The organism is Mycobacterium sp. E136 (assembly GCF_001666865.1).
In the GTDB taxonomy this organism is placed as follows: domain Bacteria; phylum Actinomycetota; class Actinomycetes; order Mycobacteriales; family Mycobacteriaceae; genus Mycobacterium.
On record NZ_LZJE01000246.1, the window covers coordinates 1 to 40,570 of the forward strand.

Below are 40,570 nucleotides of genomic sequence, written 5' to 3' on the forward strand. Positions count from 1 at the left end.
TCGTAGTCGGCGGCGCGGCAGCCCGCGGCCCGCGTCGGCCGCAGCGTGACGGCGTTGAGCCCGGCGGGCGGGTGTGCCGTTCGATCCGAACTACCGGACCAAACGCGACACCGTCGAGAACGTGAACCGCGATGCCCTGTCGGTGCTGGGGCCTGCCGCCGCCTTTGCCGTCGCCGGCTACGCGCAGTCGGTCGACGGCGTCAACGGGGTTCCGCCTCCGGATCAGCGGAAGCGGAGCGCACGCTAGCCTGCCGAAACCCCAACAGCCGCATGCCGTGATACACCGCCAGCGCGGTGATGGAACCCAGCGCGATTCCGGTGAACGTCAAATCGCCTGCATTCCACGTGAAGTCGGCGATGCCGATGATCAGCGGAATCGCCGCGGTCATCTGGTTGATCGGCTTGGCGAAGTCGACCCGGTTGGTCAACCAGATCCGGACACCGAGCACACCGACCAACCCGTAGAGCACGACGGTCGCGCCGCCGAGCACACCGGCCGGAATGGCCGAGATCGCCGCGCCGACCTTCGGGCACAGCGAGAGCAGAATCGCCACCGTGCCCGCAACCCAGTACGCCGCAGTCGAATACACCCGCGTCGCCGCCATCACGCCGATGTTCTCCGCGTAGGTGGTCGTCGCCGAACCCCCGCCGAAACCGGCCAGCGTCGTGGCCACACCGTCGGCGGCCAGCGCCCGGCCCATCACGGGGTCGACGTCAGCGTCGGTCATCTGACCGACCGATTTCACGTGGCCGATGTTCTCGGCGACCAGCGCGATCACCGCGGGCAGAAACATTGGCAGCACCGCGAGGGTGAACGTCGGGGTCTGGAACTCCGGCAGCCCCAGCCACGGGGCGGCGGCGATCGCGGCGGTGTCGATCTCACCGAGCGCGAGCGCGAGAAGGTATCCGACGAGAACGGCCGCGAAGATGGCCAACCGGCCGATGATGCCGCGGAAGAAAGCCAGGGTCGCGACCAGCAGCACCAGCGTGACGAGACCGACCAGCGGACCCTGCTCGAAGTTGGCCTTGGCCGACGGCGCGAGGTTGAAACCGATGAGCGCGACGATCGCCCCGGTCACCACCGGGGGAAGGGTCACGTCGAGCCAGTGCGTACCGACCAGGTGAACGAGCCCGCCGATCGCGATCAGCGCGAGGCCCACCGCCACGAGACCGCCGAGGGCGCTTCCCGTTCCGTGTGAAGCCACCGCCGCGGTGACCGGCGCGATGACCGAGAAGCTCGACCCCAGGTAGCTCGGCAGCCGATTGCCCGTGATGAGCAGGAACAGCACCGTTCCGACACCGGAGAACAACAGCGTCGTCGCGGGCGGGAAGCCGGTGAGCACGGGGACCAGGAAGGTCGCGCCGAACATGGCCACCACGTGCTGGGCGCCGAGCCCGATCGTTCGGCCCCAGCCGAGGCGTTCGTCGGGGGCGACGACGAAGTCGTCACCGGAATCTGCCTCGACGTGCTTCCAGGTCAGCTCGATCACGGTCTAAGACGGTAAGCCAGCGCGCCCACGAGCACCACGCAAGCGCCGGCCAGCACCGACGGGACGGGCAGCAGCAACGCCAGCAGCAGGCAACCGGCCAGCCCCACCGTCGGGACCGCTCGGCGACCCAGAGTCCAAGCCGAAGCGTTGGCGATCGCGTAGTAGACGAGCACCGTGAACGAGGAGAATCCGATCGCATTGCGCACGTCGACGGTCGCGGCCAGTACGGCGACGAGCACGCCGACGACGACCTCGGCGCGGTGCGGGCTACCGAAGCGCGGGTGCACACGGGCCAGGGCGTGCGGCAGACGACGATCGCGCGCCATGGCCAGCGTCGTGCGGGACACCCCGAGGATGAGCGCCAGCAGCGAGCCGAGCGCCGCCACCGCGGCACCGACCCGCACGAGAGGCTCCAGGCCCCCGAACCCGGCCGCGCGCACTGCGTCGGCCAGCGGCGCGGTGGCCGACGCCGTTGCCGCACTTCCCAATTCGGATAGGACAGCGACGGCGACCAGTGCGTATACCGCGAGCGTGATGGCCAGCGCCAACGGGATCGCGCGGGGGATGGTGCGGGCCGGATCGCGGACCTCCTCGCCCAGCGTCGCTATCCGCGCATAACCGGCGAACGCGAAGAACAGCAACCCGGCGGCCTGCAGCACGCCGCCGACGGAGGCGTCGGTGCCGATCGACAACCGGCCGGCGTCGACGTCCCCGAAACCCAGGATCGTCACCACCACAGTGCCCAGCACCGCCAGCACCAGTCCCACGATGACCCGGGTCAGAAGCGCCGACTTGCGGATCCCCGCGTAGTTCACTGCCGTCAGTGCGACGACCGTCCCGACCGCAATCCCCCGGGCGGCATGCGGCCAGACGTAGTAGCCGACGGTGAGGGCCATCGCCGCGCAGGACGCGGTCTTGCCGACGATGAAGCTCCACCCCGCGGTGTAACCCCAGAACTCGCCGAGCCGTTCACGTCCGTAGACGTAGGTGCCGCCCGACTGCGGGTACCGCGCGGCGAGCCGGGCGGATGAGGTCGCGTTGCAGTACGCCACGACGGCGGCGACCGCCAGACCGATCAGCAGCCCCGATCCCGCGGCCGCCGCGGCGGGCCCCAGGGCGACGAAGATGCCCGCACCGATCATCGAACCCAGTCCGATGACCACGGCGTCGAAGGTGCCGAGTCGCCGAGGCAGCGCTGGGCCCGCCGGCGTGCTCACGCCGGAATGCTAGATCAGGCGTTGTCGTGGTGCGCCTGCAACGACTGGCGCGCCGACGTCGTCGCCGACGCGACGAGGGCCAGCAGCAGCGCGGCCCCGCCAGCCAGGGCCAGGGGGATGGTCCACAACCGTCGCGTCAGCAGCGCCGTCTCGCATTGGTCGACGTAGTCGCCGCCGCCGGTGGCCGCGGCCGCTTGCGTCAGGTCGGACAGATACCCCGTCCCACACTTGATCTGGAATCCATATTGGTCGTAGCTGTCCAAAAACACCGGGAAGTTCAATGCCAGCAGGGCGCCGGCCAGCACGATGGCGGCGATGATGCCGGTCCAGGCAAGGCGGTGGTGGTGGTCGGACAATGTGTTCCCCCGTTCATGTCATGCAGACATCGGCGAACAGCAGCACGGGCCAGGAAACGATCGCCCCCAGGTACGAGACGACCAGGTCGGCGCCGTTCATCTGCCGCAGGTGGTCGGTGTGGGTGGTCGACCAGAACACGCCGACCAGCAGGTACGGCGTGCCGAGGACGAGGGCCACCGTGATCAACTCGCCGATGGTGACCTGAAAGCCCAATAGCTTGCGGAGCGCGCCGAACATCCCATTATGTTAATCGTCATTCTGCGTAGTCTGGCAAGTTCGCGCCGACGTCGACCGGTGAACTCGACCGGTGTGGGAGCACTCGGTCCGATATCGTGTCTGCCATGTCGCGCACTCGGCCGGCGAGCGGTGACGCGGTCCGGCGCCGGCCGAAGGACCGCAAGGCCCAGATCGCCCGGGCATCGGCCGAGGCATTCAGCACGCTGGGGTTCTACGGCGTCAGCATGGAATCGATCGCCTCGCGGGTCGGGATTTCGGCGGCCGCGCTGTACCGGCACTACGCCAGCAAGTACGACCTGTTCCGCGACGCTGTGCTGAACCTGGGCCAGCAGTTGGTGGACGCCACCGCCTTCGCCGACGACGCCGACCTCGACGACCCGCAGGTGCAACTGCGGCGGCTTGCCGACGCGCTCGTCGAGACGGCACTGGCGAACCGGGAGTCGGGTGGCCTGTACCGCTGGGAGGGCCGCTATCTGCGCGGCGACGATCAAGCATCGTTGATCGCGCAGATGCGCACCGTCAACCACCGCATCCAGCGTCCGATCCGCGCCATGCGCCCGGGCCTGACCTCGCGGCAGGGGTGGATGCTGTCCATCGCGGTGCTGTCGGTCGTCGGCAGCATCGTCGACCATCGGGCCAAGCTGCCCGCCGCCCAGGTGCGGTCGCTGATCTCCGATCTCGCGGTCTCCCTGACGGCCACGGAGCTGCCGGAGGGTGACGACGTCGCCGACGAGCCGGTCGCGCCGGTGTCCACCGGTGTCGAGCCATCGAAGTATGAAGCGCTACTCAACGAGTCGATGCGCCTGTTCAACAGCAGGGGGTACCGCGACACGGGCATGGAGGACATCGCCGCGGCCGTCGGCATGCCCGCGTCGGGGATCTACCGCTACTTCGCCGGCAAGAGCGACATCCTCGCCGCGGCCTTCCGCAGGGCGGCGGACCGGCTCTCCGAGGAGCTCACGGCGATCACCGGTGCGATCGCAGACCCCGAGGACGCGCTCGGCACCGTCATCGACGCCTACGTGGCCAGGTCGTTCGCGCAGCCAGAGTTGGAGTACGTCTACTACACCGAGCGGCTCAACATGTCGCCCACCGATCAGAAGATCCTGCGAAACATGCAGCGCGCCAACGTCGAATCGTGGGTCGAGTTGGTGGTCGCCGTGCGGCCGGAGTGGACGCCGGGGCAGGCCCGGTTCGCCGTCCATGCGGCCATGTCGCTGGTGATCGACCTGGGCCGGCTGATGCGGTACACCAACTCGCCGCAGAACCGTGCGGTGTTGCAGCGGCTGCTCGATATGACGCTGCTGGGGCGCTACCGGTTGCGCGCTACGTTGCCCGCCAAGTAGGCGAGGTAGCCGACGGTCCCGAGCAGCGCCAGCTTACGGGTCTTGCGCGCGGCCAAGCCGAGGCCGATCGCGGTCTCGATACCGCCGTTGACGTAGATGAACTGGCGCGTGTTGTGCGGGAACGCCTGCACCGTCATCGATTCGAACAGTTCCGGCTTGACGAAATGCGACAACCCGACGCCGGCGAGGCCCAGACCTGCCAGCGTGGCGACGCGCGAACCGCTGCCCGACTCTTCAGATGACACTGATGTTCCTTTCTGATCACGCAATTCGGTAGTCGCTCAATGGGTACTGCGAGGCTTCCTTGATCGCGTTGCGCGTGGACATCGGGCGCAGCAGGGTTGCCTCGCCACTCGGGTTGAAATAGTACGACCGCGATGTGGCGCAGTTGCCGACGGCGAACACCGAATCGCCGATCAGTTCGGTCATCCGGTCCAGGTAGCGGGCGTTGGCTTCCTCGGTGATTTCGAACGTCGTTGCGCCTCGGCGCTTCAGCTCACCGAACAGTCGATCCATGTGGCGCATCTGGTATTCCATCGTGTTGAAGAAGTTCAACCCAAGGAACGCGTAGGGGCTGGCCAGGCTCAGGTAGTTCGGGAAGTGTGGCACGGTGATGCCCTGATATGCCTGGAAACGGGTCTCGCGCCACCACTTTCCGAGGTTGCGGCCGTCCCGGCCGATGATCTCGATCGCCGGGAAGTTCGCTTCCCAGAGGTCGAAGCCGGTCGCGAGCACCAGGGTGTCGATCTGGGTCTTGGTGCCGTCGTTGTTGACGATCCCGTCGGGCTCGACCCGTGCGATACCCGAACTCTGCAGGTGCACATGGGGTTTGGTGAAGACGCGGTAGTAGCTGTTGGAGAAGGTGGGTCGCTTGCAGCCGAAGTCGTAGTCGGGTGTGAGCTGTTCGCGGAGCTTGGGATCGCGAATTGAGAAGAACCGGTGCATCTTCGCCAGATCGGACGCGCCGATGTTGAGCCGGCGGAACAGGGTCTTGCTGTGGTGCAGGCCCACGTAGATGAAGAATTCGTAGAGCGCATCGGTGATGGTGCGGATGGCTCGCTGCGTCACCGGGAAACGCGCGAACAGTCGTTTGGTGCGCGCGGAGAACTTGAAGTCCAGCTTCGGCACCACCCAGATCGGCGTGCGCTGATACACGGTCAGGTCGGCGGCGGTCTTCGCCAGTTCAGGGATCAACTGCACCGCGGTGGCTCCGGTGCCGATGATCGCGACGCGTTGGCCGCGTGGATCGTAGGCGTCGTCCCAGTCGGTGGTGTGGATGATCTTGCCGGCGAAGCTCGTGATGCCCGGAATGTCGGGCATGTGCGGTTGGGACAGGAAACCGGTCGCGGTGATCAGGTATCGGGTGCTCAGCGTGGCACCGTCGGCCAGGGTGACCCGCCAGACGTCGGCCTCCTCGTCCCAGCGGGCGCTCTCCACCGACGTGTTGAACCGGATGTGCCTGCGCACGTCGTACTTGTCGGCGACGTCGCTGGCGTACTGCTTGATCTCGGTGCCCGTGGAGAACAGCCGCGACCAGTTCGGGTTCGGCTCGAAGAAGTAGGAGTAGGTGGTGGTGGGGACGTCGACGGCCAGGCCGGGGTAGTGGTTGACGTGCCAGGTTCCGCCGAGGTCGTCCTCGCGGTCGAGGATGACGAAGTTCTCGTAACCCATCCGTTTGAGCTGGATGGCCGCGCCGATCCCCCCGAAACCCGCACCCACGATGAGGGCGTCGAACTGCTCCGAAGTCATGTCGAAACGGTACCTCAGGCAGCGGATACGGCCCGTCGGCGTGCCGAAGCGACCTCAGCCCTTGATCGTTCCGGATCGCGGCGGGTCGAGGGTCGCGATGCAGGTCACGGCGCGGTCGCCCTGCTCCCACGTCTCGGCAGTGGGATAGAGCACATACAGCTGTACGGACGTGTCCGTCATCGCGTCCGGCGAGTAGGCGGCCAGTTCGGGGCTGCATTTCTCGGCGTAGGCGTCGATCGCCGCTTGGCCGGGGAAGTCGCCGTCGGGCATCTGGAGCACCGCGAAGACCTCGCCGGCGTGGGCCTGATCACATCCGACCGTCTTCACGGTCAGCACCCGGGTGTTCGACGGGATCTCGGCCAGGCAGTCGCCCTCCTTCACGTCGGTCGCGGTCACGGTCCCGTTGCCGACAAGGAAGTAGATCAGCAGCCCGACGACCAGCGCGACCACCCACAGCGCCGACAGCACCAGGCCCGCGATCGCCATGCCGCGACCGCCCTGGCCCGCCCTGGCCTTCCTCAGGCCCACGACGCCGCAGACGACGCTGATCAGTACGCCACCGAGCAGACCGAAGATCAGCGAGATGACGGCCCACCAATTCGGGGACCCCTGTTGGGGCGGCGCGTAATAGGACGGCTGCTGCGAGTACGGAGGCGGCGGCGGTGGCGGGTAACCCGCCGGGGGCGGCGGTGGCGGCGGATACGCGGACGCGGGCGGCGCGTACGGATCGGGCGGTTGGCCCCCGTAAGGCGGCGGTCCGTACGGCGGGGGAGGGCCCGGCGGCGTGGTCACGCGAGCAACCGTAACGCGGCGATCGCCATCTAGCTGCGGATCGATCCCCAGCGCTCGTTCTTGGCCATCGCGACGCAGACCACCGAGCGCGACCCTTCCGACCAGGCCTGCGCGCTCGGGACGCCGAGTGCGAGCCGAAAGGTGGGGCCCTCGGGGATGTTCGGCGCGTAGTCGAACAGCTTTCCGCTGCACTGGTCGCCGAGCCGCCTCAGCGCGTCCTCGCCGGGATACTCGCGGGTGTCGGGTGCGCGCACGATCGCGAAGACTTCCCCGTAATGCGGCCCGTCGCACGTCACCCGTTTGACTTCGTGCGGCAGGACATCGTTTTCGGACGTCCGCACACAGTCACCGAGGGCCAAGAGGTCGGCCCGCACCGGAGTCGTCAGCCGGGGCGCGACGATGTAGAACCAGCCGATCGTCGCGAGCGCGACGACGCCGACAACGACGACCGCGACGATCACCCAGTGGCTAGGACGCACCCAGTAACCGTAATGCCGCATTGACCGCCAGCGCGGGCACATCGAGCGACTTGGAGCCCAGATCGTGCCGGGCACCGGTGATCTCGACGACCTCGCTGCGCGCGCCGATCAGCGCTGCCGCGGGCCGCAATTCGTCGATCGAGCCGAACGGGTCGGCGGTGCCGTGGGTGAACACCGTCGGTACCGCGATGCGCGGAAGATGTTCGGTGCGGGCACGTTCGGGCTTACCGGGCGGGTGCAGCGGATAGGAGAACAGCGTCAGCACGGCGATGTCCGCGGCCCCGTCCGCGACCGCCATCGAGGTCATCCGGCCACCGTAGGAGTGCCCGCCCGCGATGACCGGACCGTCGACGAGGGTGCGGGCCAGTTCGACGGCCTCGACCACTCCGGCCTGATCGGTTTTGGCGGATCCGGACGGCGGACCCTTGGGGCGGCGGCGCCGGTACGGCAGGTTGTAGCGCACCGCGAGCCAACCACGCGCCGCCCACTCGTCGCACAGCCTGATGAGCAGCGGTGCCTGGTTGCTTCCACCTGCGCCGTGGGTGAGCACGACGGCACCGGCGGGGTCACCCACGGGCTCGTGTGCGAAACCCGCGATGGCCTCTAGGTTCACTCGGCCAACCTGAACAACGCCGATACCGGGCCGTGCCCGTGTCCCAACGGATAAGCGGCGCGCAGACATTCGGTCACCCAGCGTTTGCCGAACGCGACGGCCTCGGGTACGGAGTAGCCGTGCGCCAGTGCGCTGGCGATCGCCGCGGCGAGCGTGTCCCCGGCGCCGTGGTCGTGTCCGGTGTCGATGCGCGTGGCGTCGAACTCGTGGAACTCGGTGCCGTCGAACAACAGATCGGGGCTCTGTGCCGAGGCGCGCAGGTGCCCGCCTTTGACCAGCGCCCACTGCGGTCCGAGGGCGTGCAGCGCGCGGGCGGCCTCCCGTTGTGTCGCGTCGTCGACGACCTCTATATCGACGAGCAGGCGCACCTCGTCGAGGTTCGGCGTGACCAGGGTGGCCAACGGGAACAGTTGTGTCCGTAGCGAATCCAGCGCACTGGGATGCAGAAGGGGATCGCCGTGCATGGAGGCGCACACCGGGTCGAGGACCAACGGCACCGAACCCGCCAGGCCGTGCGCTCGCCAGGCGTCGGCGACGGTGGCGATGATGTCGGACGACGCAAGCATTCCCGTCTTGGCCGCCTGGACACCGATGTCGGAAGCCACCGCTTCGATCTGCCCGGCGATGACGTCGAGCGGGATCTCGTGAAAACCCTTGACGCCGAGCGAGTTCTGAATAGTGACAGCGGTGACGGCGACCAGGCTGTGCACTCCGAGCAGCGCGAACGTGCGCATGTCGGCCTGGATGCCGGCACCTCCGCCGGAGTCGGACCCGGCGATGGTCAGCACCCGCACCGGTGTGACGCCCGGCTCGGGCAACGGCAGATAGCTCATGCCAGCGGTAGGTATACGCGATTGCCGTGTTCGGCGAATTCGCGTGACTTCTCGTCCATTCCCATCTGCATGGCGGCTTCGATCGCCTCCTCGCTGTCCAGGCCGTGCGCGGCGGCGTAGTCGCGAACGTCCTGGGTGATCCGCATGGAACAGAACTTGGGCCCGCACATCGAGCAGAAGTGCGCGGTCTTCGCCGGTTCGGCGGGCAGCGTCTCGTCGTGGTACTCGCGCGCGGTGTCGGGATCGAGCGACAACGCGAACTGGTCCTTCCAGCGGAACTCGAAGCGCGCGCGGGACAACGCGTCGTCGCGCTCCTGGGCGTGCGGGTGGCCCTTCGCGAGATCCGCGGCGTGCGCGGCGATCTTGTAGGCGATGACCCCGTCCTTGACGTCCTTGCGGTCGGGCAGGCCCAGGTGTTCCTTCGGCGTGACGTAGCACAGCATCGCGGTGCCCGCCTGGGCGATGATCGCCGCGCCGATGGCGCTTGTGATGTGGTCGTAGGCGGGGGCGATGTCGGTCGCCAACGGGCCCAGGGTGTAGAACGGCGCCTCCTCGCACCACTCCTCCTCGAGCCGCACGTTCTCCACGATCTTGTGCATCGGCACATGGCCGGGACCTTCGATCATCACCTGCACGCCATGCGATTTCGCGATCTTGGTGAGCTCGCCGAGGGTGCGCAGCTCGGCGAACTGAGCCGCGTCGTTGGCGTCGGCGATCGAGCCGGGCCGCAGCCCGTCACCGAGTGAGAACGTCACGTCGTAGCGCTGCAGGATCTCGCACAGTTCGTCGAAGTGGGTGTAGAGGAACGATTCGGTGTGGTGCGCCAGGCACCAGGCGGCCATGATGGAACCACCGCGGCTGACGATGCCGGTGACGCGCTTGGCCGTGAGCGGGACGTAGCGCAGCAGCACACCCGCGTGCACGGTCATGTAGTCCACGCCCTGCTCGCACTGTTCGATCACGGTGTCGCGGTACAACTCCCACGTGAGCGCGGCGGGATCACCGTTGACCTTCTCCAGCGCCTGGTAGATCGGCACGGTGCCCACGGGCACCGGGGAGTTGCGCAGGATCCACTCGCGCGTGGTGTGGATGTCGCGGCCGGTGGACAGGTCCATGATCGTGTCGGCGCCCCACCGGGTGGCCCACACCATCTTCTCGACCTCTTCGGCGATCGAACTGGTCACTGCCGAATTGCCGATGTTGGCATTGACTTTCACCGCGAAGGCCTTGCCGATGATCATCGGCTCGGTCTCGGGGTGGTTGTGATTGGCGGGTATGACGGCCCGGCCCGCGGCGACCTCGTCGCGGACCAACTCGGCGGGGACGCCTTCGCGGGCCGCGATGAAGGCCATCTCGGCGGTGATCTCGCCGGCGCGGGCCCGCTGCAGCTGGGTGCCGCGGTCGCGCACGACGCCGGGCCGGGCCGGCAGGCCCGCCTGCAGATCGAGGTCCGCCGTCGGGTCGGTGTACGGACCGGAGGTGTCGTACAGGTCGAGGTGTTCGCCGTTGGACAGGTGCACCCGGCGGAACGGCACCTTCGCGCCGGAGACCCCGTCGAGTTCGCGGTAAATCTTCGTGCTGCCCTCGATGGGGCCGGTGGTCACGGTGACAGAACCATTCGCGACGTGCGTCATTTGATCAATCTCCCTACGCCGGCATTACCCGGTCAGGTTCGTACGGTCGACGGGCCCACCCGTCCTCTCAGCGCGCTGGTGTGCGCTCCCGTGTGCGGACGCCTGCCACGCTAGCGCAGCCGCGTCGTCGAAGGGAGTACGAAACTGCGCGGATTTGTGGGGGAGTAATTTGTATAGCTAATATATGTGTTTTCCGCCGTGGCGGCGCCCATCGACCCTGGAGCGAAGTAGACAGCGACAACGATGACCCCTGAGACCACCAAGCCTGCGATGGCGCCCGACGCCGAGGCGGCGCTCACCGAAACGACGCGTCGTCGGATGCTGATGGATCACGATCACCCGCGATACAAGTGGATCGCCTTGTCCAACACGACGCTGGGCATGCTGCTCGCCGCGATCAACGCCTCGATCGTGCTGATCTCGCTGCCGGCGATCTTCCGCGGCATCGGCTTGAACCCGCTGGCGCCTGCCAATGTCGGCTACCTGCTGTGGATGCTGATGGGGTACCTCGTCGTCACCGCAGTGCTGGTGGTGTTCTTCGGACGCCTCGGCGACGTCTTCGGCAGGGTCCGGATCTACAACCTCGGCTTCGCCGTCTTCACCGTCGCGGCGATCGCGTTGTCCTTCGACCCGTTCCAACTCGGTGCCGGGGCGATGTGGCTGATCGCCTGGCGTGTGGTCCAGGGTGTGGGCGGTGCGATGCTGATGGCGTCGTCGGGCGCCATCCTCACCGATGCGTTCCCCGCCAACCAACGGGGCATGGCGCTGGGGGTGAACATGACGGCCGCGGTGGCCGGATCGTTCCTCGGCTTGCTGATCGGCGGAGTGCTCGCCGAGATCCATTGGCAGGCGATCTTCTGGGTCGGCGTGCCCATCGGGCTGCTCGGCACCGTGTGGAGTTACCGGTCGCTGCGCGAACTCGGTGTGCGGACGCCGGGGCGGCTCGACTGGGCCGGCACCCTGACGTTCGGCATCGGCCTGACCGCGCTGCTGGTCGGCATCACCTACGGCATTCAGCCCTACGGCAATTCGTCGACGGGTTGGACGAATCCGTGGGTGCTCGGATCGATCATCGGCGGGTTCGCGCTGCTGGTCGCGTTCTGCCTCATCGAACTGCGGGTGCCGCAGCCGATGGTCAACATCCGGCTGTTTCGATCCACCTCGTTCGGGATGGGCAATCTCGCCGGACTGATGTCGTCGGTCGGCCGCGGCGGCCTGCAGTTCATGTTGATCATCTGGTTGCAGGGCATCTGGCTTCCGTTGCACGGCTACGACTTCGAATCGACGCCGCTGTGGGCGGGCATCTATCTTCTGCCCGCGACGTTCGGCTTCCTGATCGCGGCGCCACTCGCCGGCTCGCTTGCCGATCGATTCGGCGCCCGGTGGTTCACCGTCGGCGGAATGCTGCTGATGGCCGTGTGTTTCGTTGCCCTGGTGATGATCCCGGTGAATTTCGACTACTGGGTTTTCGCTGTCCTGGTGTTCTTCAACGGCTTGGGCGGCGGCATCTTCACCGCCCCGAACACCGCGGCGATCATGTCGAGCGTGCCCGCCGCCGAACGCGGCGCCGCGTCGGGCGTGCGGTCGACGTTCTTCAACGCCGGCTCGGCGCTGTCGATCGGCATCTTCTTCTCGCTGATGATCGTCGGCCTGGCCAACACGCTGCCCGAGGCGCTCAATGCGGGCCTGCAGGAGCAGGGCGTCTCCGCACCTGTGGCGCACGACGTGGCCAACCTGCCTCCGGTCGGCAGCCTGTTCGCGGCCTTCCTCGGCTACAACCCGATGGCCGAACTCCTCGAGCCCTACCACACCCTTCAGCAGCCCGGTGTGGATGCCGAAACCCTGACGGGCCAGACGTTCTTCCCGCACCTGATCACCGGACCGTTCCACAGCGGGCTGGTCGTGGTGTTCGTCGCGGCGGCGGTGATGATGCTCATCGGCGCGGTGGCGTCGATCTTCAACCCCGGGAACTACGGCGATCAATCGAACGAGGACGCCGCCTCGGGTCAGGCCAGTTCGATCAAGACCGGGGCGTGATCGCTCGGCGCCCCGACGCGGTCCTTGCCGCTCTTGCGTTCGTCGCGGACGATCTCGGCGTGGGTGACGCGCTCGGCGAGTGCGGGTGAGCCGAGTATGAAATCGATGCGCATACCGCGGTTCTTCGGGAACCGCAGCTGCGTGTAGTCCCAGTACGTGAAGACCGCCGGTCCAGGGGTGAACGGCCGAACCACATCCGCGAAGCCCGTTTCTACCACCGCGTTGAAGCCAGCGCGCTCGGGTTCGGTGACGTGGGTGCTGTTGCGGTAGAACTCCACACTCCACACGTCATCGTCGGTGGGCGCGATGTTCCAGTCGCCAACCAGCGCGATCTGGGCCGCCGGATCGTCGGACAACCACTTCTGTGCCGTATCGCGGAGCGCGTCAAGCCATTCCAGCTTGTATTCGTAATGCGGCGAGCCGACGAATCGGCCGTTCGGCACGTAGAGGCTCCACACCCGAACGCCGTTGCACGTGGCGCCGATAGCCCGGGCCTCCGCGGCCGCCTCCACCTCGGGTTTGTCGCTCCAGCTGGGTTGGTCGTCGAACCCGACCTGCACGTCGTCGATGCCGACGCGGGACGCGATCGCCACGCCGTTCCACTGGTTGAACCCGCAGTGGGTGACCTCGTAGCCGGCCGCGAGGAACGGCATGACCGGGAACTGCTCGTCGTTGCACTTGGTCTCCTGCATCGCCAGCACGTCGACATCGGCGCGCCCGAGCCAGTCGGTGACCCGCTCGACGCGGGCCCGAATCGAGTTGACGTTCCAGGTGGCGATCCGCATGGCCTACAGGCTACGAGCGTCGACATAGCGGCTGCGGTGCTGCGTGGTGAAACCCATCGACCGGTAGAGGCCGAGGGCCACCGCGTTGTCGACGAGCACCTGTACGTAGCCGCGGGTGGCTCCGCGTTCGGCGCCCCAGTGCAGGAGCGTCGCGCACAGGGCACGCGCCAGTCCCTGGCCGCGGGACTGTTCGTCGACGCGCACCGCCGACAACCCGACCCAACGCCGGCCGTCCGGCGCCGTCGTCACTGCGGCCCTGCCCACCGCCGCGCCGGGAATCGACGCGAACGCGACCTCGCCGTCGACGACGGCGGTCAGGACCTCGACCGGCACGTCGCGTCGATACAGGCCCAACCACTGCGCGTCGGGGGTCGGGATGAGGCGCACCCGCTCGTCGAGCACTGTATGAGGCAAATCGCTTGTCATGACCTCGGTTTCGAGGTGGGGCCGAACCGGAGCCGCGCCGAACAGTCGATCGGGCACCGAAAGCCAAGGCGTCAGCCCCCGTTCGCCGTACCAGTCGACGATCGCCGCCATGGCCGTCGCGTCGGCGTCGAAGCCAAGGGGCACAGCGGAGTTGGCGCGGTGAGTATGACCGTCGGCGGCGCGTAACAACCAGCCGTCGAGCCACTTCTGTTCGACCCCGGGCCACGCCATGGCCGCCGCGTGTTCGGTGTTGCGGATGTCGGCGGTGCGCACCGGCGCAGCAGTGAGCGTCTTGACGGCCACGACGTCGTCAACCGCGACCTGCACCACGGTGCCCGTCTTCGTCCGGATGCCAAGTGTCGCACCGACATCGACGACGTGTCCGATCACGTCGGTCAGCGGCGGTGACGAACCGGCCGGCCGCCGGTAACGCACCATCACCCGCGTTCCGACCGCGGGCAGCCCGGCCACGGTCAGTGACCGAACGGATCGGGATCCTTACCGGGCATCCACGACAACCCCGGCACACCCCAGCCGTGCGATTTCACCGCGCGCTTGGCGCTGCGCGCATGCCTGCCGACCAAGCGGTCCAGATAGAGGAAGCCGTCGAGGTGGCCGGTCTCATGCTGCAGCATCCGGGCGAACAGGTCGGTGCCCTCGAGGGTGATCGGATTGCCTTCGGCGTCCAGACCCGTCACCCGAGCCCAGTCGGCCCGCCCCGTCGGAAAAGACTCCCCGGGCACCGACAGGCAACCCTCGTCGTCATCGTCCGGATCCGGCATGGTCTCGGGAACCTCGGAGGTTTCGAGCACCGGGTTGACGACCACGCCGCGGCGGCGGGTCAGACGACCGCGCACCTCGGCGCAGTCGTAGACGAACACCCGCTTGGACACCCCGATTTGATTCGCGGCCAAGCCAACCCCGTTCGCCGCGTCCATAGTGTCGAACAGGTCGGCGATCAAATCCGCGAGATCGGGGGGCAGTGAACCGTCCTCTCCGACCGGCACCGGCTCGGTGGCCGTGTGCAGGACGGGATCTCCTACGATGCGGATCGGAACGACTGCCATGCGCAAAATCTTAGGTCGGCAATGCTTGCTGGCCGACTCGCGGGCATGTCGAAGCGCTCATCGGCCCATCACGTGGTTGAATGAGCGCCGAACCACAGCGATGTCATTCAAGTTGTCGGAAGGGTCCAAGAGCCAGATGGACGGCGCGATCGCGCGGACTGAACAATCCGGAGACAACTCTGAACTCTCCGACGGGCTGACCCGGCGCGAGCACGACATTCTCGCGTTCGAGCGGCAGTGGTGGAAGTACGCCGGCTCCAAGGAAGACGCCATCAAAGAGTTGTTCTCCATGTCGGCCACCCGCTACTACCAGGTCCTCAATGCGCTCGTGGACCGGCCGGAGGCGCTCGCCGCCGATCCGATGCTGGTCAAACGGCTGCGGCGACTGCGGGCCAGCAGGCAGAAGGCGCGGGCGGCACGTCGCCTCGGCTTCGACGTCACCTGAGTTACCCGGGCCGCGTGGCCCGCTCGATAAGGTGGGCGCAATGAACCAGCGAGATTCGTCGGGGCTGCCGCTGCGCGCCATGGTGATGGTGTTGCTCTTCCTCGGCGTCGTGTTCCTGTTGGTCGCGTTCCAGGCGATGGGTGGCGACAGCGACGACGACGACGCGCCACCGCTGGCCACGACGGCCACGACCACCACGCCGACCACCTCGGCCAGGCCCAAACCCGCCGAGGCCGAGGTTCGGGTGTTCAACATCTCCACGGTGCAGGGCGCGGCGGAGGGCACCGCCGGACGGCTGCGCGAGGCCGGCTGGAACGTCACCGAGACCGGCAACCTCGAACTGCCGGAGGTCACGGCCACCACCGTGTACTTCAGCGACGCGCCCGGCGAGCAGAAGGCCGCAGAAGAGGTGGGGCGTCTACTCGAGGCGCCCGTCGAACCGCGGTTGCCCGCACTCGCCGAACAACCGCCGGGCGTCATCGTGGTGGTCACCGGTTAGGCTCTTGCACATGTTCAAGACCGTCGCCGCCGCTGCCTTGTTCGCAATTCCCGCTTTGGCCTTGAGCGCCTGCTCGTCACCGGAGGAGCCCAGCAACGTTCAGGGCACCCCGCCGCCCGTGTGGACGGGGTCGCCGCCTCCGTCGGCTCCGCCGGGTGAGGGCGGCGGCGGCCATGGTGGCGGACAGGGCCAGGGTCAGAATCAAGGCCAGGGCGAGGGTCAGGGGTCCGGTGAGACCCTCAGCGCCGAACTGAAACTGGCCGACGGTACTCCGGTGGCCAAGGCCGACATCCAGTTCAGCGGCGGCTACGCGACGATCACCGTCGAGACCACGGCATCGGGCAAGCTGACTCCCGGCTTCCACGGCATGCACATCCATCAGGTCGGCAAGTGTGAGGCCAACTCGGTCGCGCCGACCGGCGGTGCGCCGGGGAACTTCAACTCCGCGGGTGGGCACTTCCAGGTGCCCGGCCACAGCGGCCACCCGGCCAGCGGCGACCTGTCGTCGCTCCAGGTCCGCGAGGACGGTTCGGCGAAGGTGGTGACGACCACCGACGCGTTCACCGCCGAGGAGCTGACCTCGGGCGCGGGAACCGCGATCATCATCCACGAGAAGGCGGACAACTTCGCCAACATCCCGCCGGAGCGCTACCAGCAGGTCAACGGTGACCCGCCGCCGGATGCGACCACTCTGGCGACCGGTGACGCCGGATCGCGGGTGGCATGCGGTGTTATCCGTACCGGCTAACAGCCACATCGACTTCGTCGGCTCGCCGCGACCCACGGTCGGGGTCGAGTGGGAGTTCGCTCTTGTCGACGCGACGACGCGGGATCTGAGCAACGAGGCCACCGCGGTCATCGAGGAGCTCGGCGAGAACAACCCTCGCGTGCACAAAGAGCTGCTGCGCAACACCGTCGAGATCGTCACGGGCATCTGTGATTCGGTGCCCGAGGCCATGGAGGACCTGCGCTCGACGCTCGGGGCGGCGCGCGAGATCGTCCGGTCCCGCGGCATGGAGCTTTTCTGCGCGGGCACCCACCCGTTCGCGAAGTGGTCGCCGGGCAGCCTGACCGACGCCCCGCGCTACGCGGAGCTGATCAAGCGCACCCAGTGGTGGGGCAGGCAGATGCTGATCTGGGGCGTGCACGTCCATGTCGGAGTCCGGTCCGCGCACAAGGTGATGGCGATCAACACCTCGCTGCTCAACCACTATCCGCATCTGCTGGCCCTGTCGGCGTCCTCCCCCTTCTGGGATGGTCAGGACACCGGCTACGCGTCCAACCGGGCAATGATGTTCCAGCAGTTGCCGACGGCGGGCTTGCCGTTCCACTTCCAGACGTGGGCGCAGTGGGAACGATTCGTGTACGACCAGAAGAAGACCGGCATCATCGACCACATGAACGAGATCCGTTGGGATATCCGGCCTTCGCCGCATATCGGCACCGTGGAGGTACGGGTCTTCGACGGGGTGTCCAATCTGCGCGAGCTGAGTGCGTTGGTGGCGTTGACGCACTGCCTAGTCGTCGACCTCGACAGGCGGCTCGACGCGGGTGAGTCGTTGCCGACCATGCCGCCGTGGCACGTGCAGGAGAACAAGTGGCGCGCAGCGCGTTACGGCCTGGACGCGATCATCATCCAGGACGCCGACAGCAACGAGCGCCTGGTGACCGAGGATCTCGACGAGCTGCTCAACCGGCTCGAACCGGTGGCCGCGTCGCTGCACTGCGCCGACGAACTCCGCAGGGTCGAGAAGATCTACAGATCCGGCGCGTCGTATCAGCGACAGCGCCGCGTCGCCGAGGAGCACGACGGTGACCTGCGCTCCGTCGTCGACGCGCTGGTCGCCGAACTGGATCTGTAGGCGATGGCGGCGATCCCGATGTTCCCGCTGCAGGTGGCGATGCTGCCGGGCGAGGACCTGCCGCTGCGCATCTTCGAACCGCGTTACAGCGCACTGGTTTCGGACTGTCTGGCCACCGAGGATCCGGCGTTCGGCGTTGTGCTGATCACCGCGGGCCGTGAGGTGGGCGGCGGGGATGTCCGCAGCGATGTGGGCGCTCTGGCCCACATCGTCGAGGTCGCAGATTTCGGCGATGGCCGTTACCGCCTCAAATGCACGATGGGCGAACGCATCCGGGTCATCGAATGGCAGCCCGACGACCCGTATCCGCGCGCCGCGGTCGAACCGTGGCCTGACGAGCCGGGTGATCCCGTCGACGTGGACGCGATCCGCGATGTCGAGGATCGCATGGTCGCGTTGTTCGAGCGGATCGCAGCGGCGCGCGGCGGCGAGGTCAACGGCCGCGAATTCATCGCCGGTGCCGATGCCTGCGGCGACGCCGGTAAGTGGTTGTACGCGTTGACCTCCCGACTGCCGATGGGCCAGGCCGACCGTTACGCCGTGCTAGCCGCGCCGACGGCGGCAGCGCGGCTGGCCGCGCTCAGCGACGCGGTCGAGACGGTCACGGCGATGGTCGAGTTCCAGTTGTCCTCGGGGGACTAGTCACTCGGCGAGCCGATCAGCAGGTCCGCTTTCCTTCGACGAACACCGTGCGCGGCGTGGTGTCGTCGGCTTCGTCCACGGCGCACCGGCCGTAGCGGTCCATCAGATCCGCCGCAGTGACGGCGTTGACATCCCAACCGTGGTCGGCGAGCCATTCGCTCACCTCGCTACGTTCCTCCACGTACCACAGGTTCTGGACGTCGTAGGCGTTCTCGTCGCCTTCCTCACCGGCCTGCTGCCGATACTCGCGTAGCTTCTCTTGGCGACTCGCCAGATACTCGGGATCGAAGAACCCCGCGCCGAACGCCTCGACGGCTATGCGGCTGCCTCGCGCGCTGAGTTCTGTGATCCGTTCGAACAACAGGTCCTGCCCGCTCGCCGGCAGATACGGCAGCAACCCCTCGGCCGCCCACGCGGTCGGCTCGCTCGGGTCGAACCCGGCATCGCGCAGCGCCCGTGGCCAATCGTCGCGAAGGTCGATCGGCACGGGAACGTATCGGGCAGTCGGCTCGACTTCGTTCTTGCTCAGGGTGTCGACCTTGAACGCCAGCACCTTGGGCTGGTCGATCTCGTAGACGACGGTGCCGTCGATCCAGGGCAACCGCCATGCCCGCGCATCGAGGCCGGCCGCGAGGATCACCGCCTGGTCGATGCCGTTGGCGCCGGCGGCGATGAAGAACTCATCGAACCATTTGGTGCGCGACGCGGCGTAACCGCCGATCGCTCGGATTCGCTCGACCATGTGGTTCGGAGGTTGTCGCCAACCACGCTCGACAGCGGCGTCGATGAACATCTGGGCGTACGGGTCGGTGAAGAGCGGGCAGCCAGTGTTCTGCTCCTGCGCACGAGACCAGGCCACCCCGAGCGCGGTCGCGCCGACGCTTTCGGTGATGTCCCAGCTGTCGTCGTCAGTCCTGGCCATTGGCACCGCTTCCCGGGTGGTCGGCGAACTCATCAATCTCGTCCGCGGTCAACAGATCGTCTCGGACGTTCTGTTCCCGGTACGCGAGCTGACCAACCCGGTTCGCCACGACGGGAGCGGTGATGATGGTGAACAAGCCCGTGAGCACGAGCATGCCGACATCGGTGTTGCCCCGCAGTCGGATCGCGGCGCCCGCGATCACCAGCAGGAGCCCGAGCACCTGCGGTTTGGACGCCGCGTGCATCCGCGTCAGCGTGTCGGGGAAACGGACGATGCCGATCGCCGCGGTCAGCGCCAGCGTCGAGCCGCCCAGCACGAGCACGGCCGTGATGATGTCCAGCATCGTCATCGCCGCCCCCGGATCGTCCGCGGCTTGTCCACGTCGGGAACGCGGAACCGCGCCACGCTCACCGTCCCGACGAAGCTGATCAAAGCCAGCGCGGCCATCCCGTAGGTGACGGTGCTGTCCAAGCTGTAGGCGCCCCAGATGCCGATCCCGCACATGGCCACCGCGATCAGCGTGTCGACGGCGACCAGCCGGTCCAAGGTGCTCGGGCCGGCCAGGAGCCGGAACATCGTGATCGCCGAGGCGGCGGTGATCATCACCGCGGCGATGACCCACACGGTATTCATGCTTCGTTCTCCTCGTGCGCCGGACGCCAATCCTCGGGACGTTCGAACGTTCGGACCAGCAGTCGTTCGATCACGGCCACCTGGTGGTAGAACGCGCTCAGCGCGCGGTCTGACCCGACGTCGATGACATGCATGTAGAGCAGGCGGCGGGTCTGGTCGATCTCGAGCACGATCGATCCCGGAATCAGGTTGAAGATGATGACCGCCAGCGACAGCACGAGATCCGACTTCACCGAAAGCTGCGCGCGCAGCACGGCCGACAGTGGTGGGCGGGGTTTCAACGACAGCCACGCGACCTGCACGGACGACAGCACCAGCCGGTAGGCGACGGTGAGGATGAGCCGGATCAGCGACAGCACGTGCACCTTGCCCTCGACCGGCACGGCAGGCAGCGGCAGCAGCCAGGTGATCAGCGTCGCGACGGCCAAGCCCGAAAGCACATTGGCCGCAGAGAACGTGCCCCACAACAAGATCCAGACCAGCACCAGCCAGCACAGGACCCAGATGCGCAACGCGACGCTTCTCATCGGTGCGGTTCTCGACGCCCTCATCGCTGCCTTCTGCTCTTCGCGCGAGCGCTCATCGCTGCCTTCTGCTCTTCGCGCAAGCGCTCATCGCTGCCCCACCACGGCAGTTATGTACTCAACCCTGTCGAGCACCTCCTGCGACGCCCTCTCGCTGTATCCGAAGATCGGTCCGGCGAGCACCGTCAGCGCCAGCCCCGCCGCGATCAGCGCGCCCGTCGGCCCGACCATTCCCGCCGGCATGCGGCCGACGTGGTCGCGGTCGACGAACTGAATGTCCTCTGGTTCGTCGAGCAATGCCGACGGCACCGCCGCGGACAGATGCCCTTCCGGCGCGTCTTCACGCGATCGCCAGAACGCCTTCGTCCACACCCGGACAACGACATACAGCGTCAGCAAGCTGGTCACCACGCCCCCGCCGACCAGCGTCCAGGCCAGCACCGAACCGTCCTCCGCACCCGCCTCGAGCAGCGCGACCTTGCCGATGAAACCGGAGAACGGCGGTATACCACCGAGATTGAGCGCGGGCACGACGAACACGAACGCCAGCAACGGGCTGGCGGCCGCCAGCCCACCGAGGCGGTCCAACGTCGACGCGCCCGCCTGGCGTTCGATCAACCCGACGACCAGGAACAGCGCCGTCTGCACGAGAATGTGGTGCGCCACATAGTAAATCGCTCCCGACATGCCGAGCTGGCTGGACAGCGCGATGCCGAACACCATGTATCCGATGTGGCTCACCAGCGTGAACGACAGCAGTCGTTTGATGTCGCTCTGCGCGATCGCGCCGAAGATGCCGATCAACATCGTCAGCAGCGCCGCCACCAACAGAATCGGGTCCAGACCACCGCTGGGGAACAGCAGCGAGTGCGCCCGGATGATCGAGTACACGCCGACCTTGGTCAGCAGGCCTGCGAACACGGCGGTGACCGGCGCGGGTGCGGTCGGGTAGGAGTCGGGCAGCCAGGCCGAGAGCGGGAAGACCGCGGCCTTGATGCCGAACGCCACCAGCAGCACGGCGAACATCGCGGAACGGACGCCTCCCGACACGTCGTCCAGACGCACGGCGACCTCGGCCAGATTCAGTGTCCCGGTGGCGCCGTACACCAGGGCGATGCCGAACAGGAATATGAGCGACCCGACCATCGACACCATCACGTAGGAGATGCCAGCGCGCACACGGTCTTTGCTCGCTCCGATGGTCAGCAGCACGAAGCTCGCGGCCAGCAGCACCTCGAAGCCGACGAACAGGTTGAACAGGTCGCCCGCGAGGAACGCCATGCACACGCCGGCCGACAGCACCAGATAGGTGGGCATGAAGATCGACACCGGTTGGCGTTCGTCACCGTCGCGGACACCCTGTCCGATGGCGTAGAACACCACCGCCACCAACACGACCGACGAGACGACGAGCATCAGCGCCGACAAGCGGTCCACCACCAGCGTGATGCCCAGCGGCCCCATCCCCGGAACCGACTGTCCCCAGCCGCCGACGTTGAGCACGAGCGTGCCGTCCCTGTCGGCGAGGTAGAGCAGCGCGCCGCACACCGCGACCACGACACACAACACGACGAGCGTCACGAGCCGCTGCAGTCGCGGCCGCCGGCCGGCGATCAACGTCGTCGCCGCGCCCAGCGTGGGCAGCAGCACGGGCAGGGGAATCAAGGTGGCGGCCAACGTCATGCGCGGCCTGCCTTCGCTCGTTGTATCCGGATCACTTCGACCCCTCGTATCCGGGCAACGCGTCCAGCTCGTCGGGTGCGTCGGTGTCGCGCGCGGCTTCGGGTTGAGGGCGGTCCTCCTCGACGGCGGCGGTGTCCTTGGCGGCCAGCTCGGAGACCTTCGCGTCCTCCGGGTCGTCGCCCACTTCCTCTTCGGTGGTCAATCGGTAGGTCCGGTAGGCCATCGCCAGCACGAACGCCGCGATGCCCATCGTGATGACGATCGCGGTCAGGATCATGCCCTGCGCCAACGGATCTGCGGTGGTTGTCCGGCCGTCGCTGTTGCGCCCCCGGATCGGTGGGTCACCGGACGGGCCGCCGGCGATGAGGATGAGCAAGTTGATCGCGTTGCCGATCAACAACAGCCCTAGCAGCATTCGCGTCAGGTTGCGTTCGAGCAGTAGGTACACCCCGGCACTGGTGAGACCGCCGAGCAGGACGAGGGGCACGAGCGAGGTCGTCACCGCGAGCTCACCTCCGTTCCCTGTTCCTGGCCGAGTTCGACGTCGATGCGGGCGCCGAGGCTGCGCAACACGTCGAGCACCAGCCCCACGACGATGAGGTACACGCCGAGGTCGAAGAACAAGGCGGTAACGAACTTGACGGTGCCCAACACCGGCACGTCGACCTCTATCAGCGCCGACGAGAGTGCGGGCGCGCCCACCAGAAGCGACGCGACCGCGGTGCCCGCGGCCAGCGTCAGCCCCGCGCCGAGGATCTTGCCCGCGTCCAGTGGCAGCGTTTCGCCGAGTTCGTAACGCCCACCGGCGAGGTATCGCAGCACCAGCGCCAGCCCGGCCGTCAATCCGCCGGCGAACCCGCCACCCGGGGTGTTGTGTCCCGCGAAGAAGAAGTACGCCGAGAGCACCATGATCAGCGGGAAGATGACGCGCGTCGCGACCTCCAGGATCAGCGACCGGTGCCGCGGGTCGCGCAACTCGCTGCCTCGCAGCCAGGTGATCTCACCGGCCGCCGGGCTGGTGTTCACGATCGCGGGCAGCCGTCCGATGTCGGGCTGACCGGCGTCGGCCACCCGCGGTGGCGCCCCGAACCGCCTGTGCCGGAACACCATTGATGCGACGCCCGTCGCCGCCACCAGCAGCACCATGACCTCGCCCATGGTGTCCCAGGCGCGGATGTCGACCAGCAGGACGTTGACGGCGTTGGCGCCGTGGCCGCGGTAGTAGGCCGCGTCGGGGATCAGCGCGGCGATCGGAACCCCGGTGCGTGCGGCCATTGCGTACACCGCCGTGGTGGTCACGGTCGCACCGACGGCAAGCGCCAGCAGGGCTCGCGGCCACCGGTACCGCCGGATGTGGAGCCGGTCGGCCTCGGCGGGCAGAGTGCGCAGCACCAGCACGAACACCACGAGCGTCAACGTCTCGACCAGGAACTGGGTCAGCGCCAGGTCGGGTGCGCCGTGCAGCGCGAAGATCGCACCACAGCCGTATCCCGTCACGCCGACGAGCAGCACCGCCGCGAGGCGGTTGCGCATCACCAGCGCCCCGAGTGCGGCGGCCAGGATGATCAGGCCGATCACCACCTGAAGCGGGGAGCCCCACAGCTTGAACTCCGGGCGGTCCCGCGCGCCCAGCGCCAGCACGATCGTCGGCACCAGCACCAGCGTCGACAGGATCGCCGACTGTGTCGCCGGGATCGAGCCGCGCTGCGTGACCGCGGTGAGCTCCACCGACCACAGGTCGAGCCTGCGCACGACGGCGTCGTACACGTGGTCGGCGTTACCGAGCGGTTCGCGCATCGTGCGGAACCGGCGCAGCCGCTCGCGTCCGATGAAGGCGGCGACGCCCGTGGCGATCACCAGCACGGACAACAGCAGCGGCAGGTTGACGCCGTGCCACAGGGCGAGGTGGTACTCGTTGTTGCCGCCGGGCACGGTGTCGGCGTAGCCCTCGAGCACGTCGCCGATCCCGACGGGCCAGATCCCGAAGGCCAGGCCGGCCGCCGCGAGGACACCTGGCGCGATCATGAACGTGCGCTCGGGGCGGTGCATCTCGGCGACGCGCGTGCTGGGGTGCGAATGCCCTTTGCGGGCGAACGCGCCGAACAGAAAACGCAGGCTGTAGATGGTCGTGAACACCGAGCCGAGCACGATGCCCGCCAGCACCACCGGCGCGAAAGCACCGAGCGTCGGGCTGTGCAGCACGGTCTCGAGGTCGGCTTCCTTGGCGACGAAGCCGAAGAACGGTGGCAGCGCCGCCATGCTGGCCGACGCGCCGACGGCGATGACCAGCAGCGGTCGCGCCTTGTCGCCGAGCCAGGCCAGCCGGCGGATGTCGCGGGTTCCGGTGGCGTGGTCGATGATGCCGACGACCATGAACAGCGCCGCCTTGAACATGGCGTGCGCCACCAGCATCGCGAGCCCGGCGAGCATCATGTCGGCACCGCCGGTGCCCACCATCACCGTGATCAGCCCCAGCTGGCTCACCGTTCCGAAGGCCAGGATCAACTTCAGGTCGTACTCGCGCACCGCGCGCCAGCCCGCCAGCAGCATGGTGACCAGGCCGAGAGATACGACGATCGGTTTCCACACCGGGGAGTCGGCGAAGCCGGGGCTCATCCGCGCGATCAGATAGACGCCCGCCTTGACCATCGCCGCGGCGTGCAGGTACGCGCTCACCGGGGTGGGCGCGGCCATCGCGCCCGGCAGCCAGAAGTGCAGCGGCACGATCGCCGACTTCGACAGGGCGCCGACCAGAACGAGCACCAGCCCGACGGCCGCGGCCACCCCGCCCGGCGGGGAGGCGAGCAGTTCCGATAGCAGATAGGTGCCGGCCAGATTGCCGAGCACGATGATGCCGACCAGCATCGCCAGACCGCCGAACGTGGTGACCAGCAGGGCCTGCGTCGCGGCCCGTCGGCTGGTGAGGCGTTCGGCGTAGTGCCCGACGAGGAGGAAGGAGAGCACCGAGGTGATCTCCCAGAACACATAGAGCACCAGCATGTTGTCGCTGGTGACCAGTCCGAACATCGCCCCGGAGAACGCGACCAGTTCGGCGGCGAAGCTCGGCAGCCGGTTCTCGATGCGGCCGTCGTGATGCCGGAAGTAGTCGGCGCAGTAGAGGAGCACCAGCGCACCGATACCGAGCACCAGCACGCTCATGATCGCGGCGAGCGCGTCGAAGCGCAGGGTGATGTTCATCCACAGCTCGGGCACCCACTGCACGTCGACGGTGGCGGCCCGCCCGGCGGATGGCCAGTTCAGCATCACCCAGACCAGCGACGCCAGCGGCACCAGCGCCAGCGGGTAGAAGGCGTTGCGCCCCCACCTGTGGACGAGCAGGGGCGCCAGCGCGGTGGCGACCGCGTGAGCGAGCAGGACGGCGAGCAGGGCACTCCGATCGGTTGGGTTGGTCAGCACGCGGCCGCCAACCGGAGAACTGATGGTCGGGGTGTCAGCCGAGTAAGGCTTCGGTGATCTTCATTCTACGGGGGACGATCGGCGCTACGATGCCGCCTCGTGGGCACCACCGACGTCGTGGTGGTCGGCGCCGGCCCGACGGGGCTGATGCTGGCGTGTGAGCTCGCGCTCGGTGGCGTCGCCGTGCAGTTGCTCGAGGAACGGACCTCGAAACCCAACATCACCAGAGCGTTCGCGGTGCATGCCCGCACCCTGGAACTGCTGGACGCGCGCGGCCTGGCGGAGGACCTGCTGCCGCGGGGTGTGCCGGTCCGGGAGTTCGCGCCGCCCGGCGGAGCGACCATGAACCTGGGTGCGCTCGACAGTCGCTTCGCGATGCTGTTGATCGTTCCGCAGAGCGGCACCGAACAGGTGTTGCAGTCCCGCGCCGACGAGCTCGGCGTGCCCATCGTGCGCGGCGCCGGCGTGACCGGGCTCGCTCAGGACGACGACGGGGTGACGGTCCGGTGCGCCGACGGGTCGTCGGTGCGGGCCCAGTACGTCGTCGGGTGCGACGGCGCCCACAGCACCGTGCGGACCGCGGTCGGCATCGACTTCGTCGGTAAGCAGTACGAGACGCACATCCTGCTGGCCGACGTCCAGCTTGCCAGGGCACCGGGGGACACCCTGACCGGTGTGTTCAACGGCCGCGGTGCGGTTCTGATGATTCCGTTCGGCGACGGCTGGTTCCGCGCCATCGCCTGGGACCGCACGCGTGAGCAGGCGCCGCTCTCCGAGCCGGTGACGTTCGATGAGATCCGAGGTTCTTTCGGCCGTATCGCGAACGACGACTACGGGATGACCGAGATGCGTTGGAGCTCACGATTTCTCAGTGAGCGCAAACAGGCCAGCCACTACCGCAGGGGCCGGGTGTTTCTGGCCGGAGACGCCGCGCATGTCCACTCACCGCTTGGCGGTCAGGGCATGAACACCGGCATCGGGGATGCGATGAACCTGGGATGGAAGCTCGCGGCTGCCGTGCGGGGTTCGGCACCGCCGTGGCTGCTGGACCGCTACGGCGGCGAGCGACATCCTGTGGGCGAGTCGGTGCTTCGGCTCACCGACGCATTCAACGAACTGGTACTCGGCCGTTCGCTGGTTCAGCGGTTCGCGCAGCGGGTGGCCGTCGGCGCGTTGACCCGCGTCCCCCGCACGAAACGCTATATCGCCGAACGGCTCAGCGGCATCGGCATTGCCTATCCGCACGCCCAGGGCGAGCATCGGATGGTCGGCAGGCGAATGCCGGACGTCGACTGCGGGGGCACACGCATCTACGAACTCCTACGCGAGCAGAAGTTCGTTCTGATGACGGCCGCCCCGGTGGACGTGGAGATAGCCGGCGTCGTCCGCGCCGTCGGCGCCGATTCCGGGCTTCCCGACGCGGTTCTGGTGCGTCCGGACGGCTACGTGGCGTGGGCGAGCGACCGGATCCCCGCTGCGGCCCAGATGACGGCCGCCGCGCACCGCTGGCTCGGCGCCTGAGTCACCACCACCGCGTCGCGTCGGATATCTGGCGACCCAATTCGTCGACCAACGAACGCACGTAGGTCGCTGAAAGATGGTGGGCGTCATGGTAAACGAGCACATTGCCCTCAACGGCGCGGCAGGAGTCGGGCCGACACACCGCGTCGCTGAGGTCGAGCACGGTCAACAGGGGATAACGACCGGCGTAGTCGAGCGTCGGGTTGCGCTCGGAGAGCGCGTCGCTGCGGGAGATGCCGCAGGATTCCGGATCGCCACCCTCGGCAAGGCAATCGACGGGTGCGAACAGGAAGCCGTCGCGGAACATCCACGGTGTGTCGCGCAGGCCGAGCATCGCGATGCCGTTGGCGCTGAACTCGTCCCAGATGCCGAGGTAACCATTAGGGACCAGGTCACCGGGACCGTCGGTGTGCGGCCGGGTGGTGGTGGTGAAGACGTAGTCGGGGCGGTCCGTGATGAGTGCGTTCATGGTGTCGCGCACCCACGTTCGGCACTGCGGGTACGGGTCGAGCGAGCCGGCGATGCGCGGGTCGTCGTCGGTGGTGAGGGGGCAACCCATCTTGAGATACGTCACGACGCGGAAACCGTGCGCGCGCCCCAGTAGATCCAGCGCCGTGATCCAGTGCTCGGCGTGCGAGCCGCCCGCCAGCGCTATCGTCCTGGCGGCGGTGGGATCGCCGTACGCGCAACGGATCACATCGGTGCTCGCGAAGTCGGTGATGCAGCCCTCGACGGTGGTCGCGGGAAGATCCTCGGACGCCTCGAGGATCGTCGGACGCATCGGTAGCTTCGCCACCTTCACGTTGTCGAGCAGGGCCCGCGCCCCCGGATAGTCGCGGTCCGACAGGTTCTCCAATTCGTTGCCGTTGTCGCGGATGGAGTCGAGATGGTGGCGCCACCCCACCGACGCCACTGTCAACCCGAGCGCCAATACCGCGATGACACCGCCCAGCACCCTGGGCGCTCGGGCGGGTGACGGAAGCCGGTGCGCCGCAAGGTCATCAGATCTGCGCTCACGCAGAGGCTCCTCGATGAATCGCATCGTCAGATACGCCAACGCCAGGGATAGCACCACGACGACGGTGCCCTCACGGACGCCGACACCGTCCTGGCCGGAGTAAGCCAGCCAGAAGATCAACAGCGGCCAGTGCCACAGGTACAGCGAGTACGCCATGGCCCCCAACGTGGCCAGGGGCACCGAGGCGATGAGCCGGTTCGGCCACGGGAGACGGGCCGAGGTCTGGGCGCCGCTGAAGATCAGCAGCACCGTCGCGCCGACGGGGACAAGCGCCCATGGACCGGGGAACGCGGCGCCGCCGTCGACGAAAAATCCGCACGCGAGCACCGCAGCCAACCCCGTTGCGCCCGTCGCGGCCCGCAGCCACCCCGGCATCCGCACCACGCCGACCGCCGCCGCGGCGAGCATGCCCGCCAACGGTTCCCACGCGCGGGCGAACGTGTCGTAGTACGCGTGCGACTGATCGATGTGGTGTGCGACGACCGCGTACCAGAACGACAACACGGTCGCCAGGGCGATCACCGTGATCAGGGCGGACCGCCGCCTGCGGGCCCAGCCGCGAAACCTGCTGGGGAAGGCGAGCAGCGCGGCGACGGCCAGCATCGCGATGAAGAATTGCCCCTGCACCGACATCGACCAGATGTGTTGCAGGGGGCTCACGGCCTGCCCGGCTCGCAGATAGTCGTTCGCCGTCGCGGCCAGATGCCAATTCTGCCAATAGAACAGGCTCGCCAGCCCGTCCTCGGCGAACGCCCCCCATCGCGTCTGCGGCTGTACCAACACCGTGAGCACCGCCGAGGCTGCCAGCACTACTACGAGGGCGGGAAGCAGGCGGCGGGCCAGCCGGACGATCGCACGCGGCAGTGACCCGTCGGGCTGCTCCCCCGCGGCCTGGCGCAGCAGCCGTCCGCCGAAGAAGAAACCGGACAGCACCAGGAAGACGTCCACGCCGCCGGACACCCGGCCGAACCAGACGTGGTAAAGCACCACGAGCAGGATCGCGATACCGCGGAGGCCGTCGAGGTCGTCGCGCACTCGCACGGCGCGCAGCCACGGGCGGGCAGGGGCAATCGACACACGAGTGCTCATGGTGCGATCGACAAACCTGCCCGTTCCGAGGACCAGAAGTAGCTCAGAAGTATCCCAGCCAGACGTACACCCACGCCAACGGGGTGCTGAGCAGCGTGACGACGATGCCTCGCGGCTACGCGATTCGCGCCGGGCTGATCGAACCGTGACCGCGCCGGCAGGAAGCGGGCGGTAGCGCGTACCGCACCGGAAGGGCGTGGCCGAGCAATCCGATGCCCGCGCCGAGGATCGGCCAGATGGGCCAGAAGTACCACGCGCCGGCGGTCAGGCCGACGACCAACCACACCGTCAGCACGATCGCGACCATGGTCAGGTAACCGGCCAGGTGCACCTGCACACCGCGGCGGGCCATCCTCCTGCGGGCCTCCCGGCGGCGCGGATCGCTGCGCCGTAGGCGCTCGACGGGCAGGTCGGCGGTGAGCCCGTGCAGTTCCGGGCGAGTGGTCGCGGCGAACGCGGCCTGTAACCGGGCCTCGTACTCGGGCATTCCGAGGTAGCCCTGCGTCAAAGCCAGACCGAGCACGTCCGCGGTCTTTTCCCGGTCGGGGTCTCCGGCGCGGACGACGGGTGCGATGGCGGGCATGGCGACCTCCCTCAATCTTGACAATGGCAAGTTATTCCGAGTGTGCCGCTGGAACTAGTCATTGTCAAGATTTATTTCAGCGGGCGGCCGAGAATGCGCGCAGCGACTCCACCTGCGCGGCGTCCAGCGACGGTCGCACCGCATCGCGGGCGGCGGCGACATCGGCAGCGGTGACGTCGGCGGCGTCGATCGAGCGCCGCATCGCCGTTAGTGCGGCCTCCCGCAGCAGCGCGACGCAGTCGGCGGCGCTGTAACCCTCGAGCTCACCTGCCAACGCGTCGAGGTCGACGGCCTGCTCTCCCTCGGAGGCCAGCGGTATCGACTTGCCCGCGGTACGCAGGATCTCGCGACGGGCTTCGGCGTCGGGCGGTTCGACGAAGACCAGCTTCTCCAGCCGGCCGGGGCGCAGCAGCGCCGGGTCGATGAGATCGGGCCGGTTCGTCGCGCCGAGGACCACCACGTCTCGCAGCGGATCGATGCCGTCGAGTTCGGTGAGCAGCGCCGCCACCACGCGGTCGGTGACCCCGGAGTCGAAGCTCTGACCGCGCCGCGGCGCGAGCGCGTCGATCTCGTCGAGGAACACCAGCGACGGCGCCGAGTCGCGGGCGCGGCGGAACAGTTCGCGCACGGCCTTCTCCGACGAGCCGACCCATTTGTCCATCAGTTCCGCGCCCTTGACCGCGTGCACCGACAAACGTCCCGAACTGGCCAGCGCCCGAACCACGAACGTCTTGCCGCAGCCCGGCGGGCCGTAGAGCAGTACCCCGCGGGGCGGGGCGACGCCGAGGCGCGCGAAGGTGTCGGGGTGCTGCAGCGGCCACAGCACCGCCTCGGTGAGCGCCTGCTTGGTGTCGACCATGTCGCCGACGTCCTCGAGCGTCACCGACCCGACGGACACCTCCTCGGTGGCCGACCGCGACAGCGGGCGGATCACGGTCGTCGCGCCCAGCAGATCGTCCTGGATGAGGGCCGGCGGCTCACCGTCGGCGCTGGCCCGCGCCGCGGCCCGCAATGCCGCCTCACGAACCAGCGCGGCGAGGTCGGCGACCACGAAACCCGGTGTGCGGTCTGCGATCTCGTCGAGCTTGAGCTCCTTGGCCGGGACGTCGCGCAGCAGTACCTCGAGCAGTTGCCTGCGGATCGCGCCGTCGGGCAGGCTGAGCCCGAGTTCGCGGTCGCACAGATCGGGTGCGCGCAACCGCGCGTCGACGTTGTCGGGCTGTTGCGACGTGGCGACGAACGCCACACCCCGCGTTCCGACCGCGTTGCGCAGTTCGGTGAGGATCAACGTGGCCACCGGTTCGGCCGTGGACGGCAGCAGCGCGTCGACGTCCGTGATCAGCAGCACCCCGCCGCCGTCACGGACGGTGGCCACCGCCGACGCCACGCTCGCCAGCCGATCCTCGGCCCGCAGCGAGCCGACTTCCGGCCCGTCGAGTTCGACCAGTCGCCGGTCGGCGCACACCGCGCGCACCAGCGCCGCCTTGCCGACACCGGCGGGCCCGGACACGAGGACCCCCAGATTGGCTGTGGCACCCAGGGTTTCGAGCAGCTCGGGCTGGTCGAGTGCGAGCTTGAGCCATTCGGTGAGGCGCTGCGCCTCGGCCTGCGAACCCTTGAGGTCGTCGACGCCGAGCGCCGGTCGCGATTTCTCCGGCGCGGTCACCACCACCTGACCGGGCGCTGTGTCGGGGGTCGGTGCGACAGATCCGCCGGGCGACCCGTCGCTCCAGCAGACCGCCGAATTGGGTTGCACGCTCACGGGTCCGGCGGGATCGGTGCCGGTCACCGTCAACAGTTCAGAGGTCCAGGTGATACCCACCGACGAGGCGAGTGCGGCCGTCGCGCGCGAGGTCGGGATGTCGGGACCCAATTCCCGCGGCAGCAGCGACACCGTGTCGCCGACCGTCATCACCTTGCCCAGCAACGCTTGTCGAAGGGTGGCGGGTGAGATGGACTGGCTGGCGAGCCTCGAACCGGTCAGCGTCACCGAGCGCGCACCGTAAACGGTCACCGCGGCGACGAGAACGGTGGTGTCCTCACGCAATCCGGCGTTGGACAGCGTGACGTCGTCGAGCAGCGCGGTGCCCGCCGGTACCCCGTCGGGCGCCGCGCCGACGACGGCGGCGGTGGTGCGCGAACCGGTCAGCGACACCGCATCCCACTCGCGAATGCCGAGCGCGGCTATGGCTTCCGGGTGCAGGCGGACCACGCCCCTGCGTGAGTCGAGTGCCGAGGTGTTCAGCCGTGCGGTCAGCGTGAGCTGCTGCCGGGGACCGGGACGGTCGGACTGCAACTCAGTCATGCCGGGAACCAGGCCTGCGCAACCCGAGCCGCATCACCGACCGGCGGTGAGGCTGGGCCCTGCGGATGGCCCGGCGGGCGGCGCGCTGCTGGCGTGGTTTGTCGTCCCAGACCTCCGGATGCGCGGCGAGGAAGCGGCGGGTGCGGATGGCGAACGGGATGTGTACGACGTAGGCGGCGATGATGATCAGGATCACCAGGTAGCCGTAGAGGATCGCGGCCGCGACGCCGATCGCCACGAGGGCCAGTAGTGGGGCGACCATGTTGGGTGGCACCGAGAACGTGTGGATCTTGCGCATCGGGATCGTGCTGACCACCAGCAGCGAGACGCCGATCATCCAGATCACGACCGCGGGTTCCGAGGTCCACCAGCCGTCGCCGAACTGCATCTTGGCCGCCAGCGGACCGATGGCGCCGATGGCGCCGGCCGGGGCGGGCATGCCGACGAAGTACTTCTTCTCGTAGTCGGGTTTGTCGACGTCGAGCATCGCGTTGAACCGCGCGAGGCGCAGCACGATGCACACCGCGTAGACCAGCACGACGATCCACCCGATCTGCGACTGCGACAGCAGCGTGCCGTAGACGATGAACGCCGGTGCGACACCGAAGTTCACGGCGTCGGCGAGCGAGTCGATCTCCTCGCCCATGCGCGAGGTCGCCTTGAGGGCGCGCGCGATGCGGCCGTCGAGCGCATCAAGGATCGCGGCGACCGCCAGGAACGCCATCGATTCGGTCGGCCGGTTGTCCAGGGCCATCTTGACCGCGCTCAAGCCGAGGCAGATCGCCGCGACGGTCATCGCGCTGGGCAGGATCCGCAGGCTGACGACGGAGCGTTTGATGCGGGGCCGGATCATCGCGAAGCCGCCCGGCCGGCGACATCGGGCTGCGGAGCCGCCCGGCCGGCGACATCGGGCTGCAGTTCGGCCAATACCGTCTCGCCCGCCACCGCCCGCTGGCCCGTCGCCACCAGGATGTTCGACCCCGCGGGCAGGTAGGTGTCGAGGCGCGAGCCGTAGCGGATCAACCCGTAGGTCCGGCCGATCTCCAGCTTGTCGCCGACCTTCGCCTCGCACACGATGCGCCGCGCCACCAGGCCGGCGATCTGCACGGCGATCACCTCGACGCCGTCGGCGGTACGGATGCGCACGCTGTTGCGTTCGTTGTCCTCGCTGGCGGCTTCCAGCTCGGCCGAACCGAACAGGCCCGGGCGGTGCTCGACGGCGACGACCTCACCGCCTATCGGGGCACGCTGCACGTGCGCGTCGAAGATCGACAGGAAGATACTGATGCGCGGCAACGGCGTTGCGGGCAAACCGAGTTCGGCCGGCGGCGACGCCTCCTCGACGAGGCAGATCAGGCCGTCGGCGGGAGCGACGACGAGGTTGGGGCGGGTCGGCGGCACACGCGGCGGGTGGCGGAAGAACAACGCATTGGCCGCGGCCGACGCCAGGGCGGTGCCACGCACCCACCGGTTGCGGTGCCCGAGGGCGGCCACCGCCAGGCTGGCGCCGACGAACGGCAGCCCGGCGGAGTGCATCGGGGGAATCGTGGTCCGGGCCAGCGCCAGGAGCCGCGCGGGGCCGGTTTTCAGGTCGGGGCGTCTGGCCATCGTGCAGCGATTCTACGGGGCCGGTTCAGGTCAGGTCCCACACCTGGACCGGTGACCCGGCCGGCAGCGCGTCGACGTCCTCGGCGATCTCCAACAGGCAGTTCGCCGACGCCAACCAGCGCAAGTGGTGCGATGCGGGAGGCCCGTAGCTGGTCACGGTTCCGGCGTCGGCGTCGAGCACACCCCTGCGGAACTGGCGTTTTCCGCGCGGTGAGGTGAGGTCTTCGGTCAGCTCGGCGGTGCGTCGCGGCCTGCCGGGGTTCGGCAGGCCCATCGCTGCGCGCAGCGGAGCACGCAGAAACACCTCGAAGGACACCAGCGCGCTGACCGGGTTTCCGGGCAGCGTCACGACCGGGGTTCCGTCGACGACCCCGCAGCCCTGCGGCATACCCGGCTGCATGGCCACCTTGACGAATTCCACGGCTTCCGCGAGGGCGTCCTTGACCACCTCGTAGGCGCCCGCGCTCACCCCGCCCGTCGTGACGATCAGGTCGGCGTCCCCGGTGTGCGTCGCCAGGGCGGCGCGAAACGAGTCGACGTCATCACCGGTCATCGGGGAAGCCGCGACGCCGGCCCCGGCGTCGCGCAGCGCAGCGGCGAGCATGACCGCGTTCGATTCGTAGATCTGACCGGGCGCCAAGGGTATGCCCGGTGCGACCAGTTCGGTGCCGGTCGACATCACCAGCACGCGTTGTCGCGGGATCACCGAAAGTTCGGCGAGCCCGAGTGCGGCGGCCAATCCGAGCGCGGCGGGTGTGACGGTCTGCCCGGCGCGCAGCACCGCCGTTCCGGCCGTGACGTCTTCGCCAGCGCGCCGGATGTGCTGGCCGGTCTTCGCGGTCGCGCGGATCTCCACGGTGTCGGTCGCGGCGTTCGTCGCCTCGACAGGCACCACCGCCGTGGCGCCGGACGGCAGCATCGCCCCGGTCATGATCCGGTGCGCCGTACCGGGTTTCAGAGTCAGGATGTCGGTGCGCCCGGCCGGGATGTCCTCGGCTACGGGCAGTTTGACCGGGCTCTCCGGCGTCGCCGAAGCCACGTCGTCGGCCATCACGGCGTAGCCGTCCATCGCCGAGTTGTCGAAGCCCGGCAGCGACAACGGCGCGACGACGTCCTCTGCGAGCACGAGTCCGAGAGCGTCCGCGATGGGAATGCTGACCGGTGGGCGGGCTTTGATCAGCGCGGCGACGACGCGCTGATGCTCATCGACGGTCCGCATCAGATGGGGTAGGTGATGCCGGTCAGCTCCTCGGACATGGTCCACAACCGGTGCTGAATCTCTTGGTCGTGCGATTGTGCGCTGGAGGCAACGAGTTTCGGATTCCCCGTCACTTCGCCGATCCCGTCAGGCCCGTAGTACTGCCCGCCCTGCACACCCGGGTCGGTGGCTGCACGAAGGGTCGGCAGCGCGCCCTTCTCCGCCGGTTGGGCGACGACCTTCCACACGATGTCGGGGATGAAAGCCGGCACATAGCGCATCAATTCGGTGTCGGAGAGGCCAGGATGCGCGGCCGCAGCGATCGTCGAAGAGCCCTTGGCCGCGAGGCGGCGCTGTAGTTCGTAGGTGAACAAGAGGTTGGCCAGCTTCGACTGACCGTAGGCGCGCACCCGGTTGTATCCGGTCTCGAAATGCGGGTCCTCGAAGCGGATTCGGGCCAGGATGCGATGGCCGACGCTGCTGACCGTCACGACGCGCGACCCGCCGACCGTCAGGAGGTTCTCGAGCAGCAGGCCGGTCAGCGCGAAATGGCCGAGATGATTGGTGCCGAACTGCATCTCGAAGCCGTCTTTGGTGGTCTCGCGGTTCGGCACGTACATCACGCCGGCGTTGTTGATGAGCAGATCGATACGGGGGTGCGCGGCGCGCAGTTCGTCGGCGGCCCTGCGGACGCTGTCGAGCGACGACAGGTCGAGTTCGGTCAGACTGACCGCGGCGTTGGGTGTCGAATTCCTGATGCGGTCGACGGCCTCGTTGCCCTTGTCGAGGTTGCGCACCGCGAGCACCACCTGCGCGCCCTTGGCCGCCAAGGCGGCCGCGGTGTCATAGCCGAGCCCGCTGTTCGCTCCGGTCACGATCGCGGTCCGCCCGGACTGGTCGGGTATGTCGGCCGCGGTCCACTTGCTGCCCATGTCGATCAACATACTCAGCGGCCGACCGACTCGCGGTTACCTAGGCTGGACGACTGATGACCGATCTTGTCGATCCCGCGAACAAACCGAGCCGCAAGGCGCCGCTGGTGTGGGCGATCGGCGCGGCGATCCCGTGGTCGATGCTGGCGTTCGCGCAGCTGGTCTGGTTCGTGGTGGATTCGCGCACGTGGTGGGTGCACGCGCTCGCGGCGCTCGGCACGCTGCTCGGCATCGTCCTGTTCGTCGTGGTGGTCCCGTGGTGGAGGTACCGGGTGCACCGGTGGGACGTCGACCCGCGCGCGGTGTACACCCGCACCGGCTGGTTGACGCAGGAGCGCCGCATCGCGCCGATCTCGCGTGTGCAGACCGTCGACACCGAACGCGGTCCGCTGGACCGGTTGTTCGGGCTGGCGAACGTCACCGTGACGACGGCGTCCTCGGCGGGCGCGGTGCGCATCATCGCGCTGGACGCCGACGTCGCCGACGCGGTCGTCGCCCGGCTCACCGACATCGCCGCGCTCGGCACCGGGGATGCGACATGACGACCGGGACGCCGCCCGGTTGGGGGTATCCACCGGCCGGCGAGGTGTGGCAGCGCCTCAGCCCCCGGATGCTGCTGGTGCATCCGGTGCATGAGGTCATCCGCCAGATCCCCGTCATCGTCGGCACGCTGGTGCTCGGCTCGGCGACCGGGAATCCGGTGCTGGCCTTCGCGGCGCTGGGAATCACGGTGGCGTTCGGCCTAGCCCGCTGGTTCACCACGACCTATCGCATCGGGCCGAGCGACGTGCAGCTGCGCACCGGCGTCTTGCAGCGCAAGGAGCTCTCGGTGCCGCGCAACAGGATTCGGTCGGTTTCCACCGACGCCCGCCTGCTCCACCGGTTGCTGGGGTTGACGGTGCTGCGGGTCAGCACCGGCCAGGAAGCCACGGGGGACGCCGCGTTCGCGCTCGACGCGGTACCCAGCGATCAGGTCGGCCCGTTGCGCGGGCTGCTGCTGGCCGAATCCTTGACGGTCGAGGAGAACAAGCCGTCGACTCCAGGTCGGGTGCTGGCCCAGTGGAAGCCGGCGTGGTTGCGCTACAGCCCGCTGAGTTTCACCGGGCTGGCGATGATCGCCGCCGCTGCAGGTGTGGTGTATCAGGTGGGCGCCGGAAGCGGCGTGCAGGACTCGCGGCTGGCCCAGTCGTGGGTCGAAACGGCCAGGAGTGTCGGAACTGCGGCCAGCATCGCGGCAGGCGTGTTGGTGCTTCTGGTGGCGTCCGTCGTGCTGTCGGTGCTGCAGTCGTTGGTGACCTACGGAAACCTCGAGTTGCGGCGGGACTTCGAGGTGCTGCACCTGCGGTATGGGCTGTTGCGCGTTCGCGAGCACACCTTCGACATGCGCCGCCTGCGCGGCGGCACGCTTCGGGAACCGTTGCTGGTCCGGCTGTTCGGCGGCGCCCGCCTCGATGCGGTCATGACCGGCGTCGGGGGAGAGGGTGAGTCGTCGTTGTTGTTGCCGCCCTGTCCGAAGCGCACGGCCGACGACGTGCTGACAGATCTGATCGAACGCCCCGACGCGGTGGTCGGTCCGCTTCGTGCGCACGGGGCGGTCGCGACTCGTAGACGGTGGACGAGGGCGATGGTAGTGCCCGCGGTCGCCGCGGTGGTGCTGCTGGTGGCGCCGACGCCGGCATGGGTGTGGGTGCTGTGGGCCGTCGTCACCGGTTGCTGCGCACTGCTGGCGGTCGACCGCGCACGGTCGCTAGGCCACCGCGTGGGAGACGGGTGGCTGGTCGCGCGCACCGGCAGCCTGCAACGTCGCCGCGACTGCATCGAGGCCTCGGGCATCATCGGCTGGACGGTGCGTCAGACGTGGATGCAGCGCCGGGCCGGGGTGGCGACGCTGATCGCCGCGACGGCCGCCGGGGTCAAGCACTATCAGGTGATAGATGTGCCCACCGAGCTGGCGTGGTCGATCGCGGCCGAGGCCTCGCCGTGGGTGGCCGACAATGAGTGGTCGCGTCGGTAGTGGGGCTGCCGGCCTCGCAGCACCCGTCGCATGATCGAGGGCGAGAAGAGCTTCGTCGGCGGGTCCAGCATCCCGAGGACGCGAAGGAACCGGAGCGTGACCGCCTCGTCCGTTTCGCACGCCGTCAACACACGGTCCAGGTACGCGTTGCTCAGCCGTATCGACAGGGGAACAGTTCCCTCGACTTCGGGCAACGCCAGATCCGATCCGACGGCGGTCTGCCAGGCGATGCGGATCGGCTTGACGCTGGATCGGAAGAAGCGGCGGGCCAGATTTCTGTCGCCGCGCTGCAGGCAGTCGCGCAGCACGGTGGCCTCAACGGCCGCAACGGTCATGCCCTGCCCGTAGATTGGATTGAAGCTGCACACCGCGTCGCCGAGCACCAGGAGCCCGTCGGGTAGCCGGCGCAACTTGTCGTAGCGGCGCCAGCGGTTGGACGGCACCCGGTAATTCACCACGGGTCCAAGCGGTTCGGCGTCGGCGAGGGCCGCCAGCACGTTCGGGGGCACGAAATCGGCTACGAAATCACGCATTTCATCGGACGTATCCGGCACCGGGTGGCTGGCCATGGCCCCGATCGCGAACATCGTCGCGTCGTTCTCGAAGCACGCGGTCGCAAACATCCGGGGCCTACCGTGCTCCGGCATGAGCGCGATGAAGTGTTCCGCGAGCGCGCCGGGCTTGATGCGCACCGGCTGGCAGGCGTAAGCCAATTGCACGACTACTTCGTCCACCGGCGGCCGGTCATAACCCAACTGCTCGAGGAACAGCGGTGTGCGGGAGCCACGCCCGGTCGCGTCGACGACGAGGTCGGCGTCCAGCATCGTCACCTCGCGGCTGTCACGGTCGATCACGTCGACGCCCGTGACCCGGCGGCGGTCGGAGGTTGCCGCCAGGGAGACCACGTCGTGGCGCTCCACGATGTTCACGTTGGGAATCTCGCGCATGCGCCGCAGCACATGCCAATCCAGAAACGGCCGGCTCTGGAAGTAGAACGGCATCGAGTCGGGGGACGGGCACCGGCCCGATTGCACGAGTCGATGGCCACCGGGCGCGAAGCAGAGCCTGGAGTAATCGCCGTCCCACTTGACGGCGCCGTCCGCGACGAGTTCATCGAGGATGCCCGGCAACAACTCCTCGAGCACCTGGGCCCCGCGCGCGAGCAGGGCGTGGATCAGCCTGCCCTGAGGGACTCCACGCCTGGGCGTGGGCTCGGTGGGCAGCGCGTCGCGCTCTACCACGGTCACGGTCCGGTAGCTGTCCGCGAGTACCCTGGCGGCCAGCAGGCCTGCCATGCTCGCGCCGAGAACCACCGCTCGTTCGCCTACGACTGGCATCGCCCACCCCTCACCTCGACATCCGTGGCCGGTATCGGCCCTGGTAAGGGATAGTTTTCGACGACCGATGGCGACGCACTAGCGTAGGCGACTACTCGAATCCACCGGGGCTCCACGATTTGCGCTCGCGCATCCGCCGTTTACTGTCGGGGCCATGGCTATCGGTGGGGTGCTGTTCGACATCGATGGCGTGCTGGTGACCTCGTGGCAGCCGATCGAGGGTGCGGCGCAGACCGTCCGGACGTTGAACGACAACCAGATTGCCTGTGCGTACCTGACCAACACGACGACCAAGACCCGCGTTCAGATCGCCGAACTGCTCACCGAGGCGGGCATGTCGGTGCGGCCCGACGAGGTCATCACCGCCGCGGTGCTGACCGCGCAGTACGTCCGCGACCGGTATCCGGACGCGCGTTGCTTTCTGGTGAACAACGGGCAGATCGCCGAGGACATGCCGGGCATCGACATCGTCTACTCCCACGAGTTCAGCGGTCCGCGCGCGCCCGAGGCCCCGGACGTCGTCCTGCTCGGCGGTGCCGGCCCGGAATACAGCCACCTGACGTTGTCGTGGGTCTACGACTGGATGGCGCAGGGCGTGCCGGTGGTCGCGATGCACCGCAGCACCGCATGGACGACGACCGACGGGTTGCGCGTGGACACCGGCATGTACCTGATCGGTATGGAGGAGACGTCCGGACGGAAGGCGACGGCGGTCGGTAAGCCCGCACCCGAGGGTTTCCTGGCCGCGGCGAGCCGCCTCGGTGTCGAACCCGACGAGATGTACATGGTCGGCGACGACCTCAACAACGATGTGCTGGCGGCGCAGGTGGTCGGTATGACCGGCGTGTTGGTGCGCACCGGCAAATTTCGACAGGATACGTTGGATCGTTGGGCGGCAGACGAATTCGCGATGCAGCCAAACCACGTCATCGACTCGGTGGCGGACCTGCCACGGCTGCTCGAACTGTAGGGGAATCGATGTGGGAACGGTTGCAGCACATGTTGCTGCAGCGGGGGATCAACACCTACGTGGAGCTATTGTTGTGGATCCTTCTGATCTACACCGTGATCGGCGTCGTGTACGCGGCGTTCCACATCGAGCTGATCGGACAGCTGGAGGCCGCGCTGTCGGGCGACTTCACCATCTTCGCCAACATCGCGGCCCTCGTCGTCGCGGTTGGCCTGTGGCCGCTCCTGCTGATCAGCTCGATGGTGTGCGGGGTGGCCGGCTGCGGAGTGTTCTAGCGATGACTTTCCGCGCTCGCCGCGGTCTGGA

41 protein-coding genes, 1 pseudogene and 1 riboswitch are annotated in these 40,570 nt (G+C 68.1%); of the genes and pseudogenes, 13 read left to right on the forward strand and 29 right to left on the reverse strand.

Annotation, left to right across the window (positions count from 1 at the left end; all coding sequences use genetic code 11):
• Positions 1–64: 64 nt before the first annotated feature.
• Positions 65–247, forward strand: a pseudogene (locus tag A5698_RS29475) (peptidase M28); the annotation flags it as partial.
• On the opposite strand, the gene A5698_RS16210 reads toward A5698_RS29475, so the two are convergent.
• Genes A5698_RS16210 through A5698_RS16225 form a run of 4 tightly spaced genes read right to left on the reverse strand, consistent with a single transcriptional unit; the run spans position 201 to position 3,301 of the window.
• Positions 201–1,490 carry a uracil-xanthine permease family protein gene (locus tag A5698_RS16210; RefSeq protein ID WP_068298875.1) on the reverse strand — a complete coding sequence of 430 codons (1,290 nt, stop codon included), beginning with the start codon at positions 1,488–1,490 and terminating at the stop codon, positions 201–203. The pseudogene A5698_RS29475 and the gene A5698_RS16210 sit on opposite strands and share 47 nt — an antisense overlap.
• Positions 1,487–2,707, reverse strand: coding sequence for an APC family permease (locus A5698_RS16215; RefSeq protein WP_068298878.1), 1,221 nt, complete (start codon positions 2,705–2,707; stop codon positions 1,487–1,489). The genes A5698_RS16210 and A5698_RS16215 overlap by 4 nt, the downstream gene beginning before the upstream one ends.
• A gap of 14 nt (positions 2,708–2,721) precedes the next feature.
• Positions 2,722–3,063 (reverse strand): hypothetical protein, encoded by a 342-nt coding sequence (locus A5698_RS16220; RefSeq protein ID WP_068298881.1) that lies wholly within the window; start codon positions 3,061–3,063, stop codon positions 2,722–2,724.
• Positions 3,064–3,076: 13 nt separating this feature from the next.
• Entirely contained in the window at positions 3,077–3,301 is a 225-nt protein-coding gene (locus A5698_RS16225) for a hypothetical protein (protein WP_067082497.1), read from the reverse strand.
• 104 nt (positions 3,302–3,405) lie between these two features.
• Between A5698_RS16225 and A5698_RS16230 the strand changes: the two genes are divergently transcribed.
• Entirely contained in the window at positions 3,406–4,647 is a 1,242-nt protein-coding gene (locus A5698_RS16230; RefSeq protein WP_068298884.1) for a TetR/AcrR family transcriptional regulator, read from the forward strand.
• Here the strand turns inward: A5698_RS16230 and A5698_RS16235 are convergent.
• From A5698_RS16235 to thiC, 7 genes are all read right to left on the reverse strand, one after another.
• A complete protein-coding gene (locus tag A5698_RS16235) occupies positions 4,614–4,892 on the reverse strand; it encodes a DoxX-related protein (RefSeq protein ID WP_068298886.1) in 279 nt (92 codons plus the stop codon). The genes A5698_RS16230 and A5698_RS16235 overlap by 34 nt on opposite strands.
• Positions 4,893–4,908: 16 nt before the next feature.
• Complete coding sequence (locus tag A5698_RS16240; RefSeq protein WP_068298889.1) at positions 4,909–6,396, reverse strand: flavin-containing monooxygenase; 1,488 nt, start codon at positions 6,394–6,396, stop codon at positions 4,909–4,911.
• Positions 6,397–6,450: 54 nt separating this feature from the next.
• Positions 6,451–7,188, reverse strand: a complete 738-nt coding sequence (locus A5698_RS29045; protein ID WP_068298892.1) for a DUF4190 domain-containing protein — start codon at positions 7,186–7,188, stop codon at positions 6,451–6,453.
• A gap of 29 nt (positions 7,189–7,217) precedes the next feature.
• Entirely contained in the window at positions 7,218–7,667 is a 450-nt protein-coding gene (locus A5698_RS16250) for a septum formation family protein (RefSeq protein WP_197506799.1), read from the reverse strand.
• Positions 7,657–8,280, reverse strand: coding sequence for an alpha/beta hydrolase family protein (locus tag A5698_RS16255; protein ID WP_068298898.1), 624 nt, complete (start codon positions 8,278–8,280; stop codon positions 7,657–7,659). Before A5698_RS16255 ends, A5698_RS16250 begins: the two co-directional genes overlap by 11 nt.
• Positions 8,277–9,113: a bifunctional hydroxymethylpyrimidine kinase/phosphomethylpyrimidine kinase gene (gene thiD / locus A5698_RS16260; protein ID WP_068298900.1), complete on the reverse strand. Its 837-nt coding sequence runs from the start codon at positions 9,111–9,113 to the stop codon at positions 8,277–8,279. Before thiD ends, A5698_RS16255 begins: the two co-directional genes overlap by 4 nt.
• Positions 9,110–10,747: a phosphomethylpyrimidine synthase ThiC gene (thiC, locus tag A5698_RS16265; protein ID WP_068298903.1), complete on the reverse strand. Its 1,638-nt coding sequence runs from the start codon at positions 10,745–10,747 to the stop codon at positions 9,110–9,112. The genes thiD and thiC overlap by 4 nt, the downstream gene beginning before the upstream one ends.
• Positions 10,741–10,849, reverse strand: a riboswitch (TPP riboswitch). (Overlaps the previous gene by 7 nt.)
• A 168-nt stretch (positions 10,850–11,017) precedes the next feature.
• Between thiC and A5698_RS16270 the strand changes: the two genes are divergently transcribed.
• Positions 11,018–12,784, forward strand: coding sequence for an MFS transporter (locus A5698_RS16270; RefSeq protein ID WP_068298962.1), 1,767 nt, complete (start codon positions 11,018–11,020; stop codon positions 12,782–12,784).
• Here the strand turns inward: A5698_RS16270 and A5698_RS16275 are convergent.
• The 3 genes from A5698_RS16275 to A5698_RS16285 are packed head-to-tail and all read right to left on the reverse strand — an operon-like array spanning position 12,754 to position 15,062.
• Positions 12,754–13,569, reverse strand: a complete 816-nt coding sequence (locus A5698_RS16275; protein ID WP_068298905.1) for an exodeoxyribonuclease III — start codon at positions 13,567–13,569, stop codon at positions 12,754–12,756. The two genes, A5698_RS16270 and A5698_RS16275, sit on opposite strands and share 31 nt — an antisense overlap.
• Before the next feature lie 3 nt (positions 13,570–13,572).
• A complete protein-coding gene (locus A5698_RS16280) occupies positions 13,573–14,466 on the reverse strand; it encodes an N-acetylglutamate synthase, CG3035 family (protein WP_231967426.1) in 894 nt (297 codons plus the stop codon).
• A gap of 2 nt (positions 14,467–14,468) precedes the next feature.
• Positions 14,469–15,062: a peptide deformylase gene (locus A5698_RS16285; protein ID WP_067082465.1), complete on the reverse strand. Its 594-nt coding sequence runs from the start codon at positions 15,060–15,062 to the stop codon at positions 14,469–14,471.
• Between the two features lie 136 nt (positions 15,063–15,198).
• On the opposite strand from A5698_RS16285, the gene napA reads away from it, so the two are divergent.
• Genes napA through A5698_RS16310 form a run of 5 tightly spaced genes read left to right on the forward strand, consistent with a single transcriptional unit; the run spans position 15,199 to position 18,510 of the window.
• Positions 15,199–15,507 carry a nucleoid-associated protein NapA gene (gene napA, locus A5698_RS16290; protein ID WP_064351385.1) on the forward strand — a complete coding sequence of 103 codons (309 nt, stop codon included), beginning with the start codon at positions 15,199–15,201 and terminating at the stop codon, positions 15,505–15,507.
• A 40-nt stretch (positions 15,508–15,547) separates the two neighbouring features.
• A complete protein-coding gene (locus A5698_RS16295; protein ID WP_068298910.1) occupies positions 15,548–16,006 on the forward strand; it encodes a LytR C-terminal domain-containing protein in 459 nt (152 codons plus the stop codon).
• A gap of 10 nt (positions 16,007–16,016) precedes the next feature.
• Positions 16,017–16,754 (forward strand): superoxide dismutase[Cu-Zn], encoded by a 738-nt coding sequence (gene sodC, locus A5698_RS16300; RefSeq protein ID WP_067082459.1) that lies wholly within the window; start codon positions 16,017–16,019, stop codon positions 16,752–16,754.
• A complete protein-coding gene (locus A5698_RS16305) occupies positions 16,735–17,868 on the forward strand; it encodes a glutamate--cysteine ligase (protein ID WP_068298966.1) in 1,134 nt (377 codons plus the stop codon). The genes sodC and A5698_RS16305 overlap by 20 nt, the downstream gene beginning before the upstream one ends.
• Positions 17,869–17,871: 3 nt before the next feature.
• Entirely contained in the window at positions 17,872–18,510 is a 639-nt protein-coding gene (locus A5698_RS16310; RefSeq protein ID WP_068298912.1) for an LON peptidase substrate-binding domain-containing protein, read from the forward strand.
• A gap of 16 nt (positions 18,511–18,526) precedes the next feature.
• On the opposite strand, the gene A5698_RS16315 is transcribed toward A5698_RS16310, so the two are convergent.
• The 7 genes from A5698_RS16315 to A5698_RS16345 form a co-directional block, all read right to left on the reverse strand.
• Positions 18,527–19,432: an SAM-dependent methyltransferase gene (locus A5698_RS16315; protein ID WP_068298915.1), complete on the reverse strand. Its 906-nt coding sequence runs from the start codon at positions 19,430–19,432 to the stop codon at positions 18,527–18,529.
• Positions 19,419–19,781 (reverse strand): monovalent cation/H(+) antiporter subunit G, encoded by a 363-nt coding sequence (gene mnhG, locus A5698_RS16320; RefSeq protein WP_068298917.1) that lies wholly within the window; start codon positions 19,779–19,781, stop codon positions 19,419–19,421. The genes A5698_RS16315 and mnhG overlap by 14 nt, the downstream gene beginning before the upstream one ends.
• Positions 19,778–20,065 (reverse strand): monovalent cation/H+ antiporter complex subunit F, encoded by a 288-nt coding sequence (locus A5698_RS16325; protein WP_067082449.1) that lies wholly within the window; start codon positions 20,063–20,065, stop codon positions 19,778–19,780. The genes mnhG and A5698_RS16325 overlap by 4 nt, the downstream gene beginning before the upstream one ends.
• Complete coding sequence (locus tag A5698_RS16330; RefSeq protein WP_068298918.1) at positions 20,062–20,592, reverse strand: Na+/H+ antiporter subunit E; 531 nt, start codon at positions 20,590–20,592, stop codon at positions 20,062–20,064. The genes A5698_RS16325 and A5698_RS16330 overlap by 4 nt, the downstream gene beginning before the upstream one ends.
• An 84-nt stretch (positions 20,593–20,676) precedes the next feature.
• Positions 20,677–22,272, reverse strand: a complete 1,596-nt coding sequence (locus A5698_RS16335; protein WP_068298923.1) for a Na+/H+ antiporter subunit D — start codon at positions 22,270–22,272, stop codon at positions 20,677–20,679.
• Between the two features lie 31 nt (positions 22,273–22,303).
• A complete protein-coding gene (locus tag A5698_RS16340; protein ID WP_068298925.1) occupies positions 22,304–22,774 on the reverse strand; it encodes a Na(+)/H(+) antiporter subunit C in 471 nt (156 codons plus the stop codon).
• Positions 22,771–25,659, reverse strand: a complete 2,889-nt coding sequence (locus A5698_RS16345) for a Na+/H+ antiporter subunit A (protein WP_068298970.1) — start codon at positions 25,657–25,659, stop codon at positions 22,771–22,773. Before A5698_RS16345 ends, A5698_RS16340 begins: the two co-directional genes overlap by 4 nt.
• A gap of 129 nt (positions 25,660–25,788) precedes the next feature.
• Between A5698_RS16345 and A5698_RS16350 the strand changes: the two genes are divergently transcribed.
• The gene (locus A5698_RS16350) at positions 25,789–27,210 is read left to right on the forward strand and encodes an FAD-dependent monooxygenase (RefSeq protein WP_084792475.1); all 1,422 of its coding nucleotides are present in this window, start codon (positions 25,789–25,791) and stop codon (positions 27,208–27,210) included.
• Between the two features lies 1 nt (position 27,211).
• Here A5698_RS16350 and A5698_RS16355 read toward each other — a convergent pair whose 3' ends face one another.
• From A5698_RS16355 to A5698_RS16385, 7 genes are all read right to left on the reverse strand, one after another.
• Entirely contained in the window at positions 27,212–29,317 is a 2,106-nt protein-coding gene (locus A5698_RS16355; protein ID WP_068298928.1) for an acyltransferase family protein, read from the reverse strand.
• A 115-nt stretch (positions 29,318–29,432) separates the two neighbouring features.
• A complete protein-coding gene (locus A5698_RS16360; RefSeq protein WP_068298933.1) occupies positions 29,433–29,900 on the reverse strand; it encodes a DUF1707 domain-containing protein in 468 nt (155 codons plus the stop codon).
• A 76-nt stretch (positions 29,901–29,976) separates the two neighbouring features.
• On the reverse strand, positions 29,977–32,205 hold the full coding sequence (locus A5698_RS16365; RefSeq protein WP_068298937.1) for an AAA family ATPase: 2,229 nt from the start codon (positions 32,203–32,205) through the stop codon (positions 29,977–29,979).
• On the reverse strand, positions 32,198–33,058 hold the full coding sequence (gene pssA / locus A5698_RS16370) for a CDP-diacylglycerol--serine O-phosphatidyltransferase (RefSeq protein WP_067088845.1): 861 nt from the start codon (positions 33,056–33,058) through the stop codon (positions 32,198–32,200). Before pssA ends, A5698_RS16365 begins: the two co-directional genes overlap by 8 nt.
• Entirely contained in the window at positions 33,055–33,813 is a 759-nt protein-coding gene (locus A5698_RS16375; RefSeq protein ID WP_084792476.1) for a phosphatidylserine decarboxylase, read from the reverse strand. The genes pssA and A5698_RS16375 overlap by 4 nt, the downstream gene beginning before the upstream one ends.
• A 25-nt stretch (positions 33,814–33,838) precedes the next feature.
• Positions 33,839–35,032, reverse strand: a complete 1,194-nt coding sequence (moeA, locus tag A5698_RS16380; protein WP_068298940.1) for a molybdopterin molybdotransferase MoeA — start codon at positions 35,030–35,032, stop codon at positions 33,839–33,841.
• On the reverse strand, positions 35,032–35,943 hold the full coding sequence (locus A5698_RS16385; protein WP_068298977.1) for an SDR family NAD(P)-dependent oxidoreductase: 912 nt from the start codon (positions 35,941–35,943) through the stop codon (positions 35,032–35,034). Before A5698_RS16385 ends, moeA begins: the two co-directional genes overlap by 1 nt.
• Before the next feature lie 56 nt (positions 35,944–35,999).
• Here A5698_RS16385 and A5698_RS16390 point away from each other — a divergent pair, with 56 nt between their 5' ends.
• On the forward strand, positions 36,000–36,485 hold the full coding sequence (locus A5698_RS16390; protein ID WP_068298942.1) for a PH domain-containing protein: 486 nt from the start codon (positions 36,000–36,002) through the stop codon (positions 36,483–36,485).
• Positions 36,482–37,957, forward strand: coding sequence for a PH domain-containing protein (locus A5698_RS16395; RefSeq protein ID WP_068298946.1), 1,476 nt, complete (start codon positions 36,482–36,484; stop codon positions 37,955–37,957). Before A5698_RS16390 ends, A5698_RS16395 begins: the two co-directional genes overlap by 4 nt.
• Here A5698_RS16395 and A5698_RS16400 read toward each other — a convergent pair.
• The gene (locus A5698_RS16400) at positions 37,867–39,294 is read right to left on the reverse strand and encodes an FAD-dependent oxidoreductase (protein ID WP_068298948.1); all 1,428 of its coding nucleotides are present in this window, start codon (positions 39,292–39,294) and stop codon (positions 37,867–37,869) included. The genes A5698_RS16395 and A5698_RS16400 overlap by 91 nt on opposite strands.
• Positions 39,295–39,448: 154 nt before the next feature.
• Here A5698_RS16400 and A5698_RS16405 point away from each other — a divergent pair, with 154 nt between their 5' ends.
• Positions 39,449–40,264, forward strand: a complete 816-nt coding sequence (locus tag A5698_RS16405; protein WP_068298951.1) for an HAD-IIA family hydrolase — start codon at positions 39,449–39,451, stop codon at positions 40,262–40,264.
• A gap of 8 nt (positions 40,265–40,272) precedes the next feature.
• The gene (locus A5698_RS16410) at positions 40,273–40,539 is read left to right on the forward strand and encodes an addiction module protein (protein WP_068298956.1); all 267 of its coding nucleotides are present in this window, start codon (positions 40,273–40,275) and stop codon (positions 40,537–40,539) included.
• Positions 40,540–40,570 lie beyond the last annotated feature (31 nt).

Coding starts and splice junctions, on each gene's coding strand:
- A5698_RS16330 (WP_068298918.1), bottom strand. CDS start 20,592: ATGAGAAGCGTCGCGTTGCGCATCTGGGTCCTGTGCTGGCTGGTGCTG.
- A5698_RS16230 (WP_068298884.1), top strand. CDS start 3,406: ATGTCGCGCACTCGGCCGGCGAGCGGTGACGCGGTCCGGCGCCGGCCG.
- thiD (WP_068298900.1), bottom strand. CDS start 9,113: ATGAGCTATCTGCCGTTGCCCGAGCCGGGCGTCACACCGGTGCGGGTG.
- A5698_RS16355 (WP_068298928.1), bottom strand. CDS start 29,317: ATGAGCACTCGTGTGTCGATTGCCCCTGCCCGCCCGTGGCTGCGCGCC.
- mnhG (WP_068298917.1), bottom strand. CDS start 19,781: ATGACGATGCTGGACATCATCACGGCCGTGCTCGTGCTGGGCGGCTCG.
- A5698_RS16390 (WP_068298942.1), top strand. CDS start 36,000: ATGACCGATCTTGTCGATCCCGCGAACAAACCGAGCCGCAAGGCGCCG.
- A5698_RS16360 (WP_068298933.1), bottom strand. CDS start 29,900: ATGCCCGCCATCGCACCCGTCGTCCGCGCCGGAGACCCCGACCGGGAA.
- A5698_RS16295 (WP_068298910.1), top strand. CDS start 15,548: ATGAACCAGCGAGATTCGTCGGGGCTGCCGCTGCGCGCCATGGTGATG.
- A5698_RS16405 (WP_068298951.1), top strand. CDS start 39,449: ATGGCTATCGGTGGGGTGCTGTTCGACATCGATGGCGTGCTGGTGACC.
- A5698_RS16365 (WP_068298937.1), bottom strand. CDS start 32,205: ATGACTGAGTTGCAGTCCGACCGTCCCGGTCCCCGGCAGCAGCTCACG.
- A5698_RS16325 (WP_067082449.1), bottom strand. CDS start 20,065: ATGAATACCGTGTGGGTCATCGCCGCGGTGATGATCACCGCCGCCTCG.
- A5698_RS16275 (WP_068298905.1), bottom strand. CDS start 13,569: ATGCGGATCGCCACCTGGAACGTCAACTCGATTCGGGCCCGCGTCGAG.
- A5698_RS16270 (WP_068298962.1), top strand. CDS start 11,018: ATGGCGCCCGACGCCGAGGCGGCGCTCACCGAAACGACGCGTCGTCGG.
- A5698_RS16310 (WP_068298912.1), top strand. CDS start 17,872: ATGGCGGCGATCCCGATGTTCCCGCTGCAGGTGGCGATGCTGCCGGGC.
- moeA (WP_068298940.1), bottom strand. CDS start 35,032: ATGCGGACCGTCGATGAGCATCAGCGCGTCGTCGCCGCGCTGATCAAA.
- A5698_RS16375 (WP_084792476.1), bottom strand. CDS start 33,813: ATGGCCAGACGCCCCGACCTGAAAACCGGCCCCGCGCGGCTCCTGGCG.
- A5698_RS16410 (WP_068298956.1), top strand. CDS start 40,273: ATGTGGGAACGGTTGCAGCACATGTTGCTGCAGCGGGGGATCAACACC.
- A5698_RS16240 (WP_068298889.1), bottom strand. CDS start 6,396: ATGACTTCGGAGCAGTTCGACGCCCTCATCGTGGGTGCGGGTTTCGGG.
- pssA (WP_067088845.1), bottom strand. CDS start 33,058: ATGATCCGGCCCCGCATCAAACGCTCCGTCGTCAGCCTGCGGATCCTG.
- A5698_RS16285 (WP_067082465.1), bottom strand. CDS start 15,062: ATGGCAGTCGTTCCGATCCGCATCGTAGGAGATCCCGTCCTGCACACG.
- A5698_RS16400 (WP_068298948.1), bottom strand. CDS start 39,294: ATGCCAGTCGTAGGCGAACGAGCGGTGGTTCTCGGCGCGAGCATGGCA.
- thiC (WP_068298903.1), bottom strand. CDS start 10,747: ATGACGCACGTCGCGAATGGTTCTGTCACCGTGACCACCGGCCCCATC.
- A5698_RS16315 (WP_068298915.1), bottom strand. CDS start 19,432: ATGGCCAGGACTGACGACGACAGCTGGGACATCACCGAAAGCGTCGGC.
- A5698_RS16225 (WP_067082497.1), bottom strand. CDS start 3,301: ATGTTCGGCGCGCTCCGCAAGCTATTGGGCTTTCAGGTCACCATCGGC.
- A5698_RS16395 (WP_068298946.1), top strand. CDS start 36,482: ATGACGACCGGGACGCCGCCCGGTTGGGGGTATCCACCGGCCGGCGAG.
- napA (WP_064351385.1), top strand. CDS start 15,199: ATGGACGGCGCGATCGCGCGGACTGAACAATCCGGAGACAACTCTGAA.
- sodC (WP_067082459.1), top strand. CDS start 16,017: ATGTTCAAGACCGTCGCCGCCGCTGCCTTGTTCGCAATTCCCGCTTTG.
- A5698_RS16335 (WP_068298923.1), bottom strand. CDS start 22,272: ATGACGTTGGCCGCCACCTTGATTCCCCTGCCCGTGCTGCTGCCCACG.
- A5698_RS16385 (WP_068298977.1), bottom strand. CDS start 35,943: ATGGGCAGCAAGTGGACCGCGGCCGACATACCCGACCAGTCCGGGCGG.